The organism is Halomonas rhizosphaerae, from assembly GCF_030010555.1.
Lineage (GTDB): Bacteria > Pseudomonadota > Gammaproteobacteria > Pseudomonadales > Halomonadaceae > Halomonas > Halomonas rhizosphaerae.
The window spans coordinates 1-42696 of record NZ_JASCQP010000006.1 but is presented as its reverse complement, the minus strand read 5'-3'; the positions used below and the strand labels follow the sequence as shown (position 1 = coordinate 42696).

The window sequence follows — 42696 nt, the reverse complement described above, 5'->3', positions numbered from 1 at the left end:
CCGAGCCCAAAGCAGAGACGCCGAAGGCGGAGCAGAAGCCCGCCGAGAAAGCTGCCGAAGCGAAGACCGACAGCGAGGCAGCCAAGCAGCCAAGCGGCCAGGTGGCCAAGCCGGTGGATAAACCGGCCGAAGCGAAGGCCGAGGCCAAGTCGGATGTGTCAAGGGCTGAGCAGAAGCCGGCAGAGGCAAAGGCCGAAGCCAAGCCGGATGCGCCGAAGGCCGAGCAGAAGCCCGCCGAAGCCAAGCCGGATGCGCCGAAGGCCGAGCAGAAAGCTGCCGAGGCAAAGGCCGAGCCCAAGTCCGAGGCGCCGAAGGCCGAGCAGAAGCCCGCCGAGGCCAAGGCCGAAGAGGCGCCGGCGGAGAGCCGCGCCAGCCGCCGTCGTCGTCGCCGCGCTCACAATGACCCGCGGGAGATCCGCCGTCGTGAGCAGGAGGCCAAGGCCCAGGAGGGCAAGCAGGGCTGAGGCTCCGCTTTCCCCCTGCACAACCGACAACGCCCGCAGCCATGGCTGCGGGCGCTGTCGTTTCAGGGGCGGGAAGACGCGGGCTGTGTCACGCCGGCGCGGCCAGACGCGGCTCGCGCTCCAGCATCACGCCGAAGCGCTCGCACACGGCCTCGGCCACCCGCCCGGCGAAGTCGAGCAACTCCACCGCACTGCCGCCACCGAAGTGCACCAGCACCAGCGCCTGGCGCTCATGTACGCCGAAATGCCCCTGACGCCAGCCCTTGAGGCCGCACTGGTCGATCAGCCAGCCGGCCGCCAGCTTGACCCGCCCATCGGGCTGGGGGAAATGCGGCATCGTCGGATGGTCGTCCACCAGCCGCCGGGCCAGGTCGGCCGCCACCACGGGATTCTTGAAGAAACTGCCGGCATTGCCCAGCACGGCCGGGTCGGGCAGCTTCTCGCGACGTATCGCGCAGACCGCCTCGGCCACGTCCCGCGCCGAGGGGGCGGCACCGACCCGGCCGGACAGGTCCCCGTAGCCGAGCCGGGGGCTCGGCGTCCGCGACAGGCGCAGCACCAGCCGGGTGATCACGACCCGCCCGTCCAGCGCACCCTTGAAGATGCTGTCGCGATAGCCGAAGGCGCACTCCGCCGGCGAGAGCACCGCTTCATGACCGTCGTCGAGATGGATCAGGTGCACCGCCTCGATGACATCGCTCAGTTCCACGCCGTAGGCGCCGATGTTCTGGATCGGCGCGGCCCCGCAGTCCCCGGGAATCAATGCCAGGTTCTCGATTCCCCAGAGCCCCCTGCCGGCCAGCGCCATGACCAGCTCGTGCCACACTACCGCCGCCTCGGCGTGGACGAGGACCTCCCTCCCCTGCTCCTCCAGCCACCACGACTGCATGGCGGGATGGACCACCAGGCCCGGGAGCCATGCCGGCAGGATCAGGTTGCTGCCGCCCCCCAGCAGGGTCAGCGGCCAGCCCGCGCGATGAACCAGGTCCAGCGCCTCGCGCAGCTCGCCGAGGCCGGCCGGCGCCACGAAGCGCTCCGCCTGGCAGGGCAGGCCCAGGGTATTGTCCCGGGAGAGGTCGTGGGGGGCCCGGAGCGCCAGGCTCAAGGCCCCGGCTCCAGGTGCGCCTCGACCTCCTCGAGCAGGCCCCGGGAGGCCACCTCGATCAGGTCCAGCACCTCGTCGAAGCCCCGGTCACCGCCGAAGTAGGGGTCGGGCACGGCGCGGTCAGGGTCTCCGGCATACTCGAGGAACAGCCGTGCCGGCACCCGGCTGTGGGGCGGCCGTCGCGCCTCGATGGCCTCGAGGTTGTCATGGTCCATGGCCAGCAGCACGTCGAAGCGGTCAAAGTCGTCGGCGGCGAGCTGCCGGGCGCGCAGCCCGGAGAGGTCGACCCCCCGGCGGGCGGCGGCCTCCTGGGCGCGGGGGTCCGGCGCCTTGCCCACGTGCCAGGGACCGATGCCGCAGGAGTCCACCTCCACCCGGTGGGACAGGCCGCGTGCCTCGAGCAGGCGACGGAACACGCCCTCGGCGGTGGGCGAGCGGCAGATATTGCCGAGACAGACGAAGAGCACGCGCATCAATGACCTCCCGGCCGCTGCATCAGCTCGCGGACCCGCGCCAGGTCCTCCTCGGTGTCCACGCCCGCAGGGTGCGGCACCCGGGCCAGGGCCACCTGGATGGCATGGCCATGGTGCAGGGCACGCAGCTGCTCGAGCTGCTCCAGGCGCTCCAGCGGCGAGGGGGCCCAGTCGCGGTACTCGGCGAGAAAGCCCGCCCGGTAGGCATAGAGGCCAATGTGCCGCAGCCAGGCATCGGTCTCCAGCAGCTCGGGGCGACGCGCGAAGGCGTCCCTGTCCCAGGGGATGGGCGCCCGCGAGAAGTAGAGGGCGCGACCGGAGAGCGCACGCACCACCTTGACCGCATTGGGGTTGAAGAGCGTCTCGACGTCGCTGATCGGCTCGGCCAGGGTGGCGATGGAGGCGTCGGGGTCGTCGAAGAGCCGCGTCGCCACCTGGTCGATGAGCAGCGGCGGGATCAGCGGCTCGTCGCCCTGGACATTGACCAGCACGGCATCATCGGCCAGCCCCAGCCGCTCGGCCACCTCGGCCAGACGGTCGGTTCCCGAGGGATGGTCGGCGACGGTCAGCAGCACCTCGGCGCCGCAGGGTGCCAGCGCATCAACGACGCGCCGATCATCGGTGGCGACCACCACCCGGGCGGCAGCGCTCTCCCGCGCCCGTCGCCAGACATGGGCCACCATGGGCTCGCCGGCGATCTCGGCCAGCGGTTTGCCGGGCAGCCGCGAGGAGGCGAAGCGCGCCGGGATGACGGCGATGAACTCCTGCATGGGGCCTCCTCAGGATTCGCCGGTGCGCCCGGGAGAGTCGTGCAGCTTCTCGTCGACGTCCATCGCCCGGGCCTCCTCGGGCAGCATCACCGGGATGCCGTCGCGAATCGGGTAGGCGAGGCCATCGTAGCGACACGCCAGCTCGGCGGCCTCGCGGTTGTACTTCAGCTTGCCCTTGCACAGCGGGCAGACCAACATCGCCAGCAGTTCCTTGTCCATGACTCCCCCTCGGATGGGTTTCAGGTGGCGACCCGGGATGCACGCCGCGCCGCCTGGGTTGAGAGTGATACCAGCCGCGCCTGCAGCCAGTCGATGAAGGCGGCGTCGGGCCGGGCCTCCACCTCGAGAACCCAGCTGTCGACGGGCGCCAGCTCGCGACACTTGACCGCGTCCTTGGCCGTCATCACCACCGGCCGACGGTCGGCGAAGGCCAGGTCGGCCGCCGTGAAGCGATGGTGGTCGGCGAAGGCGTGGGGAATCGGCTCCACGCCCAGCGCCTCCAGGGTGGCGAAGAAGCGCGCCGGGTGACCGATCCCGGCCAGGGCATGCACCGGTCCGGCGAAGGGTGGCGGCAAGGGCGCCACTCGCGCGCCGTCGCCGAGGCGACGCCAGGCCGAGGGCACCAGGGTCATGCCATGGGCCCCGGGCGGCGGGTCGAAGGCAGGCTCGCCATTGATCACCACGGCATCCACCCCCTCAAGCCGCGCCAGCGGCTCGCGCAGCGGCCCCGCCGGCAGGCAGCACCCGTTGCCGAAGCCACGCTGGCCATCCACGACCACGAGCTCCAGGTCACGTCCCAGCGCGAGGTGCTGCAGGCCATCATCGCCGATCAGGATATCGCACCCCGCCGCCAACAGTCGCCTCGCGCCCCGGGCACGATCGGGGTCGACCACCACCGGCACCCCCGTCTGGTCCGCCAGCATGCGAGGCTCGTCGCCGCAGGCCGTGACCGGCGTGTCGGCGTCCAGCAGCAGCGGATAGCGCTCGCTGCGACCGCCATAACCCCGTGAGAGGATGCCGGGCGACCAGCCCCGCTCGGCGAGAAAGCGCGCCAGCCAGGCCACCAGCGGCGACTTGCCGGTGCCGCCCAGGGTGATGTTGCCGACCACGATCACCGGTACCGGCGCCTGCCAGATGGCCCGCCTGCCCGCCGCAAAGGCCGCGGCGCGACGCCGCACGGCCAGGCGATAGAGGGCCTCCAATGGCCGCAGGGCGACCAGCCAGGCATCGCCCCGATAGGCTGCCGCCAGCCAGCGCTCGCCGAGACGGCCCGCCATGGGTCAGGCCGGCTCCTGGAACTGCAGGCGATGCAGGGCCGCATAGGCCCCATCCCGGTCGAGCAGCTCGGCATGGCTGCCCTGCTCGACGACCTCGCCCTGCTCGAGCACCAGGATGCGGTCGGCGCGCTCGATGGTCGAGAGGCGGTGGGCGATGACGAAGGTGGTGCGACCCCGGCAGACCTCCTCCAGAGCGGCCTGGATATGGCGTTCCGACTCGGTATCCAGCGCCGAGGTCGCCTCGTCGAGCACCAGCAGGGGCGCATCCTTGAAGATCGCCCGGGCGATGGCGAGGCGCTGTCGCTGGCCGCCGGAGAGCATCACGCCGTTCTCGCCGACCACGGCGTCATAGCCCCCCGGCATGCGCTCGATGAACTCGTGGGCATGGGCGGCCCGTGCGGCGGCCTCGATCGCCGCCGGGTCGGGATCGTCGATCCCGTAGGCGATGTTGTCGGCGATGCTGGCATTGAACAGGGTGACCTGCTGGGAGACCAGGGCGATCTGGCGACGCAGCGGTTGAAGGCGGAACTCCTCCAGGGGCACCTCATCGATCAGGATGCGCCCCGCCGTCGGGCGATAGAAGCGCGGCAAGAGGCCCACCAGGGTCGACTTGCCGCTGCCGGAGCGGCCGACGATGGCGACCATCTCGCCGGGCGCCACCTCCAGGTCGATGCCCTTGAGCACCTCGGGCTGGTCCTCGCCGTAGGCGAAGCGCACCCCCTCGAGGCGGACCCGGCCGGCGAGGCGACCGGGATCACGGGTGCCCTCGTCACGCTCCGGGGGCTCCTCGAGCAGGCCGAAGAGCTCGCCGGCGGCGGCGATGCCCTTCTGGATCTCGCTGTTGATCTCGGTGAGCTGGCGTACCGGCTTGGCCATCAGCGCGGCGGCGGTGACGAAGCCCACGAACTCGCCGGGGGTCATGGCGTCCATCAGGGTCGGCGACATGGCCAGCCACACCAGTACCGCCAGCGAGAGCGCCACCAGCAGCTGGATCACCGGGGTACTCGTGGCCTTGGTCAACGCCTCCTTCATGCTCTGGCGTCGGTTGACCTCGCTGGCCTCGGCGAAGCGCGCCTTCTCGTAGGCCTCGGCCCCGTGGGTACGCACCACCCGGTAGCCGGAGAGCGCCTCGGAGGCCACATGGGTGACGTCGCCCATGGAGCGCTGTATACGCCGCGAGATGCGCCGGAAGCGCTTGCTGGCGTAGCTGACCACGCCGCCGATCAGCGGCGTCACGGCCAGGAACAGCAGGGTCAGCATCCAGTTGGTCCACAGCAGGTAGATCACCAGGCCGATCACGAAGAGCCCCTCGCGCAGCAGGATGGTGACCGCCTTGGTGGCGGCCCCGGTGACCTGCTCGACATGGTAGGTGACCCGCGAGATCAGGTGACCCGTGGAGTGGCCATCGAAGAAGCGTCCCGGCAGGTGCAGCATGTGGTTGAAGACGTCACAGCGCAGGGCGTGCACCAGGTTGCGCGCCACGCTGCTCATGAAGTAAGTGCCGAGGAAGGTGCCGAGACCGCGAGCCGCGAACATGCCCACCACGAACAGCGGCAGGAAGAGCCGAAAGGCGGCATCGGGGTTCTGGATGCCGTCGATGAGCCGCTTCATCATCTCCGCCAGGGCGGTGCTCGAGGCGGCATAGATGACATAGCCGAGGATCGCCAGGGCGAAGGCCCGCCAGTAGGGCTTCACGTAGCCCAGCAGGCGCTTGTAGAGGGTCCAGCCGGAATGTTCGATCACGGTGTCTCCGGTTCAGGGGGTGATGCCGCGGCGGTCGCGATGCGTACGCGGCGGATCTCCAGGCCGGCGGCACGGTCCAGGGCACGCACCACGTCGGCGTGGGCGGCACGCCCGTCGGCCTCCACCACAAGGCCAAACTCGCGGGCCTGCTCGGCCTCGGCGGCCAGGGCCTCGCCCAGCGTCGCGGCGGTATGGACCCGCTCGCCCAGCCGGTATTCGCCCGCGGCGGTGACCACCAGGGTCACCGGCGATGCCTCCATGTCCTGGCCACTCTCGCTCTCGGGAAGTTCGAGTTCCAGTGCCTGGCGGGTCTCGAAGGTGGTCGAGACCATGAAGAAGATCAGCAGCAGGAAGACCACGTCGATCAGCGGGGTCAGGTTGACCTCCACCGGGTCGCGTCGCCGCCGGGGGAACCTCACGGCTGCTTCACCCTCGGGGCGATGCGACCATCGGCCTCCAGTTCGTCGTCGCCGCGCTGGCCCAGGCGGGACTCGTCGGCGTGCCGCTCGGCCAGTACCAGCTCGCCCGGATAGTGGGCGAGGTACTCGACCACCTGGCCGGCCTGCTCCTCCATGCGCACCGTGATGTCCTCGACCCGGCGCTGGAAGTAGCGATGGAACATCAGTGACGGGATCGCCACGGTGAGGCCTGCCGCCGTGGTGACCAGGGCGCGGGAGATGCCGCCGGCCAGATCGGCGGTGCGACTGGCCCCGTCGCCGGTGACGATCACCGCGAAGACCTCGATCATGCCGACCACGGTGCCCAACAGCCCGATCAGTGGCGTGATGGCGGCGATGGTGCCCAGGGGGCTCAGGAAGCGCTCCATGTCGTGGATCACGGCGGTGGCCGCCTCCTGGAGCCGCGCACGCACCTGCTCGTGGCCGAGCCGGGCATTGCGGAGCCCGGCGGCCAGCACGCCGCCCAGCGGGGAGTGTCCCTCCAGCCAGTAGAGGTTGACCTGTCCCCGTGCCACCAACTGACAGACCTCCTGTCCCAGGCCGTAGGGCGCGATGCGACGCGCCCTCAGGGTCCACAGGCGCTCGATGATGATCACCGTGGCCACAAGCGAGCAGCCCAGCAGCGGTACCATCAACCAGCCGCCGGCGATCAGGGCATCCATCATGTCCATGCCGTTCCCCTTCGAGATGGCCGGCCGCGAGGCCGGGAGTCAGTGAGGCGATTCTAACGCAAGGCAGCCAGCTCCGACACCGCCGTGCCGCCAGGCGGCCGGCCGCTCGGAACGGACTCCGCGGCGGGCGGCCTCGCCGAGCCAGAAGGTCACGGCACCATCCCGGGCGGTGCTCCACAGGCAGCTACCGGCCTCCCGAAAGCGACGCACGACGCGGCCTGTCGGGTGGCCGAAGGGGTTGTCTCGCGCCGCACTGAAAACCACATGGCGCGGCGCCAGACGCCGCACCAGCAGCATGCCGGAACTGGTGGCACTCCCGTGGTGCCCTGCCACCTGCAGGGTCACCCCCGGGGGAAGCTCGGCGAGGAAACGCCGCTCGGCATCTCGCCCCACATCCCCGGTAATCAGCAGGTGGTGCTCGCCGGCACTCGCCAGCAGCACGCAGGAGCGGTCGTTGGACGAGAGTTCGCCACTCTCGGCCGGTGGCCAGAGAATACGGAAGGTCACGCCATCGCGCCGCCACTCCCGTCCGGCCGTGCAGGACTCGGCCGGTACCTCGAGGGCCTCGCCGGGGGGTGCCAGGAAGCGCGCCACCCGGTGCTGCTCGCGCAGGGCCGGCAGGCCGCCGACATGGTCCTGGTCGGCATGGCTGATGAGGACGTCATCAAAGCGCTGCCCCGGCGGCCACAGGGTGGCGAGCGGCATGAAACCGGAACCGAAGCGCGGCCCGGTGTCATAGAGCGCGCGATAGCCGGCGGTGCGCAGCTCGACCAGCTGGCCCTGCCCCACGTCATGGACCCGGACCCGCAGCAGTCCCTCGGCGGTGACCGGGGACGAGGAGGAGAGGCCGAGCGGCACCAGCAGCAGCAGGGCCGTGCCGACCAGTCGCAGGCGCGGGATCAGGCCGGGCAGTGCCCACAGCAGGGCGGCGAGACCCAGGGCCAGCCCCAGCGGGACGACCCGCGACGGCTCCGGTAGCCAGAGGGGCAGCCAGCGGGCGGCCTGGTCCAGCAGGAATACCAGCCCATCGACCAGCAGGCCGAACAGGGCCCAGCACAGGGCCGAGAGCGGCGGCAGCCAGGCCGTCAGCCAGCCGAGCAGCCCCAGGGGCACCAGCAGGCTGCTGACCAGGGGCACGGCGACCAGGTTGACCAGCGGGGCCGCCGGGGCCAGGCGATCGAAGGCCAGCAGCACCGCCGCCGCCATCAGCGGGGCCAGCAGCAGCTGGGAGCGGACCAGCGCCCGGAGCCAGCCGCTCACCCCGCGCGGGCGCGCCCTCCCCTGCCAGACCAGGATCAGCAGCGCCACGGCGACGAATGACAGCCAGAGGCCGGGACGCCAGGCCGACAGGGGGTCGGCCAGCAACACCAGCGCCAGGGCCAGCCACCAGGCCTGCCAGGGGCCGGGCGAATGACGTCCGCTGGCCACCCACAGCCCCACCAGGGTCATGAGCATGGCGCGCAGTGCGGGGGGCTCCAGGCCGGCCAGGCCGGCATATCCCACCGCCGCGGTACCCGCCATCCACCAGGGCCAGACCGTCAGGCGCCATGCCCCGGGGGTGACCAGGCGGGCCACCCCCCTTGCCAGCCACAGGGCGAAGGCCGCCACCAGCCCCACGTGCAGCCCGGAGATCACCATCAGGTGGGTGGTGCCGGTGGCGTTCAGCAGGTCCCAGTCCTCCGGCCCCAGCCGCTCGCTCACCCCCAGGGTCAGGGCCGCCAGCCAGCGTCGATGACGGGCCGCCAGCTGCTGCTCATCGAGGTGGCCCAGTGCCAGCCGGCGCAGCGAGAAGGGCGCGGTGGCCAGGCGGCGAGGGGGTGGGTCGCGGCGTACATAGCCGTTGGCCTGGATGCCTTCCCGCCACAGCCAGCCGCGGTAGTCGAAGGTCCCGGGGTTGGCGAAGCCTGCCGGCGGACGCAGGCGAACCGTCAGCCGCCAATGCTCGCCGGGCACCATGGCCGGGGCATCGAAGAAGGAGAGCCGGACCCGCGCGAGGCCGCGGCAATCGGGCAATGTCTCTGCCAGGGGGCGACACTCGGTGACCTCCAGCGTCAGCCGCGCCAGCCGCTCGTCCCTGGCCACCGAGACCAGGCGCCCCTCGAGCCGCAGGTCCTGACGGGTCAGCCCGGGGGCGAGCTCGCCGCCACGCACCATGAGCAACTGGACTGCGACCAGGGCCGCGACCACCAGGGCCATCGCGAGACGCACATGACGCCCGGCCAGGACGACCAGCAGGCCCAACGCCAGGACCTCGATGGCCCCCGGCACGGCGAGATGGCTCCCCAGCACGCCGGCCAGCACGGCGAGTGCCAGGGGAATGGCCAGGCCCAGCTGCATGGCATCGTCCCTGAACGGCAAGCAAGGCGACCCGCCCGCCCCGCAGCGGCGTCACGTTGAGGGGCATCATGGCGAGGCACGCGACTCGTATGCATAATAGCCCGGGTTTGGAAGCCGCGAGCCCCTCGTCAATGCCGCGCCGACTGCTGCAGCGCTACCTGCCCCACCCCGATGCCCTCAGGCGCCGGCGCTCCCTGCGCGTCGTCAGCCACCTGATCGGCAATCCTTCGCTGTGGGTGCTGACGCGACGCAGCGTGGCCAATGCCTTTTCCGTGGGGCTTTTCAGCGCCCTGCTGCCGATTCCCTTCCAGATGCTGGTGGCCGCCTTCGGCTCCTGGCTGGTTCGCTGCAACCTGCCGCTCTCCATCGGCCTGGTGTGGATCACCAACCCCCTGACGATGCCGCTGATCTTCTACGGCAACTACCGCCTCGGCGCCTGGCTGCTGGACATGCCGGTGCGCAAGGCGCCGGACCGACTCTCCACCCGCTGGATCGCCGACCAGCTGGTGGAGATCCTGCCGACGCTGGCCCTGGGGTCGCTGGTCGCGGCCGTGGCAATCGCCGCACTGGCCAACCTGGCGATCCGCCTGGTATGGCGCTGGCAGGTCTCGCGCAGCTGGAAGGCACGCGCACGTCGACGCCGGCGACAACGGAGCGCCGGCCGGGAGAAGTGAGGCCCCCATGGCGGCGGCCGCTATACATGGGGCCGGTTGCCCCTCATGAGCCGCGCCGTCTCAGTCGCTCTCCGCCTGCTCGACGAGGCGTCCACCGTCGAGTCGAAGGACGCGGTCCTGATGGGCGGCGAGCGCCAGGTCGTGGGTGACGATCACGAAGGCGCAGGCCGCGCTGCTCGCCAGCTCGTCCATCAGCGCCAGGATACTCGCCGCCGTGGTCTGGTCGAGGTTGCCGGTGGGCTCGTCCATCAGCACCAGGCTGGGGTCGGTGACCAGCGCCCGGGCAATGGCCACCCGCTGGCGCTCCCCCCCCGAGAGCTCGCCCGGCTTGTGATCGGCCCGCTCGGCCATCCCGACCCTTGCCAGCAGCTGGCGGGCCCGCTCCTCGGCCACCCGCTTTCGCTGGCCGCGCACGATCAGCGGCAGGGCGGCATTCTCCAGGGCGGTGAACTCCGCCAGCAGGTGGTGGAACTGGTAGACGAAGCCGATGTGGCGGTTGCGGAAGCGCCCCAGGTCGGCGTCATTGAGTGTCAGCAGCGACTCCCCGGCGATGCGTACCTCGCCACGACTCGGGCGATCCAGTCCGCCCAACAGATTGAGCAGCGTCGTCTTGCCGGAGCCGGAACTGCCGACCACGGCGACCCGCTCGCCGGCCAGTACCTGCATCGCCAGGCCATCCAGCACGGTGAGGTCCCGCGGTCCCTCGCGATAGACCCGGGTCAGGTCACGGCATTCGAGCATCACCTGTCCCGCACGGGTGGGCGTGCCGGCGTCTGGGGGCATGGCCATCTCACTCATAGCGAAGCACCTCGGCAGGCTGCACCCGGGCGGCGCGCCAGGCCGGGTACAGGGTGGAGAGGAAGGTCAGCACGAAGGCCGCGGACACGATATTGGCCACATCGCTCCAGATCAGGCGCGACGGCAGGTTGCTGATGAAATAGACCCCGGCATCGAGGAAGTGGATGCCGAAGGCACCCTCCACCCAGGCGATGAGATCCGACACCGTCCAGGCCATCAGCACGCCCAGGATGACCCCCACCAGGATGCCGATCACGCCGATCGCCAGCCCCTGGACGATGAAGATTCCCATGATCGAGCGTGGCGTGGCACCGATGGTGCGCAGGATGGCGATATCGGCTCGCTTGTCGGTCACCACCATCACCAGGGTAGAGACGATATTGAAGGCCGCCACGGCGATGATCACCGTCAGCAGCAGCGCGATCATGCGCTTCTCCATCTGGATCGCCTGGAAGAGGTTGCCATGCGAGTAGGTCCAGTCCAGTCCCCGGTAGCCGGATCCCAGCTCATCGATGATCGCCCGGGTCTCGCTGCCCGCGGCGAAGAGGTCGTCCAGTTCGAGCCGCAGGCCGCCCACCGCATCGCCCAGCCGTGCCAGGGTCTGCATGTCGTCGATGTGGGCATAGGCCAGGGAGGCATCCAGGTCCGCCCCGACGCTGAAGATACCGCTCACGGTGAAGCGCTTGAGCCGCGGGAAGACGCCGGCCGGGGTGATCGAGGCCTCGGGCACCAGCAGCGTCACTCGGTCGCCCACCCCAACGCCCAGGCGGCGCGCCAGGATCGAGCCGAGCACGATGTTCCACTCGCCGGGCGTGAGGTCGTCCAGGCTACCGTGGCGCATGTTCTCGTCGATGATCGACACCCGACTCTCCCACTCGGGTTCGATGCCGTTGACCATGGCGCCCTCGTTGCGCCCGCCCACCGAGAACATGCCCTGCTGCTCGACATAGGGCGCCGCGCCGATCACCCGCTCGCGCTCCATGAGGCGCTCGGCCAGCGGCTGCCAGTCGGTGAGCCCGCCCGGCGCCTCGATCTTGGCGTGGGGCACCATGCCCAGCACCCGGGTGCGCAGTTCGTGGTCAAAGCCGTTCATCACCGACAATACCAGGATGAGCACCGCGACCCCCAGCATGAGGCCCAGCATGGAGGTCAGCGAGATGAAGGAGATGAAGTGGTTGCGTCGCTTGGCGCGCACGTAGCGCAGCCCGATCAGGAAGGGGAGTCGGTCGAACATGGGAACATTCCTTGTCGGCGGGCGCCCATGGTACGGTTTTTTGGCCTTTGCTGCATCGCCGACACGCCCCGTTTGCGCGATCATTGCATCATTGCCGGCGGCGGCCTACATTGCGCCGGCAAGACCCGAGACGATCTGCACGAGACCCGCCCATGGCCCATCGCCTGCTCCCCGAATGGCATCCTCAGGATGCCGTGCAACTCACCTGGCCCAGTCCCGACAGTGACTGGGCCCCGCTGCTCGAACGCATCGAGGCGACGATGGAGGCCATGGTGGTCGCCATCACGCGCTACCAGGCCGTGCTGGTCGCCGTGCCGGATGCCGCGACCCGCAGCCATCTGGCCCACCGCTTCGCCTGCCTCGGCGTCGAGGCCGCCCGCCTGAGGCTGGTGGTCGCTGCCGCCGACGACACCTGGGCCCGCGATCACGGCCCCCTCGGTATGGCACGTGACGGCGAGCCGCTCCTGCTCGACTACGTCTTCACGGGCTGGGGCGGCAAGTTCGACGCCACCCGCGACAACACCCTGACGCGCCGCCTGGCGGACGTCGGTACCTTCTCCTGCCCGGTGGAATCCCGCGACCTGGTGCTCGAGGGCGGCGCCATCGAGACCGATGGCGAGGGCACCCTGCTGACCACCGAGGCCTGCCTGCTCAACCCCAACCGCAATCCCTGTCTCGACAGGACGGCCATCGAGGCGCGCCTGAAGGCGGAGCTCGGGGTCACGCGAGTGCTGTGGCTGGCCAATGGCCACCTGGACGGTGACGATACCGACAGCCATGTGGACACCCTGGTGCGCTTCTGCGACCCGGCCACGCTGGCCTACGTCAGGTGCGACGACCCGGCCGACCCCCACTACCCGGCACTGGCCGCCATGGAGGCCGAGCTGCGCGCCCTACGGCGCGCAGACGGCGAGCCCTACCGGCTGATTCCCCTGCCCTGGCCGCGGGCCTGTCATGACCCGGTGGATGGCCACCGACTGCCGGCAACCTATGCCAACTTCCTGATCATCAACGGCGCCGTGCTGGTCCCGGCCTATGGCGACGGTGCCGACAGCCGGGCCCTGGCCGCCCTGGGCGAGGCCTTTCCCGGCAGCGACATCATCCCCATCGACTGCCTGAGCGTGATCCGCCAGCATGGCAGCCTGCACTGCCTGACCATGCAGCTGCCCCAGGGCAGCCTGGCCGACACGCCCCGGCCCTGACCCACAAGGAGAGCCCCATGTCCCGCACGCTGAAGGTGGGCCTGGTCCAGCAGCCCGCCTGGCCCGACAAGGCCAGGAGTCTCGCCGAGAGCGAGGCCGGCATCCGCGAACTGGCCACTGCCGGCGCCCAGCTGGTGATGCTCCAGGAACTGCATGCCACCCACTACTTCTGCCAGACCGAGGAGACCGAGGTCTTCGACCTGGCCGAGGCCCTCGACGGGCCGACCGGCACGCGGCTGGCGACCCTGGCGAAGGAACTCGACATCGTGCTGGTGGGCTCGCTGTTCGAACGCCGCGCGCCTGGCCTCTACCACAATACCGCGGTGGTCTACGACCGTGACCGCGGCCGCGTGGGCCACTACCGCAAGATGCACATCCCCGACGACCCGGGCTTCTATGAGAAGTTCTACTTCACCCCCGGCGACCAGGACGACGGTCGCTGCCAGGGCTTCCAGCCGATCGACACCTCCCTGGGACGCCTGGGCGTGCTGGTGTGCTGGGACCAGTGGTACCCGGAAGCGGCGCGGCTGATGGCCCTGGCCGGCGCGGAACTGCTGCTCTACCCCACCGCCATCGGCTGGCATCCGCCGGACGACACTCCGGAGAAGCGGCGACAGAAGGAGGCCTGGACCCTGATCCAGCGCAGCCATGGCGTGGCCAATGGCCTGCCGGTGATCGTCGCCAACCGGGTCGGCCACGAGCCGGACCCTTCGGGGGCAACGCCGGGCATCGACTTCTGGGGGGGCAGCTTCATCTGCGGCCCACAGGGCGAGCTGCTCGCCCATGCCGGCCAGGAGGCGGAACGGATGCTGGTGACACTGGACATGACGCGCAGCGAGGAAGTGCGGCGCATCTGGCCCTACCTCCGTGACCGCCGCATCGACGCCTATGGCGACCTGACACGGCGCTACCGGGACTGAGGCCGCCAAGCCGCCAAGCCGCCAAGCCGCCAAGCCGCCAAGCCGCCAAGCCGCCAAGCCGCCAAAGTGTGGGACGCTGACACGTCAAAGCAAACCCCGAGGCAACGGCCTCGGGGTTTGCTTGTAGCTCGGCGCTTGTAGCTCGGCGCTTGTAGCTCGGCGCTTGTAGCTCGGCGCTTGTAGCTCGGCGCGTTTGGCTACTTCCAGAAATCGCGGATCGAGGCGATGCCCTGGGCCCCCACGGCGCGGGCATGGTGCGCATCGAATCGCGTCATGCCGCCCAGGGCGAAGACCGGCATGCCGGCGTGCTCGACCAGCTGCTGGAAATCATGCCATCCGATCGGTGCCACATCCGGATGGGAGGGCGTGGTACGCAGCGGCGAGAGGGTCACGAAGTCACAGCCGATGCGGCGCGCCTGGTCCAGCTGCCGACGATCATGGGTCGAGGCGGAGAGCCATGTGCCTTCGGGCAGCGGGCGCCGCTCCAGGCTCATCAGACGGTCGCTGGTCAGGTGGATGCCGTCGGCGGCCACGGCCTCCAGCAGCGATGGCTCGCCATTGAGCACCAGGCGGGCCCCCCGCTCACGGCACAACGCCAGGGCCTGCTCGGCACGCTTCAGGTAGTCCGGCTCACTCAGCGACTTGGCGCGCAGCTGAACCAGGCGCACGCCGTCCTCATCGAGGGCACGGGACAAGCGCTCCGTGAAGCGCTCCTCGTCGGCCTCCTCCCCGGTGATCAGGTACTCGGTGGGCAGCATGACCGCCCGCAGGATCGGCAGATTGGCCGCCGGGAAGGGGTAGTGCACCAGTTCGGTCATGGGCACCCAGCGCACCGCCTGCCCCTCGCGACCGAACGGCTCGCCGGCGAAGTCATGGACCTGCCACACGTCCAGCAGGATGTGCTTGTCGGAATATTCGTGGTGGATGCGGATCAGCGGCTGTGCCCGCCGGATCTCGACGCCGAGCTCCTCGTGGAGCTCGCGTTTCAGCGCCTCGAGGCCGGTCTCGTAGGGTGCCAGCTTGCCGCCGGGAAACTCCCATAGCCCTCCATGATCGACGTTGGAGGGGCGACGGGCGAGGAGCACCTCACTGCCGTCGGCACTGATGATGGCGGCCGCCGCCACATGCACCCTTCTCTTCACCATTGCGTTCATTGACTCCTACCCGCTGGTCCACGCGGCCTTGCCGCCGCGCGGGGTTGCTGTCAGGCTGCTGACCGTCCCCGACGGTCAGCTGCGATAGTCGGCATTGATGGTCACGTAGTCATGGGACAGGTCCGAGGTCCACACCGTGGCGCTCTGCTCACCGCGTCCCAGGGCGATTCGGATGACGATCTCCTCGCGGGCCATCACCGCGCTGCCGGCCTCCTCGGTATACCCCCGGGCACGTCCACCACGCTCGACCAGGCGCACCTCGCCCAGGTAGATGGTGACCCGGTCCACGTCGAACTCCTCGACGGGCGCACGCCCCACCGCGGCCAGGATCCGGCCCCAGTTGGCATCGGAGGCATAGAGGGCCGTCTTGACCAGCGGCGAGTGGGCCACGGTGAAGGCCACGTCCAGGGCCTCGCGACGGCTGCGCGCCTCGTCGACCTGCAGGGTGACGAACTTGGTCGCCCCCTCGCCATCGCGGATCACCGCCTGGGCCAGTTCGGTCATCACCCGCTGCAGGCCATTGCGGAAGATGGTCAGGGCCGCTTCATCGACCACTGCGGCGCCTCGCCCGGTGCTGATCAGCATGCAGGCATCGTTGGTCGAGGTATCGCTGTCGACGGTGATGCAGTTGAAGGAGCGCTCCACCGCCTCGCGCAGCAGCTGGTCGAGCAGCACCGGCTCCAGCGCCGCATCGGTGGCCACGAAGGCCAGCATGGTGGCCATGTCGGGACGGATCATCCCCGATCCCTTGGCGATGCCGTTGATGGTCACCGTCTCGTTGCCCAGCGCCAGGGTCACGCTGGCGCCCTTGGCGCGGGTGTCGGTGGTCAGGATCCCCTCGCCGGCCTCTCGCCAGGCGGCGGCGCCGTCGTCGAGAGCCCGCATCGCCGCGGGAAGGCCCGCCAGCAGGCGCTCCATGGGCAGCGGTTCCCCGATCACCCCGGTGGAGAACGGCAGCACGCTCTGCTCGCCCACCCCGGCCAGCCGTGCCAGCTCGGCACAGGTGGCACGGGCATCTCGCAGGCCCGTCTCGCCGGTACCGGCATTGGCATTGCCGGTGTTGATCACCAGGTACCGCACCCCTTCCCCGCGCGCCGTGCAGGCGGCCAGGTGCTCCCGGGCCACCGTCACCGGCGCCGCACAGAAGGCATTGCGGGTAAAGGCCCCGGCCACCCTGGCCCCCTCGGGGATCTCGATCACCACCAGGTCACGGCGGTCGGGCTTCTTGATCCCGGCCATGGCGGTGCCCAGCCGCAGCCCCTCGATCACCGGCATCGCCGGAAAACGTGTCTCGCCCACTGCCATCGTCTCGTCTCCTGTCCTGGCCGGGGGCACCCCCCCGGCCCGTCGCCTCAGCTCAGCTTGCCGCAGCACTGCTTGTACTTCTTTCCCGATCCGCAGGGGCAGGGATCATTGCGGCCGACCTTGGGGCCCTCGCGGCGCAACGGCCGACCGTCGGCCCCCGGGGCCGGAGCGGCCGGGGCATCGTCCTGTTCGCCGGCCGCCATCGACGGCGCGTCGTGACGGCTCGCCGCACTGGCCTTCTCGCGCTCCAGCGCCTCGCGGCGCTGACGTTCCAGGGCCTCGACCTCCTCGGGGCGGCGCACCTGGACATGGCTGAGGATGCGGGTCACGTCGGCCTTGATGTTGGCCAGCAGGTTCTGGAACAGCTCGAAGGCCTCGCGCTTGTACTCCTGCTTGGGGTTCTTCTGGGCATAGCCGCGCAGGTGGATCCCCCGGCGCAGGTGGTCCATGGACTGCAGGTGCTCCTTCCAGCGGGTGTCGAGCACCTGCAACATCACCTGCTTCTCGAAACGGCGCATCAACTCCTCGCCGGCCTCTGCCACCTTGGCCTCGTAGGCCTCGCGATGCATCGCCTGCAGCCGCTCGCGCAGCTGCTCCTCGTGAAAGCGCTCGTCCTGCTCGGCCCATTCGACCACCGGCGCGTCGAGGTTGAACTCGCTCTTCAGGTAATCCTGGAGTCCGGCCAGGTCCCACTGCTCGGGCAGGCTCTGGGGCGGCACGAATTCGCTGATGGCGAGGTCCAGCACCTCCTCGCGGATGCCCATGACGCTGTCGGACACGTCCTCGGCGGCCAGGATCTCGTTGCGCTGCTCGTAGATGACCCGACGCTGGTCGTTGGCCACGTCGTCATACTCGAGCAGCTGCTTGCGGATATCGAAGTTGCGTCCCTCGACCTTCTTCTGGGCGCGCTCCACGGCATTGGAGACCATCTTGTGCTCGATCGCCTCGCCGTGCTCCAGCCCCAGGGCCTTCATCATGCGCTGCACCCGGTCGGAGCCGAACAGGCGCATCAGGTTGTCTTCCAGCGACAGGAAGAAGCGCGTCGAACCGGGGTCCCCCTGGCGCCCGGCGCGACCGCGCAGCTGGTTGTCGATGCGCCGCGACTCGTGGCGTTCGGAGCCGATCACGTGCAGGCCGCCGGCCTCGAGCACCGCCTCGTGGCGGGCCTGCCATTCGGCCTTGAGCTGCTCGACCTGGGCCTCGGACGGGTTCTCCAGCTTGGCGGCCTCGGCCTCCCAGTTGCCGCCCAGCACGATATCGGTGCCGCGGCCGGCCATGTTGGTGGCGATGGTGACGGCCCCCGGGCGACCGGCCTGGGCGATGATCTCCGCCTCGCTCTGGTGCTGCTTGGCGTTGAGCACGTTGAACCGCATGTCGGCCCGCTTCATCAGATCGGCCAGATACTCGCTGGTCTCGATGGACGCGGTCCCCACCAGCACCGGACGCCCCGCCTCGGTCTGGGCCTTGACGTCCTCGATGATCGCCTCGAACTTCTCCTCGGCGGTGAGGTAGACCAGGTCATTGAGGTCCTGGCGGATCAGCGGCCGGTTGGTGGGAATCACCACCACGTCGAGGCCGTAGATCTGGCGGAACTCGAAGGCCTCGGTGTCGGCGGTGCCGGTCATGCCGGAGAGCTTGTCGTAGAGGCGGAAATAGTTCTGGAAGGTAGTCGAGGCGAGCGTCTGGCTCTCGCGCTGCACCGGCACGCCCTCCTTCGCCTCCACCGCCTGGTGCAGGCCCTCCGACCAGCGACGCCCGGGCATGCTGCGACCGGTATGTTCGTCGACGATCACCACCTGACCGTCGCTGATGATGTAGTCCACATCGCGGTGGTAGAGGTGGCGAGCGCGCAACGCCGAGTGCATGTGCTGCAGCAGATTGAGGTTCTGGGCGGCATACAGGGAGTCCTCTTCGCCCAGCAGCCCCTCGCCACGCATCAGCTCCTCGACCTTGCGATGGCCGGCCTCGGTGACCTCCACCTGCTTCTGCTTCTCGTCGAGGATGAAGTCGCCGCTCTCGGGGTCCTCCTCGTCGCTGCAGGCCACGAGGTTCACCGCCAGGCGGTCGACGACCCGGTAGAGCTCGGTGTTCTCGTCCACCGCGCCGGAGATGATCAGCGGGGTTCGTGCCTCGTCGATCAGGATGGAGTCGACCTCGTCGACGATGGCGAAGTGAAGCCCGCGCTGCACCTTCTCCTCCAGCGAGAAGGCCATGTTGTCGCGCAGGTAGTCGAAGCCGAACTCGTTGTTGGTGCCGTAGGTGATGTCGCAGGCGTAGGCGTGACGCTTCTCCTCCGGCGTCTGCCCGGCGAAGATCACGCCCACCGAGAGGCCGAGGAATTCATAAAGTGGACGCATCCACTCGGCATCGCGGCGCGCCAGGTAGTCGTTGACCGTGACCACGTGCACGCCCTTGCCCGGCAGGGCGTTCAGATAGACCGCCAGGGTCGCCACCAGCGTCTTGCCCTCGCCGGTCTTCATCTCGGCAATGCGCCCGCGATGCAGGGTCATGCCGCCGACCATCTGCACATCGAAATGGCGCATGCCCATGACGCGCTTGCTGGCCTCGCGCACCGTGGCAAAGGCCTCCGGCAGCAGCGCATCGAGGGACTCGCCGGCCTCCAGGCGCTCTCGCAGCGTGTCGGTGCGGGCCTTCAGGGCCGTCTCATCGAGGCCTTCCAGCTCGTTCTCCAGGCCGGTGACATCCGTCACCTGGCGGCTCATGCGCTTGACTTCGCGGTCGTTCTTGGAGCCGACGACCTTGCGTAACAGGTTGTTGATCATGAAGGGTCCAGTTGCAGCGTGTGGCATCGTGTCGCGAACAGCAGGCCCGCGACCTCTCCGGGCGGTCTCGTCACCGCAGGTCGGGAGGGCCACGACGTGTCAGGACATCATGCGCGGCAACGGTGTGACAGGGCGCGAGGGCGGAGCGGGCAACGACCCTCGCGGCCACCCTCGGCCAGCGGGCGGCTCGCCGCACCCAGCGCACCAGGGCACGACGACGGGCCTGCAGGCGAGAGCGCACGCACAGCAGTACCGGCACCAGGATGCTGACCTGGGCGGCACGCTCGACGGGTCGCAGGGACTCGACCTGGGCCAGGCTGGCCGGCAGCAGGCATCCCACCAGCAATCCGGCCAGCCACCAGCGGGTCGTGCGGCACCTGTTCCGGCTCCCGTGAGACCCGGCGCCGTTGTCGGTGATGGCGGCTGGCATGCTGTCGAAGGCCTCCCGTGCGTGCTAGGCTCTGGGTGTTCAACGGCCGCCCCAGCAGTGGCGGCCGACGCGTAACGTCAGGGGCGCGGCCCCCGAGAACCAAGCTGATGAGTATAAAGGTTAAGCGGTTCAGAGCACAGCCCATGTCCCGGCTGCTGGAAGGTCGTGGCGAACTGGGGTCGCTGATGCGCATGGCCACCCTGATCGAGCGCGCCCAGCATCACCTGCGCGACCAGCTGCCCGAGGAAATGCGCGAGCACCTGTTCGTCGGCGGCTATCACCAGGGTCGCCTGGCCCTGATCACCGACCGCGCCGTCTGGCTCACCCGACTGCGCTACGAACAGCCTCGCCTGCTCCAACTGCTGCACCAGCTGCCCGGCTTCGAGTCGGTGACCGGCTTTACCCTCAAGGTCCGCCCGGTGCGACCGGTCCGCCCTCCCCTGCGCCAGGTCCGCCACCTGCCGGAACGGGCCGCCGACGAGATCTCGAGCTGTGCCGAGGATGTCGACGACCCCGGGCTCAAGCGCGCCCTGAAGCGGCTGGCGGCCCACGCCGAGAGATCCTGACGCCCTTTACGCTATGCAATGGTTGCCGACACGAAGACGCCGCCACCCGAGGGTGACGGCGTCCTTGAGACTGCCCTAAGGGATCGCGCCGTCAGGCCATGGCCGGCGCGGAGTAGGAGATCGGCGCCGTCTCGGACTCACCCTCGAAGGTGACGAGTTCCCAGGCGTGCGGCTGAGCCAGCAGGGCACGGCAGAGCTGGTTGTTCAGGGCATGGCCCGACTTCACGCCGCGGAATTCGCCGATCAGGCTGTGGCCGAGCTGGTAGAGGTCGCCGATCGCATCGAGCACCTTGTGCTTGACGAACTCGTCGTCATAGCGCAACCCGCCCTCGTTCACGATGCGATAGTCGTCGACCACGATGGCGTTGTCGAGACTGCCGCCCAGCGCCAGGTTGTTGGCGCGCAGGTACTCCAGATCACGCATGAAGCCGAAGGTACGGGCCCGCGACACCTCCTTGACGAAGGAGGTGGTGGAGAAGTCCACCATGGCCGTCTGGGACTGGTCCTCGAAGACCGGATGGTCGAAATCGATGGCAAAGGAGACCTTGAAGCCCTGATGGGGCAGGAAGATCGCCTCCTTGTCGTCCTCGCGCACCACGATCTCGCGCTTGATGCGGATGAACTTCTTGGGAGCACCCTGCTCGGCGATGCCCGCCGACTGGATCAGGAACACGAAGGGGCCCGCGCTGCCATCCATGATCGGCACCTCGGGCGCGCTCACGTCGACGTAGGCGTTGTCGATGCCCAGCCCCGCGAAGGCCGACATCAGGTGCTCGACGGTGGCGACCTTGGCCCCGCCCGCGGAGAGCGCGGTGCACAGGGTGGTGTCGGTGACATGCTCGGCGCGCGCCGGGATCTGCACCTCGGGCTCCAGGTCGGTGCGCACGAAGACGATGCCGGTGTCCACCGGCGCCGGCCGAAGGGTCAGATAGACCTTCTTGCCGGAGTGCAGGCCGACGCCGGTAGCGCGGATGACGTTCTTCAGGGTACGTTGTCTGATCATGGTCGGTCGCCAGGCAGTCATTGGTTATCAAACACCGTTCACTATAACACCGAACGGACGTTTCAACAAAGAAAGCTCACCCGGCGCCCCCTATCCCCGTGATAGCGTGGATCAATCGGCCTGCCGCCGCAGGAAGGCCGGAATGTCCAGATAATCGTCGAGCTCCTGTGACTTGCGCTTCTCCGGCTGCGGCCGCGGCGCCTCCTGAGCCTCCGGCTTCGGCGCCGTGGCCTGACCGCGACTGACCGCCGTCTGCGGACGCTGGCGATAGCTGCTGGCCTCGGCACGACGCGCGGTCTCGCGGGATGCCGGCTTCTGGGCCTTGTTGCCCTCGAGCCCGGCCGCCACCACGGTGACGCGCAGCTCGTCGGTCATGTCCATGTCGATGGAGGTGCCGACCACGATGGTGGCGTCCTGGGAAGCGAACTCCTGGACGGTGGCACCCACATCATTGAACTCGCCGATGGAGAGGTCCGGGCCGGCGGTGATATTGACCAGGATGCCGCGGGCCCCGTGCAGGTCGATGTCCTCGAGCAGCGGGCTGCGGATGGCCTTCTCGGCCGCCTCGCGGGCGCGGTTCTCGCCGGTGGCCCCGCCGGTGCCCATCATCGCCATGCCCATCTCGGACATCACGGTGCGCACGTCGGCGAAGTCGACGTTGATGATGCCGGGGCTGGTGATCAGCTCGGCGATACCCTGCACGGCCCCCAGCAGCACGTCGTTGGCTGCACTGAAGGCGGTGAGCAGGGTCGCGCTCTTGCCCAGCACCGAGAGCAGCTTCTCGTTGGGGATGGTGATCAACGAGTCGACGTGTTCGGAGAGCTCCTTCATGCCCTCCTCGGCGGCGCGCATGCGCTTCGGGCCCTCGAAGGGGAAAGGACGGGTCACCACCGCCACGGTGAGGATGCCCAGTTCCTTGGCCACCTGGGCGACGACGGGCGCGCCACCGGTCCCGGTGCCGCCCCCCATGCCGGCGGTGATGAAGACCATGTCGGCGCCGCCGAGCAGTTCCGCGATCCGCTCACGGTCCTCCATGGCGGCCTGGCGGCCCACATCGGGGTTGGCGCCGGCCCCGAGGCCCTTGGTGATCTCGCTGCCGAGCTGGAGCACGGTCTTGGCGGCGACCCGCTTGAGGGCCTGGGCATCGGTATTGGCGCAGATGAACTCGACGCCCTCGATGTTGCTCTCGACCATGTGGTTGACGGCATTGCCGCCACCGCCCCCGACACCGATGACCTTGATGACCGCACTGCTTGAAGGTGCGCTATCTACCAGTTCGAACATAAGTCCCGTCTCCTGGACCGCGACCGCGGCCCTGTCAGAAATTTCCTTTGAACCAGCCCTTGATCCTTGCCAGCGCCGGAATCCCTTCCCCTGCGTCACGCCGGGTGATGTCGTCACGCCTCGGTTGCGCCGGGATGATGCCTCCAGGCCCCTGACGGCCATGCCCTTGACGGGTTTCCAGTAGAGCGTAATGCAGCAGACCGACACCCGTCGAATAAATCGGATTGCGTACCACGTCTGCCAGCCCGCGCACGTTCTGCGGGCAGGCGATGCGCACCGGCATGTGGAAGATCTCCTCGGCCAGCTCGACCACCCCCTCCATGCGCGCGGTGCCACCGGTGAGCACCACCCCAGCGGCCACGAGATCCTCGTAGCCGCTGCGACGCAGCTCGTCACGCACCAGGGTGAAGAGCTCCTCGTAGCGTGGCTCCACCACCTCGGCCAGCGACTGGCGGGAGAGATCCCGGGCCGGCCGATCACCCACGCTGGGCACCTTGATCATCTCGTCGCTGGAGGCCAGCTGGGTCAGGGCGCAGGCGTACTTGACCTTGATCTCCTCGGCATGCTGCGTGGGCGTGCGCAGCGCCATGGCGATGTCGTTGGTGACCTGGTCGCCGGCGATGGGAATCACCGAGGTATGGCGGATGGCCCCCTCGGTGAACACGGCGATATCGGTGGTACCGCCACCGATGTCCACCATGCAGACGCCGAGTTCGCGCTCGTCCTCGGTGAGGACCGCATGGCTCGAGGCCAGCTGCTCAAGGATGATCGAGTCCACCTCGAGCCCACAGCGGCGCACGCACTTCTCGATGTTCTGGACGGCATTGAGGGCGGCAGTGACCAAGTGAACCCGAGCCTCGAGTCGCACTCCGGACATGCCCAGTGGTTCGCGGATACCGCCCTGGGTATCGATGGCGAATTCCTGGGGAAGGACATGCAGCACGCGCTGGCCTTCCGAGATCGCCCGCGCCCGGGCGGAATCGATGACGCGGTCGATGTCGGAGGAGGCGACCTCGCGCTCCTTGATGGCTACCACGCCATCCGAATTCATCGAACTGATATGGCTGCCGGCGATGCCCACATAGACCGAATGGATGTCGCAGCCGGCCATCAGTTCGGCTTCCTCCACGGCACGCTGGATGGACTGCACCGTGGACTCGATGTTGATCACCACGCCCTTCTTCATGCCGCGTGACGGATGTGAGCCGATACCGGCGATTTCGATCCCGCCATCGTCGGTGGGCTGCCCCACGATCGCCACGACCTTGGATGTTCCGATATCCAGCCCGACTACCATATTGGACACATTGGATGGACCTGCCATGAGTCGGGAAGTCTCCTCGAACCTGACCCCGAAGGGGAAGATTAATCCTGAAAAGTAGGCCTGGGCCAATTATAGGAACAACTTCAGTTGTTCCACCAGCCCGATTGCCGAAACACCCGTCACGATACGGCGAATTTGTCACGAAAGAAACACCCGAAATGCTGCCTGGTCAACCGAATTGTCTCCTGACGCCTTCAGCCGTCCGTCGGTGACTCTTCCTCCACCGGCTCGGTCTGTCCGTGCCAGGCCACGGCAACCCCGTTGGGATATCGCAGGTCGATGTAGCGGATATGCGATGCCAGAGGACCCAGCTCGCGCTGCCAGGCGGCGGCCAGGCGCCCCAGGCGGGCGGGGCGATCATTGCGACCGAGCATCACCCAGACACCGCTGTCGAGCTGGAAGCGCCAGGCCCCGCGAGGCTCCAGACGCAGCTGGCGCACCTCGATCCCCTGAGTGGCGAACTTCGCGGCGAGCCGGGCATGATAGCCCAGCACCTCGGCCCCGCTGCCGGGCGGGCCGGCCAGGTCCGGCAGATCGGCGGGAGGCGACACCGGCCCGACGGCGAAGGGCTCGCCCTCGGGGTTGAGCAGGCGCGCGTCGTTCCAGCGGGCCACCGGCACCTGCTCGACCAGGTCGAACGTCAGCGCATCGGGCCACTCGCGGCTGACACGCACTTCGGCCAGCCAGCCGATCTCCCGGGCCTTCTGACGCAGTGCGGGCAGATCGACGGAGAGCCAGGTCTGCCCCTGGATCATTGGTGCCAGCTGGCTACGCAGATAGTCGGCATTGACATGGTGAAGCTCGCCCCCCACCGAGACACGCTCGATGGGCCGGTCGAGCCAGATCCACAGCGCCCGCCCTCCGGCACCCAGCAGCAGGGCCAGCAGGAGTACGCCGACGAAGCTTCCGCGCGTTGCCATGGGTTAGCGTCGTTCCTCGGCCGTGGCGAGGATGCGCAGCACCAGGGCATCGAAGTCGATGCCGGCATGTGCCGCCGACTGGGGGACCAGGCTGTGGTCGGTCATCCCCGGCACGGTGTTGACCTCGATCAGCCAGAAGCGCCCCTCGGCGTCGCGCATCACGTCGACCCGTCCCCAGCCTTCGGCGCCGATGGCCTCGAAGGCCGACCGGCAGAGCGCGGCGAGCTCGGCCTCCTCGTCGCCGGACAGGCCGCACGGCAGGTGGTAGCGCGTCTCGTTGGAGAGATACTTGGCCTCGTAATCGTAGAAGCCGCTGGGCACCTCGACGCGGATCGCCGGCAGGACGTCACCCGCGAGAAGCGACACCGTATACTCCTCCCCCTTGACGAAGCGCTCGGCCATCACCCGCGCATCGAAGCGGGCGGCATCGCGGTAGGCCGCCTCCAGCGCATCGCGGCTGTCAACGATGCTGATGCCCAGGGTCGAGCCCTCGTGGACCGGCTTGACGATCAGCGGCAGGCCGAGGCGCTCGACCACCGCCGCCCAGTCGGCTTCGGGGCCGAGCATCACGCTCTCCGGGGTCGGCAGGTCCAGTGCCTGCCAGATCAGCTTGGTACGCTGCTTGTCCATGCCCAGTGCCGAGGCCAGCACCCCGCTGCCGGTGTAGGGAATGCCCAGCAGTTCCAGCGCACCCTGCAGGGTGCCGTCCTCGCCACCCCGGCCGTGCAGGGCAATGAAGACCCGGTCGGGATTCAATGCTTCCAGCCCCACCAGCCCGTCCTCGGCGGGATCGTAACCGATGGCCTCCAGCCCCGAGCGGGTCAGGGCCGAGAGAACGGCGGCACCGCTCTTCAAGGATACCTCGCGCTCGGCGGATCGTCCGCCGTACAGCACCACCACCCGGCCGACATCATGCGTCATAGTGTCACCTCGTCGAGTGCCAGGGCGGCATCGGCCAGGTGCTGGGCGATGCCGCCCACGTCGCCGGCCCCCTGGGTGATCAGGATATCGCCGGGGCGCAGCACCCGGGCGAGCAGGTCCGGCAGCTCGCCCTTGTCCTGGACGAATATCGGGTCGACCGACCCGCGCTGGCGTATGGAGCCCGCCAGGGTGCGCCCGTCGGCCCCGGGAACCGGTGTCTCTCCGGCGCCGTAGACGTCGAGCAGCAGCAGGGTGTCGACACCGGCCAGCACCCGCACGAAGTCCTCGTAGAGGTCCCGGGTGCGCGAGTAGCGGTGCGGCTGGTAGACCATCACCAGGCGCCGTTCGGGCCAGCCGGCCCGCACGGCGTCGATCACCATCGCCACCTCGCGGGGATGGTGACCATAGTCGTCCACCAGCATCACCTCGCCCTCGCCCCGCGGGGCCGGGAAGTCACCATGTACCTGGAAGCGTCGCCCCACCCCGGCGAAGCTCGCCAGGCCCCGCAGGATGGCGTCATCGCCGACCCCTGCGTCGCTGGCCACGGCGATCGCCGCCAGGGCATTGAGGGCATTGTGGCGTCCCGGCATGGCCAGGCGCACCTCGAGCGGCGCCAGCCCCTCGGGACGCACCGCGGTGAAGTGCACCTCGCCGGCCTGCTGGACGAACCCCTCGATGCGATAGTCGGCATCCTCGCTGAAGCCATAGGTGACGAACTGGCGGCTGACGCGGTCGAGCAGGCCACGCACGTGGGTATCATCGATGCACAGGATCGCCAGGCCATAGAACGGCAGGTTGTGCAGGAACTCGATGAAGGTGCCCTTGAGCCGTTCGAAGTCGCCGCCGTAGGTCGCCATGTGATCGGCATCGATGTTGGTGACGATGGCGACCATGGGCTGCAGGTGCAGGAAGGAGGCATCCGACTCGTCGGCCTCCGCCACCAGGTAGTCGCCCTCCCCCAGCCGCGCATTGGTGCCGGCACTGGTCAGCCGTCCGCCGATCACGAAGGTGGGATCCAGTCCGCCCTCGCCCAGCAGGGTCGCGGTGAGGCTGGTGGTGGTGGTCTTGCCGTGGGTGCCGGCCACGGCGATGCCGTGGCGAAAGCGCATCAGCTCGGCGAGCATCTCGGCGCGGCGCACCACCGGCACGCGATGCTCGTGGGCCCAGCGGATCTCGGGGTTGGTCTCGTCCACCGCAGTGGAGACCACCACCACGTCGGCGTCCACGGCATGCTCGGCGGCATGGCCGATGGCCACGCGGACGCCGCATTGGCGCAGGCGGGCCACCACCGGGGAGGCCTTCAGGTCGCTGCCGCTGACGGCATAGCCCTGGTTGGCCAGCACCTCGGCGATGCCGCACATCCCGGCCCCCCCGATGCCGACGAAATGGATGCGCCGGATACGACGCATGCCGAGTCCCCGTCCGGGGTGCGGGGGCGTGGCCTGACCGGGAACCGGTCCAAGGGTCTCATCGCTCAAAGCCTGTCTCCATGCAACCGGCCACCAGGCGCTCGACGGCATCGAGACGGGCACTTCCACGGGCCCGTGCCGCCATGGTGGCGAGAGTGTCGGGGTCCAGCAGCGACGCCAGGCACTCGGCCAGCGTCGCCGCGCTCATCTCCTGCTGGGGCATCAGTCGCGCCCCCTGCTCATCGACCAGGGCCCGGGCGTTGGCCGTCTGGTGGTCGTCCACCGCGTGGGGAAAGGGAACGAAGAGCGCCGGCTTGGCCGCGGCGGCCAGCTCGGCCACGGTCAGGGCACCGGCGCGACACACCACCAGGTCGGCCCAGGCGTAGGCGCCGGCCATGTCGTCGATAAAGGCCGTGACGTCGGCCTCGACGCCCTGCTCGCGGTAGGCCTCACTGGTGGCCGTATCCTTGTCGCGGCCGGCCTGGTGGCGCACCTCGGGGCGACGGGCCTCGGGCAGCCGGACGAGCGCCTCGGGCAGCCGCTCGTTGAGGGCCTGCGCCCCCAGGGAACCGCCCACCACCAGCAGCCGCAGGCGCCGCCCGGCCATCTCGTCGGCGCGCCTCGGGACCTCACCGAGCCGGGCGATCTCGTCGCGCACCGGGTTGCCGATCACCTCGGCCCGGCCGGAGAAGGCCTGGGGAAAGGCGGCATAGACGCGGCGCGCCAGGCGCGACAGCACCCGGTTGGTGAGCCCCGCCACGGCGTTCTGCTCGTGGATGACCAGGGGCCGGCGGGCCAGCCAGGCCGCCAGGCCGCCAGGTCCGCTGGCGAAGCCGCCCAGCCCGACCACCAGTTGGGGATCGAAATCGCGGATGACCCGTCCCGCCTGCCATACCGCGCGGGCCAGGTTGAAGGGGGCCAGCAGCCACCCGGCCAGGCCGTTGCCACGCAGCCCGCTCACCGCGATGCGGTGCAGCGGGATGTCGGCCTCGGGGACCAGGCGGTTCTCGATGCCGCGTGGGCTGCCCAGCCAGGCGACCTGCACGCCCTGCGCCTGGAGCCCGCGGGCCAGCGACAGGGCCGGAATGACGTGGCCACCGGTTCCGCCGGCCATGATCAATACGCGGCGTCCCTCGCGTCGACTCATGTTGCGCGTCCTTGTGTCCTGCCGGGCGATGGCGCCCGGGAAGCCGTGGGCCCGGCCCGGCGCAGGGCCAGGCGGGTCTCGATGTCGGCGCGCAGCAGCAGCGCCATCATCAGGCAACTCACCACCAGGCTCGAGCCACCATAGCTGAGCAGTGGCAGGGTCAGCCCCTTGGTGGGCAGCATCCCGGTGCTCACGGCGATGTTGATGAAGGCCTGGGCCCCGATGACCAGGGCGAAGCCATAGCCGAGGTAGGCGGCGAAGGCCAGGCCGGCCAGTTCGGCCCGCCGCCCCACCGCCATGGCGCGCCAGACCAGCAGGGCGAAGAGCCCGACGACGGCGATGGCGCCCAGCAGGCCGAGCTCCTCGGCCAGCACCGCGAAGACGAAGTCCGTGTGGGCCTCCGGCAGGTAGAACAGCTTCTGCACGCTGTTGCCCAGCCCCATGCCCAGCCAGTGCCCGCGCCCGAAGGCGATCAGTGCCTGGGTCAGCTGGTAGCCGCTGGCGAACTGGTCGGCCCAGGGGTCGGCGAAGCTGGTCAGGCGCGCCATCCGATAGGGCTCCGCCACCGCGGCCAGGGCCCCGAGGGCCCCCACCAGCAGCAGCAGCACCAGGAAGCGCCCCCAGGGGGCACCGGCCATCAGCAGCATGCCCATCACCGCGCCGGTCATCACCACCACGGCACCGTAGTCGGGCTCGAGGATCAGCAGCCCCGCGATCACCGCCATCACCGCCAGGGGGCGCAGGAAGGCCCCCCACTGGCGACGCACCTGGGGCAGGAAGCGCTCCAGGTAACCGGCCAGGTAGACGATCAGGCAGAACTTGGCGACCTCGGACGCCTGCAGGTTGAAGGGCAGGCCCGGCACGGAGAGCCAGCGACGGCTGCCGTTGACCTCGCGCCCCACCAGCAGCACCAGCAGCAGCAGGACCAGCCCCACCAGCAGCAGCAGCGGTCCGTTGGCCTTCCACCAGGCCAGCGGCACCCGCAGGGCAAGCGCCCCGACGGCCAGTGCCACCAGCAGGAAGATGCCGTGCCGCAGGCTGAAATACCAGGCATTGCCGGTAAGGCTCGAGGCCACCTCGCTGGACGCCGAGGTCACCATCACCCAGCCGATCAGCAGCAGCGCGAAGGAGGCCAGCACCAGCCAGCCGTCGAAGGCGTGCTCGGCGGTGCTCAGCCGCCGGCGCAGGCGGGATAGCCGGTTCATGCCGCCTCCCCTGCCAGGCGCTTGACCGCCCGGCGAAAGGCCTCGCCACGCGCCTGGTAGTCGGTGAATTGGTCGAGGCTGGCACAGGCCGGCGACAGCAGCACGCAGTCCCCGGGCGCGGCGATCTCCACCGCCCGCGCCAGGGCGCCCTGCAGGTTCTCGACCCGCGTCACCGGCAGCCGGCCACGCAGGACATGCTCCAGGTGCCCGGCATCCCGGCCGAAGAGGATCGCCTCGCGTCCATGGCGCGCCAGGGGCTCCGCCAGGGGGTGGAAGTCGGCCCCCTTGCCCACCCCGCCGGCCAGCAGGATCAGGCGCCCCTCGAGGGTCGGTCCGAGTCCCTCGATGGCGGCCAGAGTCGCGCCGACATTGGTGCCCTTGGAGTCATTGATCCAGCGCACTCCCGCGATCTCCGCCACCAGCTCGCCACGATGGGGCAGCCCGGGAAAGCGCCGCAGCACCTCGAGCATGGCCGTGAGCGGAAGGCCCAGGCGATGGCCCATGGCCAGCGCCGCCAGGGCGTTGGCCTGGTTGTGGCGCCCCGGCAGGCGCATCTCGGCGGCCGGCAGCAGCGGGTCGCTCCCGTGCATCAGCCAGTCGCGGTCGGCGCGCCGTGCGATGCCCCAGTCGTTGCCCTCGGGGGCGCGGGTGGTGAAGCGATCGAGAGCCGGCAGCGGCCCGTCCGGCCAGGTGTCGGGATCATCGGCATTGACCACGCCGTGCCGGGCGCCGCGGAAGATGCCCAGCTTCGCGGCCCGGTAGCCTGCCATATCGCCATGGCGGTCCAGGTGATCCTCGGAGAGGTTGAGGAAGGCGGCCGTCTCGGCCCCCAGGCGGGGGGTAGTCTCGAGCTGGAAGCTGGAGAGTTCCAGCACGAAGAGCTCGGCGTCGGGCGCCGCCTCGAGCAGGTCGAGCGCCGGGGTCCCCAGGTTGCCACCCACGGCGACCCGCAGTCCGGCTTCGCGGGCCATCTCGCCCACCAGGGTGGTCACGGTGGACTTGGCGTTGGAGCCGGTGACGGCGACGATGGGCGCTCGGGCCGCACGCACGAAGAGCGCGATCTCCCCCACCAGCAGCGGCTCGGCGGTGGCCTCTCGGGTGCGCCCCGCCAGCCCCTCCAGGCCTGGCGTGTGCGGGTCGACGCCGGGGCTGACCACCACCTCCTCGGCCTCGTCGAGGTCGAGGTCAGTGAGGGGCCCCAGGTGAATCCCGACGCCGGGATGGGCAACGCGGAAGTCGTCCAGCCCGGGCGGCACCTCACGGGTATCGGCGACCATGAAGGGCACACCGTGCCGGCCGAGGTGGCGGCAGATGGCCCGCCCGGAGAGTCCGAGCCCGACCACCAGCGTCGTTCCCTTCGGCACCTTGACCATGTTGAGCTCCTTGCGGATGGCGAATCGGCCTTGGGGGAATCAGCGGACCTTGAGGGTGGCCAGGCCGATCAGCACCAGCACCACGGTAATGATCCAGAAGCGCACGATGACCCGCGGCTCCGGCCAGCCCTTGAGCTCATAGTGGTGGTGCAGCGGCGCCATGCGGAAGATGCGCCGCCCGGTGAGCTTGTAGGAGCCCACCTGCAGGATCACCGAGACGGTCTCCATGACGAAGATGCCGCCCATGATGAACAGCACGATCTCCTGGCGCACGATCACCGCCACCACGCCGAGGGCCGCGCCCAGCGCCAGGGCCCCCACGTCGCCCATGAACACCTGGGCCGGGTAGGTGTTGAACCACAGGAAACCCAGGCCGGCCCCGGCGATGGTGGCACAGAACACGGCCAATTCACCCGCCCCGGGAATGAAGGGAATCTGCAGGTAGTCGGCGAACACCGTGTTGCCGGTGGCATAGGCGAACACCGCCAGGCCCATGGCCACCAGCACCGTGGGCATGATCGCCAGGCCATCGAGGCCGTCGGTGAGGTTGACGGCATTGGAGCTGCCGACGATCACCAGGTAGGTGAGGACCATGTAGAACACCCCCAGCGGCAGCACGAACTCCTTGAACAGCGGCACGATCAGGCTGGTCTCCACCGGCGAGGCAGCGGTGACGTAGAGCAGCACGGCGGCCGCGACGCCGATCAGCGACTGCCAGAAGTACTTCCAGCGCGCCGGCAGGCCCCGGGGGTTCTTCTCCACCACCTTGCGGTAGTCGTCCACCCAGCCGATGGCGCCGAAGCCCAGGGTCACCGCCAGCACCAGCCAGACATAGTGGTTGGTGAGATCCCCCCATAGCAGGGTGCTCACGGCGATGGCCATCAGGATCATGGCGCCGCCCATGGTGGGGGTGCCGGCCTTGGAGAGGTGGGACTGGGGGCCGTCGTCGCGCACCGCCTGGCCGATCTGGCGTTCCACCAGGCGGCGGATCATCACCGGCCCGAGCCACAGGCAGAGCACCAGGGCGGTCAGGGTCCCCAGGATCATGCGCAGGGTCAGATAGTTGAAGACATTGAAGGCACTCTGGAATTGCGCCAGAAAGTCAGCCAGAAAGAGCAGCATGTATCGCGTTCACCTTGAAGCATCCGCGCGCAGGGCCGCCACGACTCGTTCCATGCCGGCACTGCGCGAGCCCTTGACCAGTACGCTGGCCCCGGACGGTAGATGGTGGAGGACGTGGCGCATCAGCGCCTCCCGATCGTCGAAATGGACCCCGCCTTCACCGAAGGCCTGGCTGGCCGGTCTCGCCGGCTCGCCGAGGGTACCCAGGAAATCGATTCCCCGTTCCCGCGCGTAGTGCCCGAGCTCGGCATGCAGCCGGTCGGACTCACCCCCCAGTTCGCCCATGGCACCCAGCAGGCACCAGTGCGGGCCGGGCAGCGTCACCAGGGCATCGAGCGCCGCCTTCACCGCGCCGGGGTTGGCATTATAGGTATCGTCCAGCAGCCGCGAGGCGTTGAAGCCCTCCACCACGCTCATCCGGCCCGGCATCGGTGCCACCGTCTCGAGCCCGGCCAGCACCTCGCGCTCCGCGAGCCCCATGGCCAGGGCCGCGGCCGAGGCCGCCAGGGCATTGGCCACGTTGTGCCGGCCCAGCATGGCCAGCTGGACGCGCCCGACCTCGCGGCCGTCCCGGACAAGCGTGAAAGCATAGCGTCCGAGGGCGTCACAGGCCAGCGCCTCGGCACGCAGGCGCGCCCGCGGCTCCAGGCCGAAGTCGAGCACCTCGCGGGGCGCCGCCAGGCGCGCCCAGGTGGCGAAGAAGGCGTCGTCGCGGTTGAGCACTGCCACGCCGTCGGCCGGCAGGCCGGCCAGGATCTCGGCCTTGGCCTGGGCGATACGGCCCATGCCGCCGAATTCGCCCACGTGGGCACCGGTGACATTGGTGATCACCGCCACCCGGGGCTCGGCCAGGATCGTGGTCCAGGCGATCTCGCCGAGATGGTTGGCGCCCAGTTCCACCACCGCCTGGCGGTGCCCGGTCTCCAGGGCCAGCAGGGTCAGGGGCGCACCGATGTCGTTGTTCAGGTTGCCCTGGGTGGACAGCGTCGACCCGCACCGCGCCAGCAGGGTCGCCAGCATCTGCTTGACCGTGGTCTTGCCGCTGTTGCCGGTCACGGCGACCAGCGGACCGCCCCAGGCTCGCCGCCGGGCACGCGCCAGCAGCCCCAGGGCCAGTCGGGTGTCGGCCACCGCCAGTTGGGGGAGCGGGTCGTCTACCGGTCGTTCCACCAGCGCCGCCACGGCCCCGGCCTCGCGCGCCTGGCCGACGAAGTCATGGGCATCGAAGCGCTCACCCCTGAGCGCCACGAACAGCCCCCCGGGGGCAAGCCGCCGGGTATCGGTGACGATCGCCCCGACCGGCAGATCCTCGGCCGGGGCGGGAAGCCCCAGGGCCGCGGCGACCTCGCCCAGGCGCTGCAGGCCGGCGGCGCTCATCGAGGGTCCTCCCCGTGGCCTTGCCGGGCGCGGGCGGCCAGGCCACGCTCCGCCTCGGCCAAGTCCGAGAAGGGGTGGCGGACGCCCGCCACCTCCTGATACGCCTCGTGACCCTTGCCGGCGATCAGCACCACGTCGTCGGGGCCGGCCTCGGCAAGCACCCGGGCGATCGCTCCGCCCCGTCCGGCCACCTCGAGGACCGCGTTGCGCTCGGGGTCGCCCAGCCCCGCGAGGATCTGGGCACGGATCGCGGCCGGGTCCTCGCTGCGCGGGTTGTCGTCGGTGACCACCAGCCGGTCGGCCCCTCGGCGCGCGACGGTGGCCATCAGCGGGCGCTTGCCGGCGTCGCGGTCGCCGCCGCAGCCGAACAGGCACCACAGCCGGCCGTCGCCCGGCAGGTGGGCCCGCAGCGCCGAGAGGGCATTGTCGAGGGCATCCGGGGTATGGGCATAGTCGATGACCACCGTGGGAGCGCCTGGACGGGTCAGGCGTTGCATGCGACCGGGCACCGGGGCGAGGCCGGCCGCCGCCGCGAACAGCGTATCGAGGGAGTGCCCGAGGCCATGGAGGGTGGCCATGGCCAGCAGCACGTTGTCCAGGTTGAAACGGCCCATCAAGCCGAGCTCGAGCACCCGCTCCCCCTCCGGCGTGGCGATGAGCGCCCGCTGCCCCTCGGCATGGGGCACCCAGTCGATGACGCGCAGGGTCACCGCCTCGTCCTCGCCGACGGCCAGGACACGCACGCCACGGTGCACGCCAGCGAGCATCAGGCGCGCCAGCGGGTCGTCGCCGTTGACCACGGCGAGCGCGAGCTCATGGCGACGGAACAGCCGCGCCTTGGCGGCGGCATAGGCCGCCATGCTGCCGTGGTAGTCCAGGTGGTCACGGCTGAGGTTGGTGAACACCGCGGCAGACACGCGACAACCATCGAGGCGACCCTGCTCCAGGGCATGGGAGGAGACCTCCATGGCCACCCGACGCACGCCGTCCGCCGCCAGCTCACCCAGCGCCGCCTGCAGGGCCAGGGGACCCGGCGTGGTCAGCTGGCCGGCCGCCAGGCGCCCCGGCCGGCCGTGCCCCAGGGTGCCGATCAGGCCGGCATCCACCCCGAGGGCGATGCTCAGCTCGGCCAGGTAGTGGGTCACCGAACTCTTGCCGTTGGTGCCGGTGACCCCGACCAGCTCCAGGTCATGGGGCACGGCGAACAGGACCTGGCCCAGTTCGCCCTGGGCCTCGCGCAGTCCCGGCAACCACAGCACCCGGGGGTCGTCGGGCCCGGGCGCACCGTCGTCATGGGCCAGCACCAGCGAGGCCCCGGCCTCGAGAGCCGCCGGGATGAAGTCGCGGCCGTCCGCGGCCACCCCCGGCACCGCCACGAAGACGTCGCCCTCGGCCAGCCGACGGCTGTCGAGCGCCAGCCGGACGGCGTCCGGCAGGGTGATGTCCGCCAGGCCACGGCGACAGTCGGGCCAGAGCCCGGCCAGGCCCGTCTCGAGTCGTTCGGCGGTCAGCCGCATCGCGTTTCCTCCCCAGGGCTTGCACTCATGATTCCGGCTCCCGGGCATCCGGTGGCACGTCCAGCAGGCGCAGAGCATTGCCGGCCACCCGCGAGAAGACCGGCGCCGCCACCGCCCCGCCATAGTAGCTGTCGCCCCGCGGGTGATCGATCATCACCACGGTGACGATCCGCGGCTCCGAGACCGGCGCGATGCCGACAAAGAGGCTGCGGTAGGCATCCTTCTCGTAGCCGGTGGCCGAGGTCTTGCGTACCGTGCCGGTCTTGCCGGCCACCCGGTACCCCGGCACCCCAGCGCGGCGCCCCCCGGTCCCGGGCTGCACCGACTCCTCCATGATGCGCAGCAGGTCATGGGCCAACTCGGGATCGATGGCGGGGTTGCCGACCGGGAGTTCCGGCAACCTGAGCAGCGAGGGGGCCATCCGCACGCCATCGTTGGCGAGTGCCGTGTAGGCGCTGGCCAGCTGCAGTGCCGAGACCGAGAGGCCATAGCCGTAGGAGAGGGCCGCCCACTGGCTGCTCGACCAGCGCGCCGGGGACGGCAGGCTGCCCGCGGACTCGCCGGGAAAGCCGGTGCCCGGCGCCTGATCCAGGCCCAGGCGACGATAGATCTCGGGGACCAGCGGCTCGTCGAGCTTCAGGACCAGCTTGGACATGCCGATGTTCGAGGACTTCTCGAGGATGCCGGCCAGGGTGAGTTCGCCGTAGTTGCGGATATCCTTGATGGTGAAGCGATCAATGACCATCCAGCCGGGCGAGGTATCGACCACGATGTCCTTGTCGAACTGGCCACTCTCCATGATCGCCGCCATGGCCAGCGGCTTGACCACCGACCCCGGTTCGAAGACATCGACGATGGCCCGGTTGCGCAGTCCCTGAGGGTCGAGCCCGGCCCGGTTGTTGGGGTTGTAGGAGGGCTGGTTGGCCATGGCCAGCACTTCGCCATTGTGAGCATCCAGCATCACCACGGTGCCACCGTCGGCATCGTGCTCGGCCACCGCCGCCTTGAGCTCGCGATAGGCCATGTACTGGAGGCGCTGGTCCAGCGCCAGCGTGAGATCCCCCCCCGGCTGAGCCTCCTGCAGCAGCGCCAGGTCGCGCACCAGGCGACCGCGGCGGTCCTTGAGCACCCGACGCTTGCCGGGCACCCCCGCGAGGTGCGACTGGTAGGCCAGTTCCAGACCCTCCTGGCCGATATCATCGATATTGGTCACGCCCAGCAGCTGGGCGGTCACTTCCCCCGCCGGATAGTAGCGCTTGTACTCTTCGCGGGCGTGGACACCGGGAATGCGCAGGTCCAGCACCCGCTGGGCCTCCTCCGGCGTCATGCGGCGGCGCAGGTACATGAACTCGCGCTCGGCGTAGCGTGCGATGCGCTCGTTGAGGGCATCCAGCTCCTGGCCCAGGGCCCTGGCCAGCATGAGACGCTGAATGTCGTCGGCCGGCAGGTCCTGGGGGTTGGCCCAGAGGGTGACCACCGGCGTGGAAATGGCCAGCGGCTCGCCGTGGCGGTCGGTGATCATGCCGCGATGGGCGGGAATGGTGTCGGTGCGCAGGGTACGGGCATCGCCCTGCCCCTGCAGGAAGGGACGGTCGAAGACATGCAGGTCGACGATGCGGCCGGCCAGCAGCGCGAGCCCCACCAGCACCAGCGTCATCATCACCCCGTAGCGCAGCCCCCCCATGGGTGCCATGGGCGGCGGGCGACGCGGCGTCACGCCGCTGCGGGCGTCGGCACTCATGGCCGGATGACCTCGACCTCGTCGATGTCGGGCAGGCGCATCTCCAGGCGCTCCTGGGCCAGGCGCTCGATGCGGGCGGGCGAGGACCAGGCACTCTCCTCGAGCAGCAGTTGCCCCCATTCGGTCTGCAACTGCTGTTGCTCACGCTCGAGCTGCTGCAGGCGGGCATACTGGTCACGGGTCAGGTGACTGGTGGTGATCACCGCCAGCGCCGAGCCCAGACTGGCCGCCAGCAGCAGGGCGACGAGCAGCAGCCGCGGCGATGCCCCCAGGCGAAGGGGCCAGCCGAACGGGGAGGTTGCCGCGGATCGTCCCTGTGCCATGACCGTCCTCAGTATCGCTTGCGCGCCACACGCATCACTGCACTGCGTGCACGGGGGTTCTCCTGGACCTCCTCGGCGGAGGGACGACGCGCCTTGCCCAGCGATGCCAGGCGCCGCTTGAGCTGGTTGTCGCGGATCGGCATGCCGCGCGGCAGGTCGGTATCGCCGCGCACGTGATCGCGAATGAAGCGCTTGACCCGGCGGTCCTCCAGCGAGTGGAAGCTGATCACGACCAGGTGGCCGCCCGGGGCGAGGGCCTCCAATGCCGCCTCGAGGGCGGCATCGAGCTGCTCGAGCTCGCCGTTGACCTGGATGCGCAGGGCCTGGAAGACGCGGGTCGCCGGGTGCTTGCCCTTTTCCCAGGCGGGATGAGCGGCCTTGACCACCTCGGCGAGGTCCGCGGTCCGCTCGAAGGGTCGCTCGAGACGACGCGCCACGATGGCCCGTGCCAGCCGCCGGGCGAAGCGCTCCTCGCCATAGGCCTTGAAGACCGCGGCAATCTCGCTCTCGCCGGCCCGGGCCAGAAAGCCCGCGGCGCTCTCGCCGCGGGAGGGGTCCATGCGCATGTCCAGGGGACCGTCGCGCAGGAAGCTGAACCCCCGCTCGGGGTCGTCGAGCTGGGGCGACGAGACCCCCACGTCGAGCAGGACGCCCGCCAGCCGCCCATGCAGGCCGTGGCGCGCGGCGATCTCGTCGAGTCGGGCGAACTCGCCCTGCTCGATGGTGAAGCGCGGGTCATCGATGGCGGCGGCCTCGGCGACGGCCTGGGGGTCGCGGTCGATGGCCAGCAAACGGCCCTCGGGGGCCAGCCGCGCGAGGATGGCACGCGAGTGGCCACCGCGGCCGAAGGTGCCGTCCAGGTAGGTGCCCTCGGGGTCGTGGACCAGCGCCTCCACGGCGCCGTCGAGCAGCACGCTGGCATGGCGAAAGCCGCGGGCGGGCTGTTCAGGGGCGGATGACGGCATGGGGCTCTCGTTCGAGGGGCTGGGGGCCGCAGGCACGGCGATGTTCGGAAAAGGGAGTCGGCCGATAAGCCGGGTTCTGTCGTGGACAGTCATTCCTCTAGGGGCCATGTCACCAGGGCCCTCAAGCAACCTACCCGAACCCGACGCGGGCCACGTCATGGGGTTCCTATTTGGTCTTGCTCCGAGTGGGGTTTACCTTGCCACGCACTGTTGCCAGGCGCGCGGTGCGCTCTTACCGCACCCTTTCACCCTTGCCGGCCTCCCTAGGGAGACGTAGGCGGTCTACTCTCTGCTGCACTTTCCGTCGGCTCACGCCGCCCAGGCATTACCTGGCACTCTGCCCTGTGGAGCCCGGACTTTCCTCCCCCGCCCCGTCCCGAAGGCCGGGGCGGCGGCGACTGTCTGGCCAACTCCCGCGGCAAGGATACCAGTGCCCCTCCCCCGCCTCAATGCCCGTCCTTGAGCGCCTGGAGTCGGCCATACCAGGTCTTCTTGGCCCCGCCCAGCACCCGCGCCGCCACGGCGGCCGCCTGCTTGACCCCGACCCCCTCGGCGAGCAGGGCCGACAGCAGCGCATCGGCCTCAACCGAAGAGGCCTCGGCATCGCCGCGCGGGCCGGCCCCGGCCACCATCACCACGAACTCGCCGCGGGCCTGGTCCGGGTCCTCCTCCATGCGCGTGAGCAGCTCGGCGGCACTGCCGTCGAGGAAGGTCTCGAAGGCCTTGGTCAGCTCACGCGCCAGCACCACCCGTCGCGCCCCGAGGGTGGTGGCCAGATCCGCCAGGGTGTCACGGATGCGGTGGGGAGACTCGTAGAACACCAGGGTCTCCTCGCGGGAGGCCAGCGCTTCCAGCCGCCCCCGCCGGGCACCGCCCTTCGCCGGCAGGAAGCCCTGGAAGAGGAAGCGGTCGGTGGGCAGCCCTGCCGCCGACAGGGCCGCCACCAGGGCACAGGGCCCCGGGACCGGCACGATGCGACGCCCGCGGGCACGCAGCTCGCGCACCAGCACGAAGCCGGGATCGCTGATCAGCGGCGTGCCGGCATCGGAGACCAGGGCGATGTCCTCCCCGGCAACGAGTCGGGCATCCAGGGCGTCAACCCGCGCGGCCTCGTTGTGCTCGTGCAGCGAGAGCATCGGCCGCGACAGGCCCAGGTGGCGCAGCAGGCGGCCACTGTGGCGGGTATCCTCGGCGGCGATCACGGCCACCTCCCCCAGCACCCGGGCGGCCCGGGGGCTCAGGTCGTCCAGATTCCCAATCGGCGTGGCGACCACGTACAATGAACCGGTAAGCGTATCGGACATCTCGGCTCCCTGGGATGCTCTCGCACATGGGGACAAGGAAGGATTCATGAAGATCTCGTTTCGCGGCCCGCTGGCCGCCGCGCTCACCGCGCTGCTGCTTGCGGGCTGCAGCTTCCAGCCGGGCATCATCGAGCGACAGCCCGACGGAGATCCACAGCGCCTGCTGCAGCAGGCCGAGCAGCAGGAGCCCGGCCAGGCGGCGCAGTCCCGCCTGGAAGCGGCCGACATCCTAGCACGCCAGGGCAACCGCACCCAGGCACTGGAGGTCGCCAAGGAGATCGACGACAGCCGGCTGGAGCGCCAGGCACGGACACGCTGGGCCCTGCTGCTCTCGGAGCTGGGCGAGGCCGAGGGGGACCCCTGGGCGGTGATCCAGGCCGGGCAGCTGCTCGACGAGGTCGACCTGCCTCGCGAGGCCTCCCTGACCCTGCGTGAACGCCTGGGCATGGCCCTGGCCGAGGTCGACGAGCCCCGCGCCGCCGCCCGGGCCCTGATCCAGGTCCAGGCGGAGACCGAGCGCGAGGACCTCAACGACCCGATCTGGGACCAGCTCTCGCGGCTAGACGGCGGGTCACTGGCCACCCTGAGCGACGAGGGCGGCGACCTGGTGCAGGGATGGGTCGCCCTGGCCGAGCTGGTGCGCTCCAGCGGCGGCGACATCCAGCGGCTCTTTGCGCGACTGGATGACTGGCGCGAGCGCCATCGTGGCCACCCGGCGGCCCGACGCCTGCCCGGCGAGATCACCGCCCTGGGTGAGCTGCGCGGCCAGGAGGTCAACCACATCGCGGTCTTCCTCCCCGAGTCCGGACCGCTCGCCGGCATTGCCGGGGCGATCCGCGAGGGGATTCGCACCCACCACCTCGAGGGCGTCGACAGCGGCGCCCGCCTGAGCTTCCTCGACAGCAGCCATGGCGATCTGGAGGCGCTCTACCGGGAGGCCAGCGAGAGCGGCGCCCAGGTGGTGATCGGCCCGCTGGACAAGGATGCCGTCAGCGAGCTCGAGCAGCGCGAGCGGGTGCCGCTGCCGACCCTGGCGCTCAACTACGGCCGCGGGGACCGCAACCGGGCCCTCGGGCTCTTCCAGTACGGCCTGTCCGCCGAGGACGAGGCCCGCCAGGCGGCCCATCGCGCCTGGGTCGACGGCCACCGCCTGGCCTCACTGCTGGTCCCGGACAACGACTGGGGACGCCGCGTCGGCGAGGCCTTCTGGAATGCCTGGCGCGACCAGGGAGGCGAGGTCGCCAATGCGGTGCGCTACAACCCCGAGTCCTCGGCCACCGAGAGCGCACGCCGGGCCGTGACCAACCCCCAGCCGGACATGCTGTTCCTGCTGGCCCTGCCGGACTATGCCCGCCAGGTACCGCCGACCCTGGACTACTACGACAGCGGCGATCTGCCGATCTATGCCACCTCCCACCTCTTCGAGGGCCGCCTGCAGCCCCGCCTGGATCACGACCTGGACGACGTGCTGTTCGCCGATATCCCCTGGCAGATCCCCGATGCGGCCGTGGGCGGCGTCGAGGCCCTGCCCTTCCTCGACAGCTATCGCCGGCTGCGCGAGGAGTCCGACCCCGCCATGTTCCGGCTGATGGCCATGGGCGTGGATGCCTACGAGCTGGCCCGGCGCCTGCCTCAGCTGCAGGCCATCAGCGGCAGCGAGCTGTTCGGGGCCACCGGCACCCTGAGCCCCGGCGACGACGGCCGGATCCAGCGCCGCCTGCCCTGGGCACGCTTTCTCAATGGCGTGCCCCAGCCCGTGCTGATCCCCGGCGTGTTCGGCGATGAACGGGCCCCGTGACGCCCGCGCCCGCGGCGGCGCCATCGAGCAGCTCGCCGCACGCTGGCTGACGGCACGCGGCCTTTCGCTGGAGGCCAGCAACCAGCATGCCAAGGGCGGCGAGATCGACCTGGTGATGCGTGATGGCGAGGTGCTGGTGTTCGTCGAGGTCCGCCACCGCGCCGACCACCGCCACGGGCACCCGCTGGAGACCGTCACCACCACCAAGCAGCGCCGCCTGATCCGGGCGGCGCGTTTTTATCTCCAGCGCAACGGGCTATCATGTCCCTGCCGCTTCGATGTGCTGGCCGTGACCGGCACGCCCCCCGACCTCGAGATCGAGTGGGTGGCGGATGCCTTCGAAGCGTCCTGACCGCTCAAGCCCATCTGCGAAAAGGACCAGGAACCCCGCATGGATTTCCAGCAGCGCATTCTCGGCCACTTCAATGCCAGCATCGACACCAAGACCTATGCCAGTGAGGTGCTGCCGCCCTTCATCGAGGTGGCCAGCCAGATGATGGTCCAGTGCCTGGTCAACGAGGGCAAGATCCTGGCCTGTGGCAACGGCGGCAGCGCCGGCGACAGCCAGCATTTCTCCTCGGAGCTGCTCAACCGGTTCGAGCGGGAGCGCCCCAGCCTGCCGGCCCTGGCGCTGACCACCGACACCTCGACCCTGACCTCGATCGCCAACGACTACAGCTACAACGAGGTCTTCTCCAAGCAGATCCGCGCCCTGGGTCAGCCCGGTGACATCCTGCTGGCGATCTCCACCAGCGGCAATTCCGCCAACGTCATCCAGGCCATCCAGGCCGCCCACGACCGTGACATGACGGTGGTGGCCCTGACCGGCCGGGACGGCGGCGACATGGCCTCGCTGCTGGGCCAGGACGACTGCGAGATCCGCGTGCCGGCGACGTCCACGGCACGCATCCAGGAGGTCCACCTGCTGGCGATACACTGCCTGTGCGACCTGATCGACGAACAACTCTTCGGTACAAGCGAGTGACCCCCATGACCAGGAAGTCCCTTCTCACGCCCCTGCTGCTCATTCTCGGCCTCGGCCTCGCCGGCTGCACCACCGTGACCGGCGTCACTACCCCCGGCACCATCGACGAGAACTACGGGGAGCGCACCTTCGGCACCCAGGTCGAGGACGAGAGCATCGAGACCAAAATCGGCCACAACCTGGGCCGCACCGATGCCCGGCTGGGCGATGCGCGCATCAATGTCGACAGCTTCAGTGGCGTGGTCCTGCTCACCGGCCAGGTACCCAGCGAGGAGCTCCAGGCGAAGGCCGAGGAGGTCGCCGGCAAGGTGCGCAACGTGCGCGAGGTGCACAACGAGCTCTCCGTCGCCGCCAACCTGCCGGCCGGCCAGCGTCTCGCCGACACCTGGCTGCGCACCCGTATCCGCACCAGCCTGGCCGCCAACGAGGAGATCGATTCGGGTCGCATCCGCGTGGTCACCGAGAACAACAGCGTCTACCTGATGGGCATCGTCACCCGCAACGAGGCGGAGCGCATCGTCCAGGCCGTCTCCAACGTCGGCGGCATGCAGCGCATCGTCAAGGTGTTCGACTACCTGGACTGAACGCCCTCCCGGAACGCGAAACGGCAGGCC

The 42696-nt window shown here is 69.8% G+C and carries 39 protein-coding genes, 1 other RNA gene and 1 pseudogene; 9 read left to right on the top strand and 32 right to left on the bottom strand.

Going from position 1 to position 42696, the window contains the following annotated elements:
* A pseudogene (locus QLQ83_RS01740) lies at positions 1-464 on the top strand (ribonuclease E/G); the annotation flags it as partial.
* Between the two features lie 88 nt (positions 465-552).
* Here the strand turns inward: QLQ83_RS01740 and murB are convergent.
* From murB to QLQ83_RS01695, 9 genes are read right to left on the bottom strand one after another with little or no spacing between them, the layout of a single operon-like run.
* On the bottom strand, positions 553-1569 hold the full coding sequence (murB, locus tag QLQ83_RS01735; protein WP_282733853.1) for a UDP-N-acetylmuramate dehydrogenase: 1017 nt from the start codon (positions 1567-1569) through the stop codon (positions 553-555).
* Positions 1566-2042: a low molecular weight protein-tyrosine-phosphatase gene (locus tag QLQ83_RS01730; RefSeq protein WP_282733852.1), complete on the bottom strand. Its 477-nt coding sequence runs from the start codon at positions 2040-2042 to the stop codon at positions 1566-1568. The genes murB and QLQ83_RS01730 overlap by 4 nt, the downstream gene beginning before the upstream one ends.
* Positions 2042-2812 carry a 3-deoxy-manno-octulosonate cytidylyltransferase gene (gene kdsB / locus QLQ83_RS01725; protein ID WP_282733851.1) on the bottom strand — a complete coding sequence of 257 codons (771 nt, stop codon included), beginning with the start codon at positions 2810-2812 and terminating at the stop codon, positions 2042-2044. The genes QLQ83_RS01730 and kdsB overlap by 1 nt, the downstream gene beginning before the upstream one ends.
* Positions 2813-2821: 9 nt before the next feature.
* Complete coding sequence (locus tag QLQ83_RS01720; protein WP_282733850.1) at positions 2822-3031, bottom strand: Trm112 family protein; 210 nt, start codon at positions 3029-3031, stop codon at positions 2822-2824.
* 20 nt (positions 3032-3051) lie between these two features.
* A complete protein-coding gene (lpxK, locus tag QLQ83_RS01715) occupies positions 3052-4089 on the bottom strand; it encodes a tetraacyldisaccharide 4'-kinase (protein ID WP_282733849.1) in 1038 nt (345 codons plus the stop codon).
* Between the two features lie 3 nt (positions 4090-4092).
* Positions 4093-5829, bottom strand: a complete 1737-nt coding sequence (gene msbA, locus QLQ83_RS01710) for a lipid A export permease/ATP-binding protein MsbA (protein WP_282733854.1) — start codon at positions 5827-5829, stop codon at positions 4093-4095.
* Entirely contained in the window at positions 5829-6251 is a 423-nt protein-coding gene (locus QLQ83_RS01705) for an ExbD/TolR family protein (RefSeq protein ID WP_282733848.1), read from the bottom strand. Before QLQ83_RS01705 ends, msbA begins: the two co-directional genes overlap by 1 nt.
* Positions 6248-6961, bottom strand: coding sequence for a MotA/TolQ/ExbB proton channel family protein (locus QLQ83_RS01700; protein ID WP_282733847.1), 714 nt, complete (start codon positions 6959-6961; stop codon positions 6248-6250). Before QLQ83_RS01700 ends, QLQ83_RS01705 begins: the two co-directional genes overlap by 4 nt.
* A 39-nt stretch (positions 6962-7000) precedes the next feature.
* On the bottom strand, positions 7001-9298 hold the full coding sequence (locus tag QLQ83_RS01695) for a DNA internalization-related competence protein ComEC/Rec2 (protein WP_282733846.1): 2298 nt from the start codon (positions 9296-9298) through the stop codon (positions 7001-7003).
* A 131-nt stretch (positions 9299-9429) separates the two neighbouring features.
* Here QLQ83_RS01695 and QLQ83_RS01690 point away from each other — a divergent pair, with 131 nt between their 5' ends.
* Positions 9430-9972 carry a DUF2062 domain-containing protein gene (locus tag QLQ83_RS01690; RefSeq protein WP_282733845.1) on the top strand — a complete coding sequence of 181 codons (543 nt, stop codon included), beginning with the start codon at positions 9430-9432 and terminating at the stop codon, positions 9970-9972.
* A 60-nt stretch (positions 9973-10032) separates the two neighbouring features.
* On the opposite strand, the gene QLQ83_RS01685 is transcribed toward QLQ83_RS01690, so the two are convergent.
* Both QLQ83_RS01685 and QLQ83_RS01680 read right to left on the bottom strand, forming a co-directional pair.
* Positions 10033-10770 (bottom strand): ABC transporter ATP-binding protein, encoded by a 738-nt coding sequence (locus tag QLQ83_RS01685; RefSeq protein ID WP_282733844.1) that lies wholly within the window; start codon positions 10768-10770, stop codon positions 10033-10035.
* Positions 10763-12004, bottom strand: coding sequence for a lipoprotein-releasing ABC transporter permease subunit (locus tag QLQ83_RS01680; RefSeq protein ID WP_282733843.1), 1242 nt, complete (start codon positions 12002-12004; stop codon positions 10763-10765). Before QLQ83_RS01680 ends, QLQ83_RS01685 begins: the two co-directional genes overlap by 8 nt.
* A gap of 152 nt (positions 12005-12156) precedes the next feature.
* Here QLQ83_RS01680 and QLQ83_RS01675 point away from each other — a divergent pair, with 152 nt between their 5' ends.
* Positions 12157-13206 carry an agmatine deiminase family protein gene (locus tag QLQ83_RS01675; protein WP_282733842.1) on the top strand — a complete coding sequence of 350 codons (1050 nt, stop codon included), beginning with the start codon at positions 12157-12159 and terminating at the stop codon, positions 13204-13206.
* Between the two features lie 17 nt (positions 13207-13223).
* A complete protein-coding gene (locus QLQ83_RS01670) occupies positions 13224-14126 on the top strand; it encodes a carbon-nitrogen hydrolase (RefSeq protein WP_282733841.1) in 903 nt (300 codons plus the stop codon).
* A gap of 197 nt (positions 14127-14323) precedes the next feature.
* On the opposite strand, the gene QLQ83_RS01665 is transcribed toward QLQ83_RS01670, so the two are convergent.
* The 4 genes from QLQ83_RS01665 to QLQ83_RS01650 all read right to left on the bottom strand — a co-directional run bounded on the left by QLQ83_RS01665 (position 14324) and on the right by QLQ83_RS01650 (position 19798).
* On the bottom strand, positions 14324-15271 hold the full coding sequence (locus QLQ83_RS01665; RefSeq protein ID WP_282733840.1) for a Nudix family hydrolase: 948 nt from the start codon (positions 15269-15271) through the stop codon (positions 14324-14326).
* 84 nt (positions 15272-15355) lie between these two features.
* Positions 15356-16585 carry a bifunctional glutamate N-acetyltransferase/amino-acid acetyltransferase ArgJ gene (argJ, locus tag QLQ83_RS01660; RefSeq protein ID WP_282733839.1) on the bottom strand — a complete coding sequence of 410 codons (1230 nt, stop codon included), beginning with the start codon at positions 16583-16585 and terminating at the stop codon, positions 15356-15358.
* A gap of 47 nt (positions 16586-16632) precedes the next feature.
* The gene (gene secA, locus QLQ83_RS01655) at positions 16633-19368 is read right to left on the bottom strand and encodes a preprotein translocase subunit SecA (protein WP_282733838.1); all 2736 of its coding nucleotides are present in this window, start codon (positions 19366-19368) and stop codon (positions 16633-16635) included.
* A 70-nt stretch (positions 19369-19438) separates the two neighbouring features.
* On the bottom strand, positions 19439-19798 hold the full coding sequence (locus QLQ83_RS01650; protein ID WP_282733837.1) for a hypothetical protein: 360 nt from the start codon (positions 19796-19798) through the stop codon (positions 19439-19441).
* A gap of 143 nt (positions 19799-19941) precedes the next feature.
* On the opposite strand from QLQ83_RS01650, the gene QLQ83_RS01645 reads away from it, so the two are divergent.
* Positions 19942-20364, top strand: a complete 423-nt coding sequence (locus tag QLQ83_RS01645; RefSeq protein ID WP_282733836.1) for a DUF721 domain-containing protein — start codon at positions 19942-19944, stop codon at positions 20362-20364.
* A 91-nt stretch (positions 20365-20455) separates the two neighbouring features.
* On the opposite strand, the gene lpxC is transcribed toward QLQ83_RS01645, so the two are convergent.
* The 17 genes from lpxC to rsmI form a co-directional block, all read right to left on the bottom strand.
* Positions 20456-21367, bottom strand: a complete 912-nt coding sequence (gene lpxC, locus QLQ83_RS01640) for a UDP-3-O-acyl-N-acetylglucosamine deacetylase (RefSeq protein ID WP_282733835.1) — start codon at positions 21365-21367, stop codon at positions 20456-20458.
* A 111-nt stretch (positions 21368-21478) separates the two neighbouring features.
* Positions 21479-22651, bottom strand: a complete 1173-nt coding sequence (gene ftsZ / locus QLQ83_RS01635; protein WP_282733834.1) for a cell division protein FtsZ — start codon at positions 22649-22651, stop codon at positions 21479-21481.
* A gap of 34 nt (positions 22652-22685) precedes the next feature.
* The gene (ftsA, locus tag QLQ83_RS01630) at positions 22686-23975 is read right to left on the bottom strand and encodes a cell division protein FtsA (protein WP_282733833.1); all 1290 of its coding nucleotides are present in this window, start codon (positions 23973-23975) and stop codon (positions 22686-22688) included.
* Between the two features lie 194 nt (positions 23976-24169).
* On the bottom strand, positions 24170-24895 hold the full coding sequence (locus QLQ83_RS01625) for a cell division protein FtsQ/DivIB (RefSeq protein WP_282733832.1): 726 nt from the start codon (positions 24893-24895) through the stop codon (positions 24170-24172).
* Between the two features lie 3 nt (positions 24896-24898).
* Positions 24899-25816, bottom strand: coding sequence for a D-alanine--D-alanine ligase (locus QLQ83_RS01620; protein WP_282733831.1), 918 nt, complete (start codon positions 25814-25816; stop codon positions 24899-24901).
* A complete protein-coding gene (gene murC / locus QLQ83_RS01615; RefSeq protein WP_282733830.1) occupies positions 25813-27225 on the bottom strand; it encodes a UDP-N-acetylmuramate--L-alanine ligase in 1413 nt (470 codons plus the stop codon). Before murC ends, QLQ83_RS01620 begins: the two co-directional genes overlap by 4 nt.
* A 58-nt stretch (positions 27226-27283) precedes the next feature.
* Positions 27284-28372, bottom strand: a complete 1089-nt coding sequence (gene murG, locus QLQ83_RS01610; protein WP_282733829.1) for an undecaprenyldiphospho-muramoylpentapeptide beta-N-acetylglucosaminyltransferase — start codon at positions 28370-28372, stop codon at positions 27284-27286.
* Positions 28369-29577 carry a putative lipid II flippase FtsW gene (gene ftsW, locus QLQ83_RS01605; protein WP_282733828.1) on the bottom strand — a complete coding sequence of 403 codons (1209 nt, stop codon included), beginning with the start codon at positions 29575-29577 and terminating at the stop codon, positions 28369-28371. The genes murG and ftsW overlap by 4 nt, the downstream gene beginning before the upstream one ends.
* Positions 29574-30950: a UDP-N-acetylmuramoyl-L-alanine--D-glutamate ligase gene (gene murD / locus QLQ83_RS01600; RefSeq protein ID WP_282733827.1), complete on the bottom strand. Its 1377-nt coding sequence runs from the start codon at positions 30948-30950 to the stop codon at positions 29574-29576. The genes ftsW and murD overlap by 4 nt, the downstream gene beginning before the upstream one ends.
* A gap of 39 nt (positions 30951-30989) precedes the next feature.
* Complete coding sequence (mraY, locus tag QLQ83_RS01595; protein ID WP_250061588.1) at positions 30990-32072, bottom strand: phospho-N-acetylmuramoyl-pentapeptide-transferase; 1083 nt, start codon at positions 32070-32072, stop codon at positions 30990-30992.
* Positions 32073-32081: 9 nt separating this feature from the next.
* Positions 32082-33449: a UDP-N-acetylmuramoyl-tripeptide--D-alanyl-D-alanine ligase gene (locus QLQ83_RS01590; protein WP_282733826.1), complete on the bottom strand. Its 1368-nt coding sequence runs from the start codon at positions 33447-33449 to the stop codon at positions 32082-32084.
* Positions 33446-34966 (bottom strand): UDP-N-acetylmuramoyl-L-alanyl-D-glutamate--2,6-diaminopimelate ligase, encoded by a 1521-nt coding sequence (locus tag QLQ83_RS01585; RefSeq protein WP_282733825.1) that lies wholly within the window; start codon positions 34964-34966, stop codon positions 33446-33448. Before QLQ83_RS01585 ends, QLQ83_RS01590 begins: the two co-directional genes overlap by 4 nt.
* Before the next feature lie 25 nt (positions 34967-34991).
* Positions 34992-36707, bottom strand: coding sequence for a peptidoglycan D,D-transpeptidase FtsI family protein (locus tag QLQ83_RS01580; protein WP_282733824.1), 1716 nt, complete (start codon positions 36705-36707; stop codon positions 34992-34994).
* Positions 36704-37030, bottom strand: a complete 327-nt coding sequence (ftsL, locus tag QLQ83_RS01575) for a cell division protein FtsL (RefSeq protein ID WP_282733823.1) — start codon at positions 37028-37030, stop codon at positions 36704-36706. The genes QLQ83_RS01580 and ftsL overlap by 4 nt, the downstream gene beginning before the upstream one ends.
* Positions 37031-37038: 8 nt before the next feature.
* Positions 37039-37995, bottom strand: a complete 957-nt coding sequence (rsmH, locus tag QLQ83_RS01570; RefSeq protein WP_282733822.1) for a 16S rRNA (cytosine(1402)-N(4))-methyltransferase RsmH — start codon at positions 37993-37995, stop codon at positions 37039-37041.
* Between the two features lie 49 nt (positions 37996-38044).
* Positions 38045-38409: RNase P RNA component class A (gene rnpB, locus QLQ83_RS01565), an RNA gene on the bottom strand.
* A 32-nt stretch (positions 38410-38441) separates the two neighbouring features.
* On the bottom strand, positions 38442-39299 hold the full coding sequence (rsmI, locus tag QLQ83_RS01560; protein WP_282733821.1) for a 16S rRNA (cytidine(1402)-2'-O)-methyltransferase: 858 nt from the start codon (positions 39297-39299) through the stop codon (positions 38442-38444).
* Between the two features lie 46 nt (positions 39300-39345).
* Between rsmI and QLQ83_RS01555 the strand changes: the two genes are divergently transcribed.
* The 4 genes from QLQ83_RS01555 to QLQ83_RS01540 are packed head-to-tail and all read left to right on the top strand — an operon-like array spanning position 39346 to position 42666.
* Positions 39346-41097: a penicillin-binding protein activator gene (locus QLQ83_RS01555; RefSeq protein WP_282733820.1), complete on the top strand. Its 1752-nt coding sequence runs from the start codon at positions 39346-39348 to the stop codon at positions 41095-41097.
* The gene (locus QLQ83_RS01550; protein ID WP_282733819.1) at positions 41081-41449 is read left to right on the top strand and encodes a YraN family protein; all 369 of its coding nucleotides are present in this window, start codon (positions 41081-41083) and stop codon (positions 41447-41449) included. Before QLQ83_RS01555 ends, QLQ83_RS01550 begins: the two co-directional genes overlap by 17 nt.
* A 39-nt stretch (positions 41450-41488) precedes the next feature.
* Positions 41489-42082, top strand: coding sequence for a phosphoheptose isomerase (locus QLQ83_RS01545; protein WP_106229168.1), 594 nt, complete (start codon positions 41489-41491; stop codon positions 42080-42082).
* A 5-nt stretch (positions 42083-42087) separates the two neighbouring features.
* Positions 42088-42666 (top strand): BON domain-containing protein, encoded by a 579-nt coding sequence (locus QLQ83_RS01540; RefSeq protein WP_282733818.1) that lies wholly within the window; start codon positions 42088-42090, stop codon positions 42664-42666.
* Positions 42667-42696 lie beyond the last annotated feature (30 nt).

Coding starts and splice junctions, on each gene's coding strand:
- QLQ83_RS01730 (WP_282733852.1), bottom strand. CDS start 2,042: ATGCGCGTGCTCTTCGTCTGTCTCGGCAATATCTGCCGCTCGCCCACC.
- kdsB (WP_282733851.1), bottom strand. CDS start 2,812: ATGCAGGAGTTCATCGCCGTCATCCCGGCGCGCTTCGCCTCCTCGCGG.
- QLQ83_RS01720 (WP_282733850.1), bottom strand. CDS start 3,031: ATGGACAAGGAACTGCTGGCGATGTTGGTCTGCCCGCTGTGCAAGGGC.
- lpxK (WP_282733849.1), bottom strand. CDS start 4,089: ATGGCGGGCCGTCTCGGCGAGCGCTGGCTGGCGGCAGCCTATCGGGGC.
- QLQ83_RS01700 (WP_282733847.1), bottom strand. CDS start 6,961: ATGGACATGATGGATGCCCTGATCGCCGGCGGCTGGTTGATGGTACCG.
- QLQ83_RS01695 (WP_282733846.1), bottom strand. CDS start 9,298: ATGCAGCTGGGCCTGGCCATTCCCCTGGCACTCGCCGTGCTGGCCGGC.
- QLQ83_RS01690 (WP_282733845.1), top strand. CDS start 9,430: ATGCCGCGCCGACTGCTGCAGCGCTACCTGCCCCACCCCGATGCCCTC.
- QLQ83_RS01685 (WP_282733844.1), bottom strand. CDS start 10,770: ATGAGTGAGATGGCCATGCCCCCAGACGCCGGCACGCCCACCCGTGCG.
- QLQ83_RS01680 (WP_282733843.1), bottom strand. CDS start 12,004: ATGTTCGACCGACTCCCCTTCCTGATCGGGCTGCGCTACGTGCGCGCC.
- QLQ83_RS01675 (WP_282733842.1), top strand. CDS start 12,157: ATGGCCCATCGCCTGCTCCCCGAATGGCATCCTCAGGATGCCGTGCAA.
- QLQ83_RS01670 (WP_282733841.1), top strand. CDS start 13,224: ATGTCCCGCACGCTGAAGGTGGGCCTGGTCCAGCAGCCCGCCTGGCCC.
- QLQ83_RS01665 (WP_282733840.1), bottom strand. CDS start 15,271: ATGGTGAAGAGAAGGGTGCATGTGGCGGCGGCCGCCATCATCAGTGCC.
- argJ (WP_282733839.1), bottom strand. CDS start 16,585: ATGGCAGTGGGCGAGACACGTTTTCCGGCGATGCCGGTGATCGAGGGG.
- secA (WP_282733838.1), bottom strand. CDS start 19,368: ATGATCAACAACCTGTTACGCAAGGTCGTCGGCTCCAAGAACGACCGC.
- QLQ83_RS01650 (WP_282733837.1), bottom strand. CDS start 19,798: ATGCCAGCCGCCATCACCGACAACGGCGCCGGGTCTCACGGGAGCCGG.
- QLQ83_RS01645 (WP_282733836.1), top strand. CDS start 19,942: ATGTCCCGGCTGCTGGAAGGTCGTGGCGAACTGGGGTCGCTGATGCGC.
- lpxC (WP_282733835.1), bottom strand. CDS start 21,367: ATGATCAGACAACGTACCCTGAAGAACGTCATCCGCGCTACCGGCGTC.
- ftsZ (WP_282733834.1), bottom strand. CDS start 22,651: ATGTTCGAACTGGTAGATAGCGCACCTTCAAGCAGTGCGGTCATCAAG.
- ftsA (WP_282733833.1), bottom strand. CDS start 23,975: ATGGCAGGTCCATCCAATGTGTCCAATATGGTAGTCGGGCTGGATATC.
- QLQ83_RS01625 (WP_282733832.1), bottom strand. CDS start 24,895: ATGGCAACGCGCGGAAGCTTCGTCGGCGTACTCCTGCTGGCCCTGCTG.
- QLQ83_RS01620 (WP_282733831.1), bottom strand. CDS start 25,816: ATGACGCATGATGTCGGCCGGGTGGTGGTGCTGTACGGCGGACGATCC.
- murC (WP_282733830.1), bottom strand. CDS start 27,225: ATGCGTCGTATCCGGCGCATCCATTTCGTCGGCATCGGGGGGGCCGGG.
- murG (WP_282733829.1), bottom strand. CDS start 28,372: ATGAGTCGACGCGAGGGACGCCGCGTATTGATCATGGCCGGCGGAACC.
- ftsW (WP_282733828.1), bottom strand. CDS start 29,577: ATGAACCGGCTATCCCGCCTGCGCCGGCGGCTGAGCACCGCCGAGCAC.
- murD (WP_282733827.1), bottom strand. CDS start 30,950: ATGGTCAAGGTGCCGAAGGGAACGACGCTGGTGGTCGGGCTCGGACTC.
- mraY (WP_250061588.1), bottom strand. CDS start 32,072: ATGCTGCTCTTTCTGGCTGACTTTCTGGCGCAATTCCAGAGTGCCTTC.
- QLQ83_RS01590 (WP_282733826.1), bottom strand. CDS start 33,449: ATGAGCGCCGCCGGCCTGCAGCGCCTGGGCGAGGTCGCCGCGGCCCTG.
- QLQ83_RS01585 (WP_282733825.1), bottom strand. CDS start 34,966: ATGCGGCTGACCGCCGAACGACTCGAGACGGGCCTGGCCGGGCTCTGG.
- QLQ83_RS01580 (WP_282733824.1), bottom strand. CDS start 36,707: ATGAGTGCCGACGCCCGCAGCGGCGTGACGCCGCGTCGCCCGCCGCCC.
- ftsL (WP_282733823.1), bottom strand. CDS start 37,030: ATGGCACAGGGACGATCCGCGGCAACCTCCCCGTTCGGCTGGCCCCTT.
- rsmH (WP_282733822.1), bottom strand. CDS start 37,995: ATGCCGTCATCCGCCCCTGAACAGCCCGCCCGCGGCTTTCGCCATGCC.
- rsmI (WP_282733821.1), bottom strand. CDS start 39,299: ATGTCCGATACGCTTACCGGTTCATTGTACGTGGTCGCCACGCCGATT.
- QLQ83_RS01555 (WP_282733820.1), top strand. CDS start 39,346: ATGAAGATCTCGTTTCGCGGCCCGCTGGCCGCCGCGCTCACCGCGCTG.
- QLQ83_RS01550 (WP_282733819.1), top strand. CDS start 41,081: ATGAACGGGCCCCGTGACGCCCGCGCCCGCGGCGGCGCCATCGAGCAG.
- QLQ83_RS01545 (WP_106229168.1), top strand. CDS start 41,489: ATGGATTTCCAGCAGCGCATTCTCGGCCACTTCAATGCCAGCATCGAC.
- QLQ83_RS01540 (WP_282733818.1), top strand. CDS start 42,088: ATGACCAGGAAGTCCCTTCTCACGCCCCTGCTGCTCATTCTCGGCCTC.